Raw genomic sequence first — 57,671 nt, 5'->3', positions numbered from 1 at the left:
GCGGCGGCAGCCAAGTGGGACCTCGCGAAGTCGGAGCTGACCGCCCACGCCGGGAGGATCCTCCGCCCGAGCGGGCAGGCCCTGTCCTTCGGGGAGCTGGCGGAGGCGGCCGCCGTCACGGAGAACGAGAAGGTATCGGCCGAACTCAAGCCGGAGTCGGATTTCAAGGTCATCGGCAAGCCGCAACGGCGCGTCGATGCGATGGACATCGTCACGGGCCAAAAGGAGTTCGCCACGGACATGGACATGCCGGACGCCTTGCCCACCATGGTGTGCCGGCCGCCGACGATCAACGGCACCGTCAAGTCGGTCAACAACGCTGACGAGGTCCAGAACATGCCCGGCGTGACCGACGTGGCGACGATTACCACCGGGGTGGCCGTGCGCGCCAGGACGTTCGGTCAGTGCGTCGACGCGATCCACGCATTGGACGTGAGCTGGAACGGCGGGCCGGTGGAAGGCACCTCCGACACCTCGATCGAGAAGGAGCTGAAGGACGCTCACCCACCGTGGGTCATCCCCGGCACACCGGGGACAAAGGCCTTCGAGAGGGAGTACACCTTCGCCTTCACCAACAACGCCCCCTTGGAACCCGCCACGGCGATCGCCGACGTCAAGGAAGGGAGCGCGGAGATCTGGGCGGCCGCGAAACTTCCGATCACGGCTCAGGGCGAAATCGCGTCCCTGTTGGGGTTGCCGGTCACCGCGGTGACGTTCAACGTGATCGGCTCGGGCGGCTCCTTCGGCCGCAGGCTCTTCAATGATGGCCCACTCGACGCGGCCGAGGCGTCCCAGAAGATGGGCAAGCCGGTGCGGCTGATGTGGCACCGTGCCGATGAGTACCGGCAGGGACGCGGGCGCCCGATGCAAGTGTCGAAGATCCGCGCCTTCCACGACGGCGAAGTGGTGCACTCCCTCGAGAATCGCTACACCAGCGTGTTCACCGACTTCGGGCACGGGTTCGGTGATCTGATGGCCCAGTACTATACATCGGTGAACCCTGACACACCCCTGGCTACCAATCCAGGCTCAGGCCTGGCCGTCTCGCAAGCGATCTTCGAGTTGACCGCGGTCTGGCCGTACAGCATGGGCCCCACCAAGCAGCTGCTCATGGAGGTCAGGCAGCCGACGGAATCCCCAGGGACGGAGCACAACCTCACCACCTTCAACACCACCGCCATGCGCCAGGTGTACAACCCCAACGTGGTCGCCGCTCAGGAGCTGTTCGTTGACGAACTGGCCAATGAGATGGGCCGGGACCGCTACGAGTTCCGGCGAGAGTTCGCCAAGGACGACAAGTTCCGCGAGGTGATCGAGAAGGTCGCCGAAGCCGGCAACTGGGGCCGGTCGCTGCCGGACGGCGTTGCGCAGGGCATCGGAGTGCACGAAGAGTACAAGCAGCACGCGGCGTGCTTGGTCGAGGTCGACTGCCGGCCGGAGACGGTCAACCGGAAGATCCCGGGTGGGACCACCGGACCGCGGGTTTTGCGTGTGGTCTTCGTGAGCACGGTCGCCAGGCACCTGGTGAACCCGCTGGGCGCGGAGGCGCAGCTGCAGGGCGGAATCATGGACGGCATCTCCCTGGCGCAGACCAACAGCCTGCACCTGAAGGACGGGGCCTTCCTGGAGGGCAGCTACGACGACTTCCGCTACACCCGCCAGTGGAACGTCCCGACGGACGTGAAGGTGATCCTGCTTCCGGAAGATTCGGAGGCCGAGGTCGGCGGCTTCGGCGAGGTCGGCGTCGCGCCCACGTGCGCAGCGGTGGCGTGCGCCATCGGTGCGGCAAGGGGCAGCTACCCGCACTACCTCCCGATCAGCCACAACGCGGGCATCCCGTTCGAGGTGAAGCCCCACGACCCGCCGATCCCGCAGTCGCCCACCAACGGCCTGGAGCACTACCCCGCCCCGGCCAAGGCCTCCGAAGAAACATCGCTGAACCCCTGACCCGATTCGAAGCAAGGAGATCCAGTGCCTGAGCACAGTTTCACCGTCAACGGCCGTCAGGTGACGGTCGACATCGAGGACGACGTGCGGATGCTGTGGGTGCTCCGTGACGTGCTCGGTGTCACCGGTCCGAAGTACGGCTGCGGCATCAACGTCTGCAAGGCCTGCACCAGCCACTACAACGGCCGGGCGTTCAACCCCTGCTCCGTGCCCGTGTCCAAGATCGGGCCCGACGACGAGATCACGACGATCGAGGGCCTCCCCGACACCGTCGGCAGCGACCTGCACCCGATGCAGGAGGCCTGGCTCGAGCACGACGTCGCCCAGTGCGGCTACTGCCAGCCCGGCCAGATCATGGCCGCTGTCGACCTGGTGAAGAAGCTTCACGCGGAGGGCCGCGACGTCACCGACGCGGACATCGACACCAACATGCGCAACGTCTGCCGTTGCGGTACGTACTACCGTATCCGCCAAGCCATCAAGGACGGCGCCGAGCGGATGAAGGGGACGAAGAAGGGGGGCTAGTACCGGTTGTCGAACCTACGGCCGCGTCTCGCTGCGACTGTGCGGTCGCAGCGAGACGCGGCCGGGGTGCGTCCCACGTGCGGTCGCGAGTGTTGCCCTCGTGACCGCACGCACCGATCGATGTCGAGACACGGAGGGAATTCGGTCATGCCGGCCACCAGGCGACGCCTGACACCGGCGGTGATGCTCGCCGCCGCCCTGCTCGCGAGCGCGAGCCTGCTGGTGACCCACCCCGACGCGGACGCGAACGTGCCCGTCGTCCCCACCCCGGCGGACGGAGAGGTCCTTGTCAAGGACACCGATGCGTACGGGGAGGTTTTGGTTTCGACGAGCCGTGTGCAGGGTAACGGCCAGCTTACCGACCAAGCCTTCACTGTCACCAACCACGTGGTAAGCGAGTACGCCCAGCAGGGCACGGACGGCAAACCGCAGGAGTATCTGTTGGTGTGGGCCGGCGACGAGAACGCCGCCGACACCGCCGTGCACGACGCCGAGACGCTGCCCGATTCGCTGCTGGATCCGGTGAACAAGGTCAAGAACGCCTCGGTCGGACCGGACTTCCTCGCGGTCATCGACGTGACCGAGGGCTCGCCGTCCTACGGCAAGCTCGTCAACACGGCCACGGTCGGCCCGCTCGTGTCGAACGAACCACATCACATGCAGTACACGTGGAGTAAGGGCGACACCGTCTTCGCAGGCGGACTGTTCAACTCGATGACCTACGCCTTCGACGTGTCCGACCTGCCGGAGATCAAGCTCAAGGGCGTGAGCACGCCTGTCGACACGCCTGGCGGGTCTGTTCCGGATGCGTACTCGGTGCTCGAGGACGGCACCGCGTACGCCACCTATATGGGCGGCCCGGTGCTGCCCGGCCCGCACCGCTACTCCGACGGTTCGGTACGCACCGGGAACGGTTATGCCGGCAGCCCCGGCGAGGTCGTGCGCTTCGACGAGAACGGCAATGTGCTTTCGGAGTCCCCGGCGGCGACCTCGCAGGGCGGGGACCCGGAACAATGCAAGAATATCCCGCAGGTGGACAAGGCGACCTGCGCGAACCCGCACGGCATCCAGGTGCGTGAGGACCTGGACACGATGGTCACCGGTGACTTCGTGGAACCGAGGACTCTCATCCTCGATCCGATCGACCCGCCCTCGCCGTACCTGTTCCGGTCGACGGTGCGGATCTGGGACATCTCCGATCGTAACCACCCGAAGGTCACGTCCGTCCAGCGTCTTCCCGATGATCCGCAGGAGGACCCGGAGGACCCCCGGCACCGCGACAGCAGCGGGCTCATGGAGGTCACCGTCACCCAGCAGCCGGAGCACAAGGGCGCGTTCGCGCAGACCATGCAGGGCGGGGCGATCTACTACGCGCCTGACATCACCGCGCAGAAACTGCAGTGGCGGAAGGTATGGGACGACGGCGACGCGCTCAAGGCGTTCCACCCGAGCAGCGGCAGCGAGGCCGCGGATACCAACGGCGGCTGGATCCAGACGAGCGCCAATGATCAGTTCCTGTACCACACGATCATGGGCCGCGAGAAGGGCGCGCTGGGTAGCGACGACCCGGGCGCGCCCGGTGGCATGATCTCACTGGACATCTCGAAGCTGGTAAATGCGGAGAACCCGAGGTGCGACCTGCACTCCAAACCCAAGGGCAAGCCGAAGTCCGCCGACTGCCCGACGCTGGCCGGGGCCGCCGGGATCAACCGGGACCAGCCGGGAAAGGGGCCGCACTTCGGCACCGTCGACAACTTCGAGCTGGGCCCGGACGGGAAGTACCGGGAAACCGACCAGCCGGACCGGCTGGCGGGGACGGACTACTTTGTCGCCAGGGCCGGGCACCGCACTGACCACAAGCTCTGGGTGACCGATGTCGGCGAGAACGGCGAGCTGTCCGTCGACGACAACTTCCGCGACGAGGCCACGAACTCGCCGGGTTGGGACTTCAACCGGGATGCCTGGCCGCACGGTCCGTTCGGCAACGCCAAGCCACACAAAGGACTGTTCGTCGTGGCGGACCAGGACGTGGAATAGCCATCGGACCCGGGTACCGAACATCGCTTGATGATCGGGAAGCCCGGAGCCGGAATCTCGGGTCCCGGAGAATCCCGGCTGCAGCGATTCTCCCGCCATCCACGTTACCCACTTTCGGTGGTAGCGCTGGATGGCGCGGAACGTATTCTTGACGGCAGCAATGCCGGGCCACCGTTCGGCCGGAACGGACAGAGCATGGAACGAGGCGTTGCGACGGCTGAATTCCGGCCCTCCGTCTATCGTCACCCGGTTTCCTCCGAAGCCCTGAACCAGTCTAGGAGTTCTCGTTGAGCATTGCCGAGTTCCGGGCAGCACGCGATCTGCTGCTGACACACCGGGAGGACTACGACACCGCCTGTCGCGAGTTCCGCTGGCCGCGGCTGGGCGAGTTCAACTGGGCGCTGGATCATTTCGACGCCGTCGCAGCGGACCCGGATACCGCGGACCGGCCGGCGCTGTGGATCGTCGAGCAGGAGGGCGACGAGGGCCGCTGGACCTACGCAGAGCTCTCGCAGCGGTCCAACCGGGTGGCGAACTGGCTGCGTGACCAGGGAGTGGGTCGAGGTGATCGCCTGATCCTCATGCTGGCCAACCAGCTCGAGCTGTGGGAGACGATCTTGGCCGCGATGAAGCTCGGCGCGGTGATCATCCCGGCCAGCACGCTGTTGGCGGCGGCGGATCTGCGTGACCGGGTTGAGCGCGGCCAGGTGCGTCACGTCGTTGTCCGGTCGGACATCACCGGCCAGTTCGACGATGTTCCCGGCGACTACACCCGGATCAGTGTCGGCACACCCGTCGACGGTTGGCGCGACTATGCGCAGGCCTACGAGGCGTCGCCGGAATTCGAGCCGGACGGGCCGACTCGGGCATCGGACACGCTGCTGCTGTATTTCACCTCGGGGACGACATCGTTACCCAAACTGGTCGAGCACACGCACGCCTCGTATCCGGTCGGTCACCTGTCCACGATGTACTGGATCGGACTACGGCCCGGGGACGTCCATCTGAACATCTCCTCGCCGGGCTGGGCCAAGCACGCGTGGAGCAACGTCTTCGCGCCGTGGAACGCCGAGGCGACGATATTCATCTACAACTACAACCGTTTCGATCCGGACGGGCTGTTGGATACGTTGGTGCGCTGCGGGGTGGACACCCTGTGCGCTCCGCCGACGGTGTGGCGGATGCTCATTCAGGCCGACCTGGGTAGGGTGTTGATTCCGTTACGCGAGGCGGTCGGCGCCGGTGAGCCGCTCAACCCAGAGGTCATCGAGCAGGTGGAAAAGGCATGGGGGCTGCGGATTCGAGACGGGTTCGGTCAGACGGAAACTACGGTGCAGGTGGCCAACACGCCGGGCCAGCCGATCAAGCTGGGCTCGATGGGCCGCGCGGTGCCCGGCTACACCGTCGAGCTGATCGATCCTGTGACCGGCGAACCTTCCGATGAGGGCGAAATCTGCCTGGACCTCGCGGAACGGCCCCTTGGCCTGATGGCCGGCTACCGCGACGACGAGGAGCGCAATGCCGAGGTGATGGCCGGTGGCTACTACCACACCGGTGATGTCGGGGCCCGCGATGAGGAGGGCTACATCACCTACGTCGGGCGCTCGGACGACGTGTTCAAGGCCTCGGATTACCGGATCTCGCCGTTCGAACTGGAAAGCGTGCTCATCGGACACGAAGCCGTGGCCGAGGCCGCGGTGGTGCCTTCCCCCGATCCGGTGCGGGGGGCGGTTCCCAAGGCCTACGTATTGCTGGCCGGGGGGCATCAGCCCGACCGTGACACCGCACTGACCATCCTGCGGTTCGCACGAGAGAATCTCGCCCCCTACAAGCGGATACGGCGGCTCGAGTTCGCCGAACTGCCCAAGACGATCTCCGGAAAGATCCGGCGGGTCCAGCTGCGTGACCGTGAGGACGAGCAGTACTCCAACGGCGAGGTACGACCGGAGGGCGAGTACCGCGACACCGATATCCCCGAGCTGCGCAGCTGAGTCCAGCCCGTAACCAGCGAGCTGGTCCGTCGCGGAGAACGACCTCGACCACAGAGTGAGCTGCGCCCTCCCGGGGCTCACCGCGACGTGCACCGGTGGTCATCGCGAGCCGGATCAGGGTTGCCCGGTCCGGATCGTCTCCGGCCTCGGTAAGGATCCGTGCGGCTTCGCGGCCTCGGTCTCGGCGTTCGGCTCGGCAGGCACAGTCCGCGTGAGGAAGTGACGCTTCCCTGAGATCGGGTCGATGCCCGCATACACCTGGGCGCGAAGCGCGCTCGGAAGCACCTATCACTGCTGGTCAGAAGGGCGCCCTCGGCAGGATTCGAACCTGCGACCTACCGCTTAGGAGGCGGTTGCTCTATCCCCTGAGCTACGAGGGCCCGGAACTCCCGACAGCCTATCTTGTTCTACCCGTGAGCCGGTACGAGGGCTGGAGCGTGGCGAGCAAAGTACGTAGTGTTCCGCATTGCGAGTTGCCTACCAGTGGGTAACCTTCAGTGCACGACAGGCGGCGATCCCGCCCGGCATTTCGGAGGGCAACTGTGATCAAAGTGGTGTACGCCGATGACGAGGAGCTTGTACGTTCCGGGCTGCGCGCCATGCTGGCGGGCGCGAGCGATATCACCGTTGTGGGTGAGGCGATCGATGGGCAGACAGCCGTGGACGTCGTACGCCGGAGACGGCCGGATGTCGTGCTGCTGGATATCAAGATGGGGGCGGAGGACGACGGTATCGAGGCGCTGACGGAGATCCTCGGCGCTCCGGAGCCTCCCACGGTGGCGATGCTGACCACCTTCGATGTCGACGACTACGTGAGCAGGGCCCTCAACAGCGGTGCGAACGGATTCCTGCTCAAGGACATCAAGCCTGCCTCGCTCGCGCAGGCGATCCGTGACCTGGCGCACGGGGGAGCTGTCATCGACCCGGGCGTTGCCGCGCGGATGCTGCGCGCCCAGCGGGACGGGCAGCGTGCGGCCGAGCCCGCGCGGGAGCTGCTCGACTCGCTGTCCGAGCGTGAGCGTGAGGTCGTCACGCTGATAGCGCAGGGCCTGTCCAACTCCGAGATCGGCTCCACGCTCTTCCTGTCCGAGGCCACGGTGAAGGGTTACGTCTCGTCCGTCCTCGCCAAGATCGGCGCGGCCAACCGGGTGCAGGCGGCCCTGCTCGCCTACCGCAGCGGCATGGTCGTGTAACGCTGAATGACGCTTTCAGTCCACGAGGCGAGCTGAATGCGTCATTGAGCACGCGAGGTGGACTGAAAGCGTCATTCAGCCCACCTCTCAGGCGGAGCTCAGTCGTACGCGCAACACTGTGTGCATGCGCATTCTTGTTGTCGACGACGACAGGGCGGTCCGTGAGTCGCTGCGCCGGTCCCTCGAGTTCAACGGCTACACCGTGGAGCTCGCCGGGGACGGCACCACCGCGCTCGACGCGATCACCGCGAACCGGCCGGACGCGATGGTGCTGGACGTGATGATGCCCAGGCTCGACGGGCTGGAGGTCGCACGCAGGCTGCGCAGCAGCGGCGACGACCTGCCGATCCTGGTGCTGACCGCGCGGGACACCGTGTCCGACCGCGTCTCCGGGCTGGATGCCGGTGCCGACGACTACCTGCCGAAGCCGTTCGCGCTCGAGGAGCTGCTCGCCAGGCTCCGCGCGCTGCTGCGCAGGGCAAGCGCGGAGGAGGACACCACGAGCGAGAACTCCAAGCCGCTGAGCTTCGCCGATCTCTCGCTCGACCCGGCCACGAGGGAGGTGCAGCGGGCCGAGCGCGCGATCAGCCTGACCCGCACCGAGTTCGCGCTGCTGGAACTGCTGATGCTCAACCCGAAGCGGGTGCTCACGCGCACCCGCATCCTGGAGGAAGTCTGGGGCTACGACTTCCCGACCTCCGGCAACGCCCTCGAGGTCTACATCGGCTACCTGCGACGCAAGACCGAGGCCGGCGGTGAGCCGCGGCTGATCCACACCGTGCGCGGTGTCGGTTACGTGCTCAGGGAGACACCTCCATGACAGAGCCCGGCCAGGCCGCGAGTAGCGTCCCAGCCGAGCCGCAGAAGCGTCGCTGGTCACTGCGCGCGCGAGTGGCGACCCTCGCCGCACTCTGCGTGGCCGTCGCCGTCGCGCTGGTCTCGCTCGGGGCGTACATGACCGTGCGGGGCAGCCTCTACGACAAGGTCGACGAAACCCTCGTGGCGCGGGCGAGCAGCGTGCTCAACGACCGCAACGTGATCGAGACGGGCGGCGCCAAGATCCCCGGTTACCTGTTCCGCCTGGCGGACGTGCAGTTCGACCTTGTGGACGCTCGGGGTGAGTCGCTGCTGCGCCACCCGGTGGGTGGTCCCCCGGTGGGCAGCCCGGAGACGCGGGTGGCGGCGGGCACCGCGTCGCGCTCCATCCGCACCGACGACGACAGCGACATGCGCGTGCTGAGCGTGCCGTACGAGTACGCGGACGGCGTCGCCCTGGTGGTCGCGCAGTCGCTCGAGGACACCCGGCGCAGCCTCGGCGCGCTCGCCGTCGTGCTGTTCGTCGTCAGCGGCGCCGGGATCGTGGTGGCGGCGCTGGCCGGTACCGCCGTGGCGCGGGGTGGCCTGCGGCCGGTGGAGCGGCTGACCGCCGCGACCGAACGTGTCGCCAACACCGGTGACTTGCGGCCCATCCCGGTGTCCGGTGACGACGAGCTGGCACGCCTGACACACAGCTTCAACACCATGCTCGCTGCCGTCGCCGACGCGCAGCAGCGTCAGCGCAGGCTCGTCGCCGACGCCGGTCACGAGCTGCGCACGCCGTTGACCTCGTTGCGCACCAACCTGGAGCTGTTACTCGCCGCGGGCAAGGCCGATGCCCCTGACCTCTCGTCGGAGGACCAGCGCGAGGTCGAGAACGACATTCGTGCGCAGCTCGACGAGCTGACCCAGCTCATCGGGGACCTGTCGCTGCTGGCCGGGGCGGACAACCCGCACGCCCGGCAGGAGCGGGTCGACCTGGTCGAGGTGGTGGAGCGCGCCCTCGAACGGGCTCGCAGGCGGGCGGGCGACGTGCGGTTCGACGTCGCGCTGCAACCCTGGGTGCTCACCGGTGACCCCAACATGCTGGAGCGCGCCGTCCTCAACCTGCTGGACAACGCGGTCAAGTTCTCCCCTGAGCAAGGAACCGTCCGGGTGCGGTTGTTCGCGGGCTACGACGGCGGCGCGGTCCTCGAGGTGGCGGACGCCGGTCCCGGCATCGCCGTGTCCGACCTGCCGAAGGTGTTCGACCGGTTCTACCGGTCCTCGGAGGCGCGCACGCTGCCCGGTTCGGGTCTCGGGTTGGCGATCGTGCACCAGGCGGTCCAGCGGCACGGCGGTTCGGTGATCGCGGGGCGTGCGCCGGAAGGTGGAGCCCTGTTCACCGTGCGGTTGCCGGGGTCGCCGCAGTGAAGCCCTGTGCCGCGAGCAGGCGCGCGGTGTGCCACACACCGTTGCCCTGCGGACATGCGACACACCAGGGTGGCAAGGGACACTGGAGAGCGACTACGAGTTCGTTGTCCTGCCACAGGTCTGGCTCAGCTGGTTCTCAGGGCAGTGGCGCAGGGTGGTGACATGAGCGAGAGCGAGCGAGACGCGCGCGACGAACGGTACGGTCCCGATCACCCGTGGCCGACCAGCGAGCGTCCGTACGTCGGTGGGTATCGTCAGCCGGGCGCGCCGAACCCGTGGTCGCGCCAGGGGCAGGAGGCGAACGCGGCGGACTATCCGGGTGCGCCGTCCGGCTACGGCTACCCGCCGTACGGGGGAGCGCGGCCGATGCCTCCCACGCAGGGGGTCGTGGCCGAGGATGCGGAGGCCGGCCGCCGGTACAGCAAGGCGTTGCTGGTGGCGGTGACCGCGATCGCCCTCGTCGCGGGGGCGGCGGGCGGCGTGATCGGCGGGCACGTCACTGCGGAGGACGCCGTCCCCCGTGGGGGGACCAACGCGCTGAACGAGCCGCCGCCCGCCGAGCAGACGGGTGACGCGCCGGACGGCTCGGTGGAGGCCGTCGCCCAGGAGGTCACGCCGAGCGTGGTGCAGCTGCAGGTCGCGGGTTCGGGCAGGGCCGGGGAGGGCTCGGGATTCGTGATCAGCGACGACGGCTACATCATGACGAACAGCCACGTCGTGGCGCCCGGCGGTGAGGAAGGCCGGATCCGGGTGAACTTCCACGACGGTAGCCAGGCAGGCGCCACCGTGGTCGGGCACGACCCGACCACGGATGTCGCCGTGATCCGGGCGAAGGGGGTCGGCAAGCTCGCCCCGGTGGAGCTGGGGCGTTCCGATGACCTGCGCGTGGGGCAGGACGTGGTGGCCATCGGGTCCCCGTTCGCGCTGTCCGGGACCGTGACCGCGGGCATCATCAGCGCGATGGATCGCCCGGTGCGCGCGGGTGGCGGTGAGGGCGGTCAGGAGACGGTGCTGAACGCGATACAGACCGACGCCGCCATCAACCCGGGCAACTCTGGGGGACCGCTGACGGATATGTCGGGCAACGTCATCGGGATCAACTCGGCGATCTACAGCCCGCGGCAAGGGCCGGGTGGCGGTTCGCAGGCAGGCAATATCGGCATCGGGTTCTCCATCCCGATCGACCAGGCGCGGCGTATCGCCGAGGAGATCATCGATACCGGGCAGGCGAAGCAGACCTATATCGGGGCCGGAGTCGCCGACGCCCGCGACGGCGGTGCGCTCATCCGGGAGGTCTTCCCGGGCACGCCTGCCGAGGAGGCCGGTCTGAACGAGGGTGACGTGATCACCCGGGTCGACGACCGGCCGATCCCGGACGCGGACGCGCTGATCGCCGAGATCCGCACGCGAGCGGCGGGGGAGACGGTGACCTTGACCATCGGGGATGACACGAGCCTCGAGGTGACACTCGGGGCAGAGCCCGCTGAGGGTGAGTAGGGAGACGGGATGCTGACTCGACCCGCTACGGTGGACGCCATGGAACGAAGTGCGCAGCGGATCGGTCGTGCGCTTGTGGTCGTGGTGGACGACCGGGTCGCTCATGGTGAGCGGGACGACACCACTGGTCCACTTGTCGCGGAGCTTCTGGAGGAAGCCGGGTTCATCGTGGACGGCACGGTCACGGTGCATGCCGAGAACGTGGCGATCCGGAACGCGTTGAACACCGCCGTGATCGGGGGCGCGGACCTGGTGATCACCGTGGGCGGCACCGGCGTGTCGCCGCGAGATGTGACCCCGGACGCCACGCACGGTGTCCTCGACCGTCCGATCCCCGGTATCGAGGAGGCGCTGCGTTCCTCGGGACTGGCCGCAGGCGCTGTGGATGCCGGTATCTCCCGCGGTCTGGCAGGGGTGTCCGGCAGCACGCTCGTGGTCAACCTCGCGGGGTCCCGCGCCGCCGTGCGTGACGGCATGGCGACGCTGTCCGCGCTCGTTCCGCACGTGATCGAGGAGCTGGCCGGGCGCGTCCAGGAGAACTGACCTCACCCTGAGTGCGCTGAATGACGCTTTCGGTCCACGAGAGGGACTGAAAGCGTCATTCAGCGCAACGTCACGGTTACGGGGCTGTGCAGGGACACGGCGGCCACATCCGAGGCCGTCCCGGGGTCGAGGGCCAGGAGTACGAGCTTGCCGCTGCCGCCGAGGCCGTCCAGACGGTCCTTGGTGCCTGCCCGCACGGCGAGCACGGTGGCTTCCTCGGCGACGACCCGGCCGTCCAGCTCGGCGGTGGCCGGGGCGACGACGTCCACTGTGGTACCGGGACGGAGCAGCTCTCCGACGCCGGCGTCGGAGAGCCGGACGGGCACGGCCGTCTTGCCTGGGTGTCCGCTGAGCTCACCGCCGTACTCCTCGATGAGACGGGCATCGGTCAGCGGTTCCCCGGCCCGGGCAGCGCCGGAGATGACCTTGCCTGCCGCGTCCTCCGGCGAGTCCAGCGCCCCTGCGGGGACCAGCTCGGTGGGCATCGTGACCACACGCAGGTCACCGGGGTTCAGCTCGCTGCCGGACTCCAGGTCAGCGGTGGTGGTCAGCACCGGTTCCTCGGCGACGTCGGCCCCGGCGGGAGCCAGCGCGAGCGCGGCGGCGAGCACGAACAGGGACGCCGCGAGGGCGCGGCGCACCTGAACGGACCGGGGCGCCCTGCCACCCGGCCGGCGTCGCCGGAGGCGCCGGAACCGGCGCCGGAGGAGCGCGGGCAGCGGCGCGGCGCGTGTCGAGGTCGTCGCCCGGTCCGGGTGGTCAGCAGAGAAGTCGGAGTGGTCGGTGGTGAACATGGGCACCCCAGAGCGGTCGGCTCTCCCGGGGCGGTCGCCTCCGGTTCACCGCGAACCGTAGTTCGGACCGGCCCGTGTGGGGTGCGGTTGTTCGTCCGGTTGTGGAACGCAGCCCTGCTGTGGACAACGTTCCGAGCGCACGTGCGGCACACCGGCCGCGCGGTGCGCGTGGCCGCGTATCACGGCAGGCGAGTCAGGACGTCGACGCGGCTGTGGTCTTGCTCGACGACGAGGTCCCGGAGCTCTCGGAGGTGCTGCCGGAGCTCTCGGAGGTGCTTGAGGTGCCGGACGAGTCGGAGGAACCCGAGGATGACGACTCGGATCCGGACGCTGAACCGGACGAGTCGGACGAGCCGGATGCCGCGCTGTCGCCGTTCGAGGAGGCCGGGCTGCTCGTCGAGTTCGAGGACGAGCTCGAGCGGGAGTCGTTGCGGTAGAAGCCGCTCCCCTTGAAGATGACGCCCACCGACCCGAACAGCTTGCGCAGGGTACCGGAGCACTCCGGGCAGTCGGTCAGGCTGGGCTCGGAGAACGACTGAACGGTCTCGAACTGGTGATCGCATGCCTTACATGCGTACTGGTACGTGGGCACGTGCGCTCCTCCGTGCTGGGTTCGTTTAGCACTCGCACTAGTCGAGTGCTAAATACTATCATCCGTTATCCCGGCTCGCGGTGCAATCGGGGATTCGTCACATCACGACGGCGGCGCGGACCCGTCGTGCCCGTGTCGCCGGGGCAGGCGGACGAGTCCGTAGCCGGGTGTGAGCGCACCCGTCATCCGCACGTCGTGGGGCTCGGCGGGCAGGGAACGCACCAGTTCCGTGTCGCGTATCACCGCGACTAGCTCCGTTCCCTCCCTCACCCGCGGCAGCGAACGGTCGTAGTAGCCGCCACCCCTGCCGAGGCGAACACCGCCGTCGTCGACGGCGAGCGCGGGGACGAGGACCGCATCGGCGTGCTCGATCGCCTCCGGGCCCAGCGTGCTGCCCGCGGGCTCCTTCAAACCCCGCAGCGGACCGTCGCGCAGCGACGCGGGACCGGTGTACGCAGCCCAGTCCAGCGGGCCGACGGTGCTCGGGATCACCGGAAGCAGCACGCGGACATGGACGCTGAGAAGCGCGTCGAGCAGGTCACGCGAGCCGGGCTCGGTGCCGAACGGCATGTACGCGCAGACGGTGTGGGCCACCCCCGCTATGGGCGGCGAGCAGACGGCCGCGGCGAGCGCGTCGGCCTCCGCGGCATGGGCGGTCTCTGGCAGCGCCTTCCGTTCGGCGAGGACGTGGACGCGCCAATCCGCCTTACTCGGGCGTTCATTGTCGGCTGAACTCACGTGATCAGGTTAGGCTTTCGTGCTATGACGGGCCAACGCGGTGACAGTACGAGCGAACCGACCTTCCGAACTGCCATTGTCCCCGCCGCCGGGCTGGGAACCCGGTTCCTTCCGGTGACCAAGACCGTGGCCAAGGAGCTGTTACCGGTCATCGACACACCGGGTATCGAGCTGGTGGCCAGGGAAGCAGCCGAGGCCGGGGCGCAGCGACTCGTGGTCGTGACCTCGCCGGCCAAGAGCGCGGTCGTCGAGTACTTCCAGCCTGCCCCCGAGCTGGAGAGCAGCCTGGCGGAGAAGGGCAAGACCGCGCTGCTGGACAAGGTGCGCCGCGCACCCGAGCTGATGGAGGTGACCTCCGCGACGCAGCGCGAAGCGCTCGGGCTCGGGCACGCTGTCGGCTGCGCCGAGTCGCAGCTGCGTCCGGACGACGACGCGGTCGCCGTGTTGCTGCCCGACGACCTGGTCGTGCCGACGGGGGTGCTCCAGCGTATGGCCGAGGTCCGCGCCTCGTACGGCGGCACCGTGCTGTGCGCCTTCGATGTGCCACGGGATCGGATCTCGGCGTACGGCGCGTTCGACGTCTCCGACACAGGAGAGGACGACGTGAAGCGGGTGCACGGGATGGTGGAGAAACCCGCGCCGGAGGAAGCGCCGTCCACTTTGGCGGCTGTCGGGCGTTACGTTCTCGATCGCGCGATATTCGACGCGCTGAAGCGGATCGCACCTGGTGCGGGCGGGGAGTTGCAGCTCACCGATGCCGTCGCGCTGGCGATCGAGGAGGGGCACCCGGTGCACGTGGTGGTCCATCGTGGCGGAAGACACGATCTCGGTAACCCCGGCGGGTTCGTGAAAGCCGTGGTGGACCACATGCTGGATGATCCGGAGTACGGTCCGGAGCTACGGACGTGGTTGAGTGAACGAATCGAGAGTGCGACGCGATGAGCACATCTGATCCGCAAACCGAGGAGCACGGCGCAGTGCAGCGCACCGAAGCCGAGCAGGCGGTCGCCGTCGACGAGGCGAATCGGGTGCCGGACGCCTCGGCGGCCCGCGTCGTGCCCGCCGCGCCGGATGCCGCTGCCGACGGGGAGCTGCGTCCCGTGGACGAGCAGCTGCGCCGTGTGTTCGATGCCGCCGTACGCCCGAGTCCGGTACGGGTGGCCATCTCCGAGTCGCAAGGGCTGCTCTGCGCGGAGGAAGTCGTCGCGGAGACCGCCCTGCCCGCGTTCGACCAGGCCGAGGTGGACGGATTCGCGGTACGCAGCGTCGATGTGCGGTCGGCCACCGAGGAGGAGCCGGTCGAGCTGCCGGTGGTCGGGGAGATCCCCGCGGGCTCGCAGCAACCGCGACGGCTGCAGCCCGGTCAGGCGGTGTGGGTCGCTCCCGCCGCGCCCCTGCCGACGCTGGCCGACGCGGTGATCCCGAGAGGCTCCGCCGACGACAACCCGGCACGGGTCACGGTGACCCGGTCGTTCCCGTCCGCGGCCAACGTCCGCAGGGCAGGCGAGGACGTGCAGACCGGCGACATAGCGGTGCGCAAGGGCGACATCATCGGTTCGGCCCAGGTCGGGCTGCTCGCTGCCGTGGGCCGGGCGAAGGTGCTGGTCTACCCGCGCCCCAGGGTGTCGGTGATCTCGGTGGGCGACGAGCTGGTCGACGTCGACAGGGAACCCGCCGTCGGGCAGGTGTACGACGTGAACTCCTACGCGCTCGCGGCGGCGGGGCGCGACGCCGGTGCCGAGGTCAACCGGGTGGGGATCTCGTCGACGGACCCCGCGACGCTGCGCGAGGTCGTCGAGGGCAGGCTGCTGATGTCGGAGATCGTGGTGATCGCGGGAGGCGCGGGCGGTAGCGCGGGGCACGACGTGCGGGCGGCCCTTTCCGACATGGGCAAGGTCGATATGACCAGGGTGGCGATGCACCCGGGGGACACGCAGGGCTTCGGCCAGCTCGGCCCGGACTCGGTGCCCACGTTCCTGCTGCCCGGCGACCCGACGAGCGCGCTGGTGGTCTTCGAGGTCCTGGTGCGTCCCCTGATCAGGGTGGCGCGCGGCTCGCGCAAACCGCATCGCAGGGTGGTGCACGCGCGCCTGCTGTCCCCGATCAGCTCGACCCAGGGGTGGAAGGGTTACGTGCGCGGGCAGTTGATGCGCGACGAGAGCAACGGGGAGTACCTCGTGCAGCCCCTCGGCACGTCCGGTTCGCACCTGCTCGCCTCGCTCGCCGAGGCGAACTGCCTGATCACCGTGGGCGAGATGTTGACGGACGTACCTGCCGGTGACGAGGTGCAGGTGGCGTTCCTGGCCCAGAACGGGTAGCGACAGGTCGATGTATCCGGACGCGCGTGGGGGGTCGGTGATCGGCTCGGCCGAGTCCGGGCATCCGGGCTGGCCCGCGCGGCTGGGGCCGGTCCGGGCGCGTGCCGGCGTCGTGGCGCTGCGGCCGTTGTGGCTGCGCGACGGTGCGGCGTGGCGGCGGATCCGGCTCGACGACCGCGACCACCTGGAGCAATGGGAGCCGTCCACTCCCGGCAGCTGGAAGCAGCGTCACACGTTGACGTCCTGGTGGACGCAGTGGTGGAGCCTGCGTTCGCTCGCTCGGCGCGGCCAGTGCCTTCCGTTCGCGATCACCGTCGACGGTGCGTTCGGCGGGCAGCTGACCATCGGGAACGTGGTCAGGTCCGCGCTGTGCTCCGGGTGGGTGGGGTACTGGGTGGCGTCCGGGTACGCCTCGGGCGGGGTGGCCACCGCGGCGCTCGGTCTTGCCGCCGACCACGCGTTCACGGCGGCGGGGCTGCACCGGCTGGAGGCCACGGTGCGGCCGGAGAACGCGGCCAGCCTGCGGGTGCTGACCAAGGCGGGCTTCCGGCAGGAGGGGTTGTTCCTGCGGTACCTCCATGTCGCCGGGGCGTGGCGGGACCACTACTGCTACGCGACCACCACCGAGGACTCCGGCACGGGGGTGGTCGCAGGCATGGTTGCCGCGGGCCTGATCGACCGCGAGTGAAACATCCGTTACCGGCCGCGACGCGTGCTTCGCGGCGCATGCTCGCCCGATCGAGTGTCACTTTTCGGGGTTCGATCGGCGCGCCTGCGTGGTGCGCGTGACTGCTGTGGCTAGTGTGAATGGACGATCACAGTGCTGCAGTCGGGGAGGCGACGGGAGATGCCGAGCTCGTTGATGATCGTCGCGCTAGCCGCGGCGTGGCTCGTCGTTCTCGTTCCTATGGTCGCGCGGAAGCGTCAGGAGGTCTCGCGGACCGGCGAGGACGCCCTGGCGGCCCGAGTGGTGCGGAGCGGGAGCGTGCGCACCGGCATGCGGGAGGAGAGCATGATGTCCGAATCCGCGGAGCGAGCAGGTCGTAGCGAAGACCAGGTCGAAGAGTACACCGACGCGCCCGGCGACGCCGAGCCGCGCGAAGCCGTCGACCCGGACGGAGCCGCCAGGCAGCGATCCCGCGCGGAGCGCGACGGCGACGGTGACTCCGCGACGCCCGAACGTGACGAGCGGGACGAACGTGACGAGCGGGACGCCGACGCCGGTAGCCGGTACCGCAGGGGCCGGGGCGGGTTCGACCCGGAGGCCGCGGAGATGGCCGCGCGTGCCAAGTACGCGTTCCGCCAGCGCGTGGTACTCGCGTTGCTGGGTACGGTGCTGCTCACGGCGCTGCTGGCCGGCTTCGTGCACGCGGGCCTGTGGTGGGTCAACGCGCTGGCCGTCGCCGGCCTTGCCGGGTACCTGGGATACCTGCGCAGGCAGGTCCGCATCGAGAACGAGATCCGGCAGCGCAGGATGGCCCGGCTCGGCGGCTCCCGCAGGCACGAGCGCAACCGGGAGTTGGCCTTCGACGACCATGACGTCGCTGATGGCGAGGTCCCGGCCCCCGAGTACGACGAGAGGTCGAGCGCGGTCGGCGAGGTGCGCAGCCACCCCCGCACCACACGCAGGCAGGCCGAGGTCCTCGACATCGACGACGAGGATCCCGCCTTCCACGAGCTCGACGAGCCCGACTACCCGGCGTACCGTAAGGCCGCCGGGGAGTAGACCCCCGGGCGATCACCCGGCCCGGCGGCTTGCTATGCTTTCTGACGTTGCCAAGGGGCTGTAGCGCAGTTGGTAGCGCGTCTCGTTCGCATCGAGAAGGTCAGGGGTTCGATTCCCCTCAGCTCCACCGTTTGGCCGGGTTCTCGCGGAGCAGACCCGCAGCACGACGCGCCTCGACCCGCAGGGGCACGAAGCGGCGATCCCTGGGGAGCGTGGGCCGGATATGCGCGCGCTGCGACGGCGAGATGCGCACCGGCGAGACCTTGATGTGTGGGGCGATGACGTAGGCGATCTGGAACCACAGCGTCTGCATCCGCAGGTAGTCACGCACGAAGTCCCCGGCGACACTCAGCGTGACCAACTCATCCAGCCACGGCATCAACATGCCCGCCCGGTCCTCGCCAAGCCGGAGGATCTGCGCGGGCTCGGAGTAGATCATGTCCGCGAAACCTTGCGCGTCGAGCCGGTCTTCGAGGAACCCCGCGTACTGCCACCGCACCTGATCGAGCACGTAATCCGTATCGAGATACATCGTGCTCACAGTGATGTGGTCCTCGGGCTCCGAGCCACACAGCACGTTCGCACCGAGCAGGATCACATCGCCCGGTTTGACCGGTTGCTGCCCGAACTCGCTGAACAAGAACGCAGAACCGTCACGGACGACGATCACCTTCACGCAGTCATACGCCACCGGCCCCACCGGACGATGCACCGTCCGCGTCCGAGCCAAGAGCGGAGCAAAAGATTGCGCAGCTTCAGGGACAGAATCGGTTGCTCTAGAAGCCGTCTCTGTTACCCCGCCCTCGACCATGCCACCTGTCCATCCGGCTCTAGGCAGTTGAGTGTTTGGTCACGGATGGTGTCTCTGGTCGTGGCGACCGTGATGCGCTTCTCGGGCTCGGACCCGCACATGACGTTCGGGCCGAGGGCGATCACGTCACCGGGTGTTCTTTCTCTGTTGGCCGGCGAACTCGGAGTTTCTGGAGTGGCGCGGCGTTCATCGGATTCCCTTCCGGTCGTTGGCGGTCGCTCGGGAGGTTGAGATCAAGAAAATGGCCGCGAGGACGGCGATCACGGCTCCGGAGTAGAATATCCAGGTCGCGTTCCCTGATCCGGCGAGGCCACCGATGAAGGTGCCGAGGGCGATTCCGATGTATATGCCGGAGGAGTTCAGGGCGATCACCAGCGGTGCTTCGTCCGGTGCGGCGGCGATGAGACGATGCTGCTGGGGCGGTGTCTGGCACCAGCTGCTCGCGCCCCAGGTGAACGCCAAGATGCCGACCAGGCCCGGCAGCGCGATGCCTGCCAGGCTGAGCGATCCGAACGCGGCAAGCGTGCACGTCATGACTGCGTACCCTGTGATCAGCACTCGCGTTCCGCCGAACCGGTCGGTGAGTTTGCCGGACGACTGTGCGCCGGCGACGGCGCCGACGCCGTAGAGGAACAGCATCCACTGGGTCGCATCCGGCGACACGCCCACGGCGTCGAAGGCAGGGATCGCGTAGGCGTAGGCGGTGTAGGCGGCAGCCATCCCCAGAACGGTCACGGGCAGGATCGCCTGAACGTCCAGGTTGCGCAGGACGCCCAAACGCGTGGCCAGCGGTGTTCGGGTTCCGCTGGCGAGCCTCGGCAAGCGCACGGCCAGTCCGACCCCGACGAGCAGGCACAGCAGCGCGACCAAGCCCAGGGCGGTGCGCCATCCCATGATGCGGGAGGCGAGGTTGCCGAGCGGAACGCCGATGGCTGTCGCCACGGTGAGACCGCTGACCACCAGCGCGAGTGCGCGCCCGCGTCGTTCCACGGAAACCAGCGACGACGCGACGGCTCCGGCGTTCGGGGTGTAGGCGGCCGCGCCCAGCGCGGCCAGCACGCGCGTAGCCATGAGGATCGCGAACGTCGGGGCGAGCGCTGTTCCCACGTTGGCGAGGCCGAGCACGACGAGGGCGGCGACCAGCAGGCGTCGCCGCGGAACTGTGGCGGTGGCGGTTGCGAGGAGTGGTGAGAACACCGCGTAGCAGATCGCGAAGACCGTGACCGAGTAGCCCGCAGCCGCCTCAGAGACTCCGAGTTCGTCGGCCATCCGAGGCAGGAACCCGGCGACGACGAACGCGTCCGTACCGACAGCGAAGGTGCCCAGTGCCAGGAGCGAGACCCGACCCCCGGAGTGCCTCGGAGCGGCAGCTGATGTTCGGTCAGGTAACGAGATGTTCAATGTCCCGATTCTCCTTTCAAGAAGAGCCCGACAAGCCGACCAGGTCGTCTCGTGGCGCGGGTGGGTCAGGCGGTGCGCTCGATGAAGCGTCGGGTGCGGCGCTCGGCAGAAGCGGGGGTGTCCGCGATGAGGTCGGCGAGCGTTTGGCTCGCGAGCTCTCGCCGCCACGCCAGTTCGGCCTTGCGCATCGCCTTTGAGATGCCGCAGGGGTGCGCGAACTCTCCGGGTGCTGCGGCTCGGCCGGCTCCGCGCTGGCGGATCTCGGTGCACTGGAACGGGTCTGTGCCGCCCTCGATGGCTGTCACGACGTCCATGAGGCTGATGGCTTCGGGATCGCTGCCGAGACGGTAGCCGCCGCGCGCGCCCGCCTCGGAGCGGAGGATGCCCGCCTTCGCGAGAGGCTGGAGCTGCTTCTTCAGATACTCCGGAGGTAGATCGAAGACCTCGGCTAGCCGTCCGACCGGCAAGGGCGCCAGGTCGTCCAGCCACGCGAGCACGAGGCAGCAGTGCACGCCCCACTCCACACCCTCACTCATTCGCATAATGGGGATACTACACCTCCCGATTGGGTTAGCGTGGTCAGCAACGCTGGAACGTAAGCGATGGGAGGGGTGATCATGCGCCGGGGTGCGGTCCAGGGCTTCGTGTTCATGCTGCTTGCTGTCTACGTTCTTCTTCGCCGTCGCGTGTCCGGTCGCCAAAGCCCTCTACAGCATCGGTTGGACGCCCGGGTCGGTGGTGCTGATCCGGCTGGCCGGTGCCTCGGTGCTACTGCTGGTCCCGACCCTGATCGCCCTGCGCGGCCGCTGGGGCGAGGTGCGCCACCACTGGAGGACGATCGTCACGTACGGCGTCGTATCGATGGCCGGGGTGCAGGCGTTCTTCTTCCTCGCCCTCGAACACCTCAGCGTTGCCGTGGCGATCCTGCTGGAAATGATGGGTGCTCCGTTGATCATCGTGTTCTGGCTCTGGGCCAGGACCCGGCAGCGCCCGAGCACCATGACCGGCATCGGCGTGGTCGTCTCGTTGCTTGGTGTCGTGCTCGTCCTCTTCACCGTCGGCGCATACCTGTTCGGGATCCTCGGCCTACGTCACCTCGGAGCCACCGTCGGCTCGTTCGTGAACCTCACCGAGGTGCCCTTCTCCGCAATTGCAGCGTGGATTCTGCTCGCTGAAGCCCTCACCCCGCTTCAGCTAGCCGGCGGGGTCGTCATCCTGGCCGGTATCGTCCTCGTGAAATGGGGCGACCTCAAAACCAAGCCGGGACCGCCCGAACAGCGCACGCTCAGCGAACAGCGGCCGGTCACCGCGCCATGCCGTGACGCGCGCAGTGGAGTGTGAACCGCTCCCGCTTTGGCAAAGTCACGGGCCGCGGCCGATGACGATTAGGATTCCTCGGCCCTGCTGACTAGAGGCTACCCAGAAGGACGAACCCCGCTTGTGATGTAGCCCCCTACTCGGCAGGCAGGCCTCTACGGAGCCGGACATCCATCGCGCGGAGCGCTACGGCGCTGCCCGTTCCGGCTCAGTCTGAGGACCTCTGCTGGAGGCTGCTGAGTTTCCTCCACACGTCTGGCACCAGGGTGCCCCGCTCGGGCGCGGAGCGCTCACCTGACCCCTGAGACGGCCTCTCCTGAGCCCGTCTCGGGGAGGGGCCGTCGTGGTGATGACGATCCGGGTGATGTCGTCCGGCAAGGGTTACGAGTACCTGCTGCACTCGGTCGTCGTCGGTGACCGCGACCGGGAGATGAGCAGCCCGCTGACCCGGTATTACACCGAGTCGGGCTGCCCGCCCGGTACATGGGTCGGCGCCGGCCTGGCGAGCCTCACTGAGGGGCGTTCCCCAGCACTGGCCGAGGGCGACACGGTGACCGAGGAACACCTGGCCCGGCTGCTGGGCGACGGCATCCACCCCGTCACCGGCGAACGACTCGGCACCCGGTTCCCGAAGTTGCAGCCACCACGCGAGCGGATTGCAACACGGGTTGCACGGCTGAGCCCCAAGTTGCGGGGCGAGCAGCGGGAGCAAGCCGTGCAACGCATCCGCGAGGAAGAGCTTGCCAAGACCCCGCGCACGGCCGTCGCCGGGTTCGACCTGACGTTCTCTCCACCGAAGTCGGTCAGCGCGATCTGGGGCATCGCGGACGCAGGTACGCAAGCGCTGATTGCGCAGGCGCATCACGCCGCGATGCGAGACACCATCGAGATGCTGGAACAGCGCGTCGCCGCAACGAGGGTGGGCCGGGGCGGGGTCGCGCAGATGCCCATCGTCGGGGTGATCGCCACGGCGTTCGACCACTACGACTCCCGCGCCGCCGACCCGCAACTACACACGCACGTCGTCGTGTCGAACAAGGTGCAGGGCATCGACGGTCGCTGGCGGACGCTGGACTCGCGCCGTCTGCATAAGGCCGCCGTCGCCCTGTCGGAGACGTACAACGCGTTCCTGACCGATCACACCGCCCGGCTGCTCGGCGTAACATGGGTGCCCGTAGATCGCGGCAAGGATCGCAACACCGGCTGGGAGATCGCCGGCGTGCCCGCGACGCTGCTGGCGGAGTTCTCCCGACGCACCACCGGCACACGCGACGGAACCGAGGGGATCGAGACCGTCAAGAACCGGCTCATCGCCGAGTACGTGGCCGAGCACGGCAGGCAGCCCTCGGCACGGGTGGTGGCGCGGCTGCGGCAGCAGGCGACTTTGGAGACCCGCCCAAGGTCTTCGGCGACTACATCGCCGATGTGCTTCCCGAGCTGGGGGAGGAGAAGATCGCGGAGATCGACTTCGACCGGATCGCCGGTAAGTACCTCGCGAACGTCACAGGCTACGAGACGTTCAGCGAGCAGGTCGTCAAGCTGCTCGACCAGGCCGACGAAGCGGCGACCGAGCGTATGCGCTACAAGGCCACACCCGAGTTCGTCGCCGAGCTCGACACGTGGGTCACCTCGCGTGCGGACGAGGAGTTCGTGCCCGGGGAGATCGAGCGGAAGCACAAGCGGCTCTCCGCGCAGTGGGTCGCGGACATGTTCAACGAGTCACCGACCCTTCCGGTCTTCACGCGCCTCGACCGCGTGGCAAACAGCGCTGTTCACCGGCTCAAGAACGAGGTTCGGGACCGGGGTGGCAAGTGGGCTGCCGCCGACACCGCCGGCGTCCGCAAGCAGGTCCGGGCGATGTTTCCCTACAAGGACGCGTTCGCGATGTACAAGGCGTTCTTCTCCGACCCTGCCCGCCGCGGCATGTTCAAGCCACTCGGCAGGAAGAAGATCGAGTACGCGGACGTGTTCCCGCTGATCTACACCATGCTCAGAACGTCCCGGCAGGAGAGCTACAGCCATATCCGCCATCTCGTGGTCGACGAGATGCAGGACTACACGCCCGTCCAGTACGCGGTGCTGCGCGAGCTCTTCTCCTGCCAGATGACGATCCTCGGCGACTCCAACCAGTCGGTCAACCCGTTCAGCTCCTCGTCGCTGGCGACGATCCACAGCATCTTCCCGGAGGCCGACTGCCTGGAGCTGTGCAAGAGCTACCGCTCCACGGTCGAGATCACGGAGTTCGCCCAGAACATCTCCAGGAACGACAAGCTCGTCCCGATCGCACGCCACGGTATGCCCCCTCGGGTCATCGCCTGCGCGGACCGGCACGACCAGCAGGCGCGGATCCTGACCCTTATCGAGCAGTACTCCCGCAGCGATCACCGCTCCCTCGGCATCATCTGCAAGACCGTGGCCCAGGCGGAAACGCTCCACCGCGCCCTGTCCGAGGCCGGTGTCGAGCCGACCTTCCTCGACTACGACAGCACGGCATTCGCAGGCGGCATCGTCGTCACCTCGGCGCACATCTCCAAGGGGCTGGAGTTCGACACCGTGATCGTCCCGCACGTGGACGAGGTGAACTACGCCAACGAGATGGACAGGTGCATGCTCTACATCGCATGTACCAGGGCCATGCACGAGCTCCACCTCACCCACGACGGGCGTCTGTCACCCTTCTTGGAGTTCGCCGAGCAGACCACGAGCCGCCTCGGCGCCGGCGACGCCGGCACGGCGGAGAGCCGCGACCGCGCGACGGCGGCACGCGTGGGCTGACTCCGACACGAAGGGAAGCCGGGGCGCAGCGCCGGACCGTGCGCGGTTCGTTCGGCCTACACGGATACACCAGCAGTGCACCCGGTCGATGCGCGCCTCCCCGGCCGTGATCCGATTCGGTCCACTGTCCAATCTTCGGACAGTGATACGTAGTTTTCTGGATGTCAGGAAGCACGCCGGCCATCAGGCTTGAACGCCGAACCCGGAACAGAACCGATCTCCGGGGCCAAAGTGAGGTGAGCCCGGTGACGAGTCGGACGGCTACGACCGTGGCTGCGGCAGTCGCGCACTCCGATGCCGTGGCCGGTCCACGGCGTCGGGTTCGACCAGCCACGCGACCAGCAGATGTGCGCCGTCGGATCCATCCACTCGCGAGTATTCCTGTTCGTACTCTCGTGTGGCTGCGAGCTCAGGGAGTTGTACGGCACATCACGGTCCACATGGGCTGTCCGCTTCCGTCCATCCGGGATGTCGCCGGCCGTGCCGGCACGTCTGGCGCGGCTCGGCGGCCTCGCACATCAACGGTGAAAGGTAGCGTCGATGACAACGAGATCGCACACGCCCGTCCGGTATGTCACATCCTTGCTCGCGGTGCTCGCGGTGCTCGCGTTCCTGTTCGCAGGCAGCTCCGCGGTACTGACCCCGGGTGCGGACGCGGCGGAGAGCGGGCACGAGCGTGGTCCGGACCCGACCGAGGACAGCATCGAGGCCGAGCGGGGCCCGTTCGCCGTCGACAGTACGACGGTGGGTAGCGGGAACGGCTTCGGCGGCGGCACCATTCACTACCCGACGGACACGAGCCGGGGAACGTTCGGGGGCGTTGCGGTCGCTCCCGGCTTCATGGAGACCGAATCCCAGATCTCCTGGTACGGACCTCGGCTGGCGTCACACGGCTTCGTCGTCATCACGATCTCGACCAACGGGCTGTGGGACGCACCCGCGAGCAGGGCCGGCCAGTTGATGTCCGCACTGCGATACGTGACAGCCGACAGCGACGTGCGGGACCGGGTCGACGATGACCGCCTCGCCGTCATGGGGCACTCCATGGGTGGCGGCGGCGCGCTGATCGCTGCTCGCCGGAATCCCGCCCTGGAAGCCGTGATTCCGCTGACGGGCTGGAACCCCAACACCGACTTCTCCGACCTCGCGGTGCCGACCTTCGTCGTCAGCGCCGAGAACGACTGGATCGCCCCCGACGCGTCGCATTCCCGCCCCTTCTACGAGAGCATGCCGGAATCGTTGGACAAGGCGTACATGCTGCTTGACGGTGCGGGGCATTTCGCTCCGGTTTTCCCTGATGACACGATTGCGAAGTACAGTGTTTCCTGGCTGAAGCGGTTCGTGGACAATGACACGCGGTACGACCGGTTCCTGTGCCCGCCGCCGTCCGGAGAACGCGCGATCGCCGAGTACCAGGGAACCTGCCCGCTGGACTCCTGACACACCCAGCTGGACGGAACTCGGGTGACGCGACCGTTGCGGCGCCGTTCGCCGGCGCCGCAACGGTGCGGATCGGATTCGGGGCCGCTACCGCGCGCGCCCGTTCTTGCCTGCGAATCACAAGCCTGTGGAGGCGAGAGATGCCCTGAGGGCGCGGCCGGAGGTCGTGGTTGCCCGCAGGCATCGGCGGAGCTGTATAGGATGGTGCTCCGGCCGTGCCTGGGAGGTGAACGCGATGACGTCGGCCCGTCGGGAGGTGGGTGCTGGTGGGCCTGTCGAGCTGACGACCTTCGTCGGCAGGCACCGCGAGGTCGCCGAGATACAGCAGCTACTCGGGGAACGGCGGCTGATAACGCTCACCGGCCCGGGCGGTGTGGGCAAGACCCGGTTGGCCGGTCACGTTCTACGCGAGGTGAAGCCGGCGTTTCGCGACGGCGTGGTCTTCGTCGGGCTGGCGGAGGTACGTGGCGCCGACCTGCTCGCCAACACGGTCGCCGGCCGGCTCGGCCTGCACGACCGATCCGGCCGGCAGGCGACCGAAGCCGTGTTCGAGTACCTGCGCGGGCGCCGGTTGCTACTGGTGCTGGACAACTGCGAGCACCTGATCGGTCCGTGCGCCACGTTCGTGAGATCGTTGCTCGCCGGGTGTCCGCACGTCTCCGTACTGGTCACGGGCAGGCAGTCCCTGGGTATCGACGGTGAGCGGGTCGTACCGATTCCGCCGCTGTCGGTATCCGACGACGCGGTGAAGCTGTTCGTCGACCGCGCGACAGCCGTATCGCCGACGTTTCGGGCGGCCGAGGGCAACGAGGCCGACCTGAACCGGATCTGCCGCTACCTGGACGGATTGCCGCTGGCGATCGAGCTGGCGGCCGCGCGAATCCGTTCGCTGTCCCCGCGCCAGATCGCCGCCCGCCTGACGCACCAGCTTCCGCTGCTGACCACCGGAAAACGTACCGCGCCGCAGCGCCAGCAGACCCTGCGGGCCACGCTCGACTGGAGCTATCAGCTGTGCACCGTCGCCGAATGCGCCGTATGGGCACACGCGTCGGTGTTCGCCGGGACGTTCGACCTCGATGCCGCCGAGTACGTATGCAGCGGGCCGGAGGTCGAGGACGGCGTGCTCGACACCATCGACGCGTTACTCGACAAGTCGATCCTCCTACGTGAGGACGTGGATGGCCACGTCCGGTACCGCATGCTGGAACCGCTGCGCGAGTACGGGCACGAGCGTTTGGAGGCATGCGGTGACGTCGTCAGGATCGGGCGGCTGCACCGCGACTGGTTCGACCGGCTGACCGAGGCGGCCGACGCCGAATGGGCGAGCGGTCACCAGATCGCCTGGATACAGCGGTTGAATGCCGAGCATGCCAACGTGCGGGCGGCGTTGGGCTGGTCGCTGGCAGAGCCCGGCGAAGCCGCCGTCGCGATGCGCATGTCTTGCCGGCTGGAGGAGTACTGGGCGTCGATACGGGGCCTCAACGCCGAAATGCAGCTGTGGTTGGATCGTGCGCTCGCCGCCGTCCCTACCGACCACCCGGAGCGCCCGCAGGCCGTCACCGTTTCCGCGCTGTACTCACTGTGGCAGACGAAGCTCGACGATGCGGAACGCAGGCTTGCGCAGGCTGCGGAGCTGGCCGCCTGCGTCCGGGACGACGTCGTCGATGCGCGCATCGCCTATGTACGCAGCTTCGCGTGGATGGGACGAGTCCGGCCGGGCACGGCGGAGCTGGCGGCAGGCGCGGCAGCCACGTTCGCTGCGCGCGGCTTGATCCGGCGCGAACTGCATCCCCTGTTCATCAACGGGGTCGCTGCGGCGTACGAAGGTGACGCCGATGCCGGCAGGCGCGCCCTCGAACGCATGATCGCGCTCTGCGACGATTGCGGTGAGGTGTACTTCACGGGCATGGCGTACTTCGGCCTGGCGACGGTCGAGGTCGCGTTCGGAGACGTCGACGCCGCCGCCGAGGCCGCGGTCACGTCCCTGCGATGCGCCCTGGAGACGGGTGCCCGGCTCTCGACGGCCTACCGTCTCGACTGCCTCGCCTGGGTCGCCGATCGTCAGGGAGACCACGAGCGGGCTGCGCGGTTGTTCGGGGCGGCCGCCAATGTGTGGGAAGCTACGGGCTCGACTCCCGACGTCGCCGTTTCGCTGCCGCACCGCAAACATCTGAAGGCGACGCGGCGAGCCCTCGGCGATTCGCGGTTCGAAGCGGCATACAGCACGGGCCGAGCGATGACCGAAGAGGAGACGGCACGGTACGCGCTCGGCGAGGAAACCGGCGTACGAACGGTCGTGGCCGACACGACATGCCCGTTGACCCCGCGCCAGAAGGAGATCGCGGACCTGGTGGCCGACGGGCTGACCAATCGTGAGATCGCCACCAAACTGGTCATCACACCACGCACGGCGGACACGCACGTCCAGCACATCCTGGCCAAGCTCGACGCCGGCAACCGCGCCCAGATCGCCACCTGGGTAGCGGGCAGGCGGCGCCGGGACCGCGGGCATCAATGACCCGGCCGTCCGGCAATCTCGCCGCGAGAATTGTCATACGGTGATAAAAATTGCGGAAGAGCCCGCGCGTTGTGATGTGTCGCTAGCCGTTTGCGGTTCACGTATATGTGATTGACAAGTTTGGCACTGTTGTCCTCCACGCGGCCGGGATGCCTTGCAGGTGGCGCGTGACGGCGGTTACGTTGCTGGTCATCGGGGACAGACCGAGTTGCCGCAGAATGGTAACTGCGCTGCGAAACCCAGGTAGCGCAGGAAGTGCGGCTGAATTCCCGTACATTCTGTGAACGAGTGCGCGTGCGGTCGCGACAACCGTCCGGAAGGAACGGTTTGTGGTTGTCGGTAAGTGCGATTCGTCGTGCCAAGGGAAGGATTTTTCATTGAGTTCACGTAGTGGTTCGAGGAGATTTGCTGCGGGGTTGACCGCGGCGGGTAGTGCGGGTGTGATCGCGGCGGGGCTGATGGTCAGTTCCGGTGTGGGTAGCGCCGAGACGGCCACGCTGTCGTTGGATTACGAGTGCCCGTTCCCGTTGATCGGTGTGCAGCCGATGACGGTGGATATCACCACGGAGATCCCGTCGTCGATCGAGGTCGGTGAGTCCACGCCGGAGTTCGAGATCGATGCGGTCTCGACGGTGGATGAGCAGGCCACCGAGGGGCTGCAGATGGTCGGTGCGGAGACGGTCGAGGGCACCGCGGATGCGGACTCGCAGGTCAACGCGCCGGATATGGAGTTGCCGATCACGGTGCCGATGGACATCCCGCAGCAGCCGGTGCCCGATTCCGGGGAGCTGGTGGTGGATGCGCACGGGACGGCACCGTCGATCAGTTTCGAGGAGCCGGGCACGGCCAGCATCGAGGTGCATGACCTGCTGCTGACGATGACCCCGCGCGATGGTGACGGTAACGAGACCGGTCTGGGCACGTTCGAGTCCGAGTGCACCCAGCTCGACGGGCAGGACAACGTGCTGCACGAGTTCGAGATCACCGACGGTGGCGGCGGAGACGGCGGCACCGACGAGGGCGGCACCGAAGAGGGCGGCACCGAAGAGGGCGGCACCGACGACGGTGGCACCGAGGGTGGCACCGACGAGGGTGGCGCCGAGGACGGCGGCACTGATGGCGGCACCGACGAGGGTGGCACCGAGGGTGGCGCCGAGGACGGCGGCGCTGACGACGGCGGCGCCGATGGTGGCCAGCCGGGTGACCCCGTCGAGATCAGCTACGACCTCTCCGGTGAGTCCTACATCAACGCCGCCGACGGCACGGTCGCACTCAACGGCGGCATCGACGCCCGCATGGACCTGGCCACCGGTAGCTACACCGCGGACCTGATGCTGGACGACACCAGCGGCACGTTCAACATCATGGGCTTCTTGCAAGCCGATGCGGACGTCGCCTTCGAGCAGACCCGCGAGACCACCGGCACGCTCGACAACGACGGCAACCTCACCTCCAGCTCGGAGATGCACGTCTACCTCACCGAGGTCAGCACGTTCGGCTTCCCCATCGGGGGCGGCCCCGACTGCCGCACCGTCGAGCCCGCCCTGGTCGAACTGGCAGGCTCCGGCTTCGACCCCTTCGACGGCGGCACCCTCTCCGGTGAGTACGAGCTCCCACCGGTCGAGAACTGCGGCAGCTTCAACGACATGATCAGCATGTTCGTCGCGGGCCCCGGTAACACCATCGACCTGAACCTGGCCCACACCGACAACGGAGGCAGCGAGGACGGTGGCACCGAAGCCGGTGGCACCGAGGACGGTGGCACCGAGGACGGCGGCACCGAGGACGGCGGCTTTGGCTTCGGCGGCTTCGGCGGCTTCTTCTAAATCTCCACCAACGCAACAACACCACAACCACTCTGGCCCCGCCCACACCACAGGGCGGGGCCAGAGAAATCACCACAACCGGATCACCGGATCCCGGAGCGGGCCCGACGACGGACAGTGGATGCATGCTGCCGGCGCGACAAGGATGGCCCGCGCAAGCGCGGCCCGCGACGTGCCACCTGCTCGTGCATCGCGATCATCGGTTAGGTTGACTGTCCGCCCCACCAGGGATGCCCGTCCCAGTGGCAGTTCTTTGACCTGCGAAGAGAGGTGTAACGTGGACGAGCCCGGGTCCCCGGAGCGCGCGCATCGCGAGGGGTCGGTGCTGTCGAGGACATCGCGGGTCATCGTGGCCGCCGGTGCCGGTTTACTCGCGATCGTCCTGACGTTTCACCTGGCCATGATGTTCTTCCACGTGGCGCCGTCGAACGTGGTCAGCCGGGAGTTCAGCGGCACCGTCAACGGGTACGTATACCCCGAGTTCCGGCAGAACTGGAAGCTGTTCGCGCCGGAACCCGTACATGTCAACCGCGAAGTACACGCGCGAGTGGTGACCCGTGACGAAGACGGCGAGGCGGAGATCTCGCGGTGGTACGACGTCACCGCGGCCGAGATCGAGGCTACGCGCGGCAACCTGGCCCCCAGCCAGACACGGAACCAGTTGCGTAAGGCGTGGCGCACACTGACCAGCACACTCGATGAGGACGAGCGGCCGCGCAACGAGAAGGGTGAGATCACCGCGGGCTACGTCAAGCGTGTTGCCCTGTTGCGGATCAGCACAGCCGTCGATCTCGAGTCGGTCGAACAGTTGCAGGCCCGGGCAGTGACAACCTACGTGCCCGAGCCGGGGTGGAGCGAGCGGACGACCGACGACGAGCCGAGTACGCGGACGCTGCCGTGGTGGGACGTCGATGAGGCCGACTTCCCGGAGGGCAGCGCCCGATGAGTGCGGTTGCCGACGCCCACGCCCACCGGATGAGCCGCACGGCGCGCGTGACCCGCTACGCCCTCGGCCCCTACCAGACTGCCGTGGTGCGCATGGGCATCGCAGGCACGTTCCTGTCGATCCTGCTGCGCGAGTGGCCGAATCGCCGCGAACTGTACGGACCGGACGGCACGTTCGAGCACTCCCTTGCCGAGCGCAGAGTGGACCTCAACGGTGCGTTCACGGCACTTCTGTGGTCGGACGGTGTGCTGTGGTTCGAACTGCTGTACCTCCTCGCGATCCTCGCCAGCTTGGCGATGCTGCTCGGCTGGCGAACCCGTGCGGCGGCGGTGCTGTTCATGCTCGGTGTGCTTTCGGTGCAGAACCGTAATGCGTTCGTCGGCGACGGCGGCACGAACCTCATTCACTTGATGGCGATCTACCTGGTCGCGACCCGGTGCAGCCAGGTGTGGTCGCTGGACGCGCGTCGCGCTCGCCGCTCGGCGGGTGGGGACCGCACCGGCCCCGCTTTGTGGGGGCTGCTCGGCGCTGTGCTGGTAGCGGTGTCACTGCTCGGGCATCTGGGCGTGGTATGGGTAGTGATCCTGTGGTCGCTGTGGCTCGCCCAGGGGGTGTGGTGGTGCGTGAACAGGTTCGCTTCCGTGGAACCGCGCACCGTCCTGGATATGCTCGCCAACCTGCTGCACAACAGTGCTCTGCTCGTGATCATCGTGCAGATGTGTCTACTGTATTCTGCCGCCGGTTGGTACAAGATCCAGGGAACCCGCTGGCAGGACGGCACGGCGGTCTACTACCCACTGCAGGTCGAGGCGTTCAACCCGTGGCCGCTTCTGTCGGATCTGGTCTCCAGCCACGCCGTCCTGGTTCTGGCCCTGACGTACGGAACCGTGTTCATTCAGGTCGCGTTCCCGTTCACGCTGTTCAACAGGCGGGTCAAGAACGCCGCGCTGATCGTGCTGATCGCCGAGCACATCGGCATCGCTGTCATGCTGGGACTGCCGTTCTTCTCCCTTGCGGTGATCGCAGGGGACCTGGTCTTCGCTCCCACGGCCGCACTGCGCTGGGCGGAACGAAAGCTCCGCGGCTTCTGGCGGCGTGAAAGGAGGGTGGCCGCCGAGGTGCCGGAGCGGCCGAGGGAACCCGCAGAGGTCATGGCGCCCTGACGCAGGTCGTGCGGCCGAAATTTGTCATCAGAGCACAACTCTGGCAAGCGTGTTCCCGAGTCGTGTCTACCGATCGGACGAGACTCGGCAGGTCCTGGTCGTGCGGCGCGGTGGAGCGTTGACCGGCCTGGCGGTTGACTCTATCGTCGTGCTACTACCCCAGCAGCCCCGGTGCGGGGCTGGTCCCGTTCCATCGTCAGGCGGGGGTGACGCCGGTGGCCGCCGATCTCGGTCAGCCGCATTCGGGGACGGCTCAGCATCGCGGTGCCCCGGTCCATGCCACGAGCGCCCAGGACATTTTCGCGCTCATCGACCCCGAGGAGTTCGCGCAGCACCTCGCACCCATCACCAGACGGATGATCAAGGACGTGATCAACGAGATCCGGGTGGGGGTTTCGGCGTACGACAGGCCGCTCGAAGGGGAGTTCGGCAAGGTGATCGTGACCAGCGTCGAGAAGGCCATCCACCACGTCATCGACAATCTGGGCTCATCCGAAGTGGATCGGACCGGCTGGGAGGAGTGGTTCAGGGAACTGGGTCGTCGCCAGTTCCGGTCGGGGACGTCCATGGACGTCATGCACTCGGCGGTCGGTATCGGTACCCAGGTGGCGTGGCGCCACCTGCGGGTGTCCGGTGAGTCCTTGGGAGTGCCGACCGGCACGCTGTTCACCTTCGCCGACGGCCTGTTCAAGTACTCCGACGAGCTCGCGGCGACGGTGAGCGCGGGCTATGCCGAAGCCGCGGCGAACTCGCGCGACGGCATCGACCACAGACGGCGCCGGCTGCACCGGCTGCTGGTGTCGGGCGAGGCGGAGTCGCGGCAGGCGCTCGTGGAGCTGGCGAGCGCGACCGACTGGCCGCTGCCGGAGCATGTCGGTGTGGTCGCGATCGAACACGACCCCGCCCGGACCCGTAACGTTACGCCCGAACTCGGAAGCGACGTGCTTGTCGATCTGGACGGCACTGTCCCGAGTCTCGTCATGAGCGACCCTGAGCAGTACGTGGACGCCCTGCGGGAGGAACTCGCCTGCCGCAGGCTGGCCGTCGGGCCGGTCGTCGCGGTGGAGGAGGCGCACACCTCGTTCAACATGGCGCGACAGGCACTGGAGCTGGCCGAGCGCGGCCACATGCCCGACGAGGAAGTCATCATGTGCGCCGACCGGCTGGCGGACCTGGCGATCAGTTCTGACGAGTACCTGCTTCGGCGCATCAGCGAGACGGCACTGGCCCCGTTGTCCGGCCTCACGCCCAAGCAGCGTGCGCGAATGTCGGAGACACTGCTGGCATGGCTCGGTGTCAATGATGGTTGTGTGACCGATATCGCCGAGCGGCTCGGCGTGCATCCGCAAACCGTCCGTTACCGCCTCGGCAAGCTGCGGGAGCTGTTCGGCGAGAGCTTGGACGATCCGGAACAGCGTCTGCGGCTCGAGATGGCCCTGCGCGCGCCGGCTGAGCAGTAGCTGCGGGGGTCTGAGAAGAAGTCGCCGGAGCCGCCACGCCCGAGCGGTTCGCCGAACTCGCCGTCACGTGGGGTGGCCGACAACTCGTGACCGTTCCCCTCCGGCGCAGATCGCGGGAAGAATTCATTTCATTCGCGTCCGCCGTCACGTTTGAAGACGCATCATCCCCGGTATCACCAACTGGAAACCGGACCGCGTGCACAGTCCGAACGACACTCCACCATCCGGGCCGCTACGGACGCCGAAATATAGCCGGATGCGTGGAAATCTGCAACGTCGTGGTGAACCGAAATCGATGCCGTTCGTTGATTTTGTCACGATGCCACACCTGCCTGCCGCGCGGTTGTAGAGCGTGTATGACTGACATCTCCCCGGATTCCCGGCCGGCAGAAGGAGGTCCAATTGTGAGCCGGGGTTCCGGGAATTCCGGGGAGTCGGGCCCTGTGGTGTGTCCTGGTAGACCGGTGCGCGGCCGGGAGTTCGCTCCTGTCACCCGGCCGAGGTCGATCCCGCTGCTCAGGCATGCTTCTACTCAGCATGCGACAAGTCTGTGCGACGAATGCTGAAAACCCGGACGCATGTTGCCGAGCAGGCGTCGAGTACTGCTTGACGGTCGGCGTACGCACGGCCTAACGTCATCGAGCAGTCGCCGGAAATCGCTGATCGATCCGGGGCGGTGTCCTGTCCGGAAAGCGTCCGTAGAATTAACGCGTTCTCGGTGCTCTGCAGTTTTTCCGGTTCCGTACGAGGCACGCCGATCCCGATAGAAACGATTCGTCCGGGTGAGGTTCGGAATACTGGAGCGATGCCGAGTGGTGGATGCCCCGGTGCGGGCCCTGGTGTGAGGTGATCCGGCAGCGGGCCGAGAGGATTCCGTTATGAAATTGCACGGAACGACGATAGTCGTCACGGGCGCGGGGAGAGGGATCGGTGCCGCCCTCGCCCGCTCGTTCGCAGGCGAGTATCCGCGCGGCATCGTCGTCGCCGACGTCGATGCGGAAGGCGTCTCGAGCGTGGCCGACGAGATCCGCGATCGTGGCGTGGCGGCCCTCGGAGTGCACGTGGACGTCTCCGACAGCGGGCAGGTAGCGACTCTGGTGCGGGAGACGGAGCACGCATTCGGTCCCCCTGACGTTGTGTGTTCCAACGCCGGTATTGCCATGGGGCAGGGTCTGCACGCGGCCCAGCAGCACTGGGCCCGCTCATGGGCGGTCAATGTCATGGCTCACGTGCACCTCGCTCAGGCGGTGTTGCCACGCATGTCGGTCCGGGGGCAGGGGTACTTCCTGCTCACGGCGTCCGCCGCGGGCCTGCTCGGGTTACCGGGTGATGCGCCGTACTCGGTGACGAAGGGAGCCGCTGTCGGGCTGGCGGAATGGCTGGCCATGACGTACGGGGACAGTGGCGTGGGTGTCGGTGTGCTGTGCCCGCTCGGGGTGCGCACGGACCTGCTGATGCCGGCTGTGGACGCGGGCCATCCGGCGGCGCGGGCCGTTGCCGAGCACGCACCCATCATCACACCGGAGGAGGTCGCCGACGCGGCACTGCGCGGGATCGCCTGTGGCGAGTTCCTGATCCTGCCGCATCCCGAGGTGCGGGCGATGTACGCGACCAAGGCGACGGATCCGCAGGCGTGGCTGGCACGGCATACGGCGAGCTGATGACTGGCGATGCGCATCACACCGGCGCACGTACTGCAGTGGCGGTTGGCGCCTGCACGGCAGGCGACGAGTTGTGATCAGGGAGGAAGCCATGTCAGCAGCCGGGCCACGACCCGATGTACTGCTCGGGGTGAACCCGTGCGGTACACCGGACGCACGGATGTGTGCGGCGGTGAGCGCGGCGGGTGGCCTGGGCGTCATCGACCTCGGGTGCGGGGATGCCCGCTCCCGGAACGAGCTGGTCCGCGTTGTCGAAGGGGGGAACACGGACCGGTTCGGCGTACGGGTGGACGGCGAGTGCGCACTCACGTACGAGGAGGTCGCCGAGTTGCTCGGTGACAGCGCCGGCGCGTTGGAAGTGGTCGTGCTGGGCTGGGACGCACCGTGGGAGCCGTGGCAGATCGCCGACCGTGTCGTCGTGCTTGTCGAGGTCGCGAGCCGGCAGGAAGCTGTCGTGGCACGCGAGTCCGGAGCCGATGGTGTGGTCGCCAAGGGAAACGAAGCGGGCGGCAGGGTCGGCGAGCTCGGCTCGTTCGTGCTGTTGCAGCAGCTGCTGTCCGAACCGCGACACGGACTGCCGGTATGGGTGTGCGGCGGAATCGGACCGCAGACCGCAGCCGCCGCCGTGACCGGGGGTGCCGCGGGTGTGGTGCTGGACACCCAGCTCGCGCTCCTGCCGGAATCCGAACTGCCCGGGTACATCCGCGGCACCCTTGCCGCGAGCGACGGGACGGACAGTCGCGTGGTGGACGGCAGGCGGGTGATCCCGGCGCGGGTACCGGGTACCGGGCGTGGCGCAGGCAACGGTGGTGCCGGTGCCGAGGCGGTGCACATCGTCGCCGGCCAGGACGCGGGCCTCGCCACACGGTTCGTGGAGCACTACGGCGGTGTCGCCAGGGCGGTCCGGTCGGTGCTGGCCGCGATGCACGGCACTGCCGAGCCCGGCAACCATGCCGACCTGCGGGCAGGATCACCGCTGAGCGGGCGCCTCGGCGGCGACCTCCCTATCGCGCAGGGCCCGATGACGAGGGTGAGTGACCAGGCGGATTTCGCGGCAGCTGTCGCCGGGGCCGGCGCGACGCCGTACCTGGCGCTCGCGCTGTCCAGCGGAGAGCAGGTGTCGGACCTGCTGGAACGGACCGATGCCCGGCTCGGCGAGCGACCGTGGGGCGTGGGGATCCTCGGGTTCGCCCCGGACGATCTGCGTGCCGCACAGCTCAATGCGGTGCTGCGGTTCAGGCCGCGCACGGCGGTGATCGCAGGGGGCAGGCCGGACCAGGCACGTGACCTGGAGGACGCCGGCATCTCGACGTTCCTGCACGTGCCGTCGCCAGGCCTGCTCGAGCAGTTTCTGGACGCCGGGGCGCGCAAGTTCGTGTTCGAGGGATCCGAGTGCGGTGGACATGTGGGACCACGTAGCTGCTTCACACTGTGGCAGCAGCAGCTCGGCGTACTCCGTGACTTCATCGCGGCGGGAGGTGCCGGCGAGGAGCTGGAGGTGCTGTTCGCAGGCGGCATTCACGATGCTCGTTCCTCGGCGATGGTCTCGGCGATGGCCGGTCCGCTTGCCGGGGAGGGAGCCGCTGTCGGGATTCTCATGGGGACCGCGTACCTGTTCACCGAGGAAGCGGTCGCGTGCGGCGCCGTCGGACCGGTGTTCCAGCAGGTTGCCAGGGAAGCGCAACACACGGAGTTACTGGAGACCGCCCCCGGACACGCCACCCGGTGCGTGGAGAGCCCGTTCACCTCCGAATTCACGTCGATCGCAGCGAACCTGCGGGACCAGGGACTGGACAGGCGCGCGGTCTGGGAGCGGCTCGAGCAGCTCAACGTCGGCAGGCTGCGCATAGCCAGCAAGGGTGTGCGGCGGGACGGCGACTCGCTCGTGGCCGTCGACGATGCCGAGCAGCACCGGTCCGGGATGTTCATGGCAGGCCAGGTTGCCACGCTGCGCCACGGGCTCACCACACTGGCTGAGCTGCACGAGGAGGTCACCGGGGGCGCCGCCGCGTTCCGGGACGCGAGCATCGACCGGATCCGGCGCTGTATCGGCGATGCCGAGTCACCACCCGAACCGGAACCCCTCGACATCGCGATCGTCGGAATGTCCAGCATGTTCCCGCAGGCGGCCACGCTGGAGGAGTACTGGTCGAACGTCGTGTCCAATGTGGGCGCCATCACCGAGGTTCCCCCTGAACGGTGGGACGTCGACACGTACTTCGTCGCGCAGGATGCTCCGGCGACACCGACCGGCGGGGACTCGACACCGTCGAAATGGGGAGGGTTCCTCCCGGACATCCCGTTCGACCCGACGCGGTTCGGTATCCCGCCGGGATCACTCGCGTCGATCGAGCCGGTACAGCTACTCGCGCTGCACGCGGCGGACAGGGCGCTCGTCGATGCGGGTTACGCGCGAACCGGGTTCGACCGTTCGCGTACCGGAGTCGTCTTCGGTGCCGCCGCGGGTAGCGACCTGGCCAACGCGAAGACGTTGCGGATGGTGCTGCCGTCCTACTCGGGCGAGCTTCCCGAGGAACTCGACAACTGCCTGCCGCGCCTGACCGAGGACAGCTTGCCGGGACGGCTGTCCAACGTGATTGCCGGTCGGATCGCCAACCGGTTGGACCTGGGCGGCTCGAACTACACGATCGACGCGGCATGCGCCGCATCGCTGGCCGCGCTGGACACCGCGTGTAAGGAGCTGGCGACCAATTCGGCGGACATGATGCTCTGCGGCGGCGCGGACCTGCACAACGCGATCGAGGACTACCTGCTGTTCGCCTCGGTCGGGGCGCTGTCTCCGACCGGTAGCTGCAAGACGTTCGACTCCTCGGCCGACGGTATCGCGCTCGGCGAGGGCGTCGCGTGCCTCGCGCTGAAAAGGCTCAGCGACGCCGAACGCGACGGTGACCGGGTATACGCGGTGATCAAGGGAGTGGCCGGTGGTAGCGACGGTAAGGCTCTCGGCCTGACCGCTCCTCGCCCGGAAGGGCAACGCAGGGCGTTGGACCGGGCGTACGGTCTCGCCGGCGTATCGCCGCGCCAGGTCGGCCTGGTCGAGGCGCACGGCACGGGGACCGTCGTCGGGGACCGTACGGAACTGACGACACTGACCACGCTGTTCGACGAGGCGGGCACCGAGCCGGGTTCGTGCGTGCTCGGGTCGGTGAAGTCGCAGATCGGCCACACCATGTGCGCCGCGGGCCTCGCCGGGCTGATCAAGTCCGCCATGGCCATCTACACCGGGATTCTCCCGCCCACAAGGGCGATCGGCGAACCCAACCACGCGTGGTCGCCGGAGCACAGCCCGTTCGTGTTCCGGGAACAGGCGGTGCCCTGGGCGGCGGCTCCCAGGGACAGGATCGCGGGGGTGAGTGCCTTCGGGTTCGGCGGGACCAACTTCCACGCCGTTCTCGCCGGGCACTCCGCTGCTGATTCGAACAGGCACGGGCTGTGGAACTGGCCTGCGGAACTGTTCACCTTCCGGGGTGCCGACCGCGCGTCCGCGCACGGCGAGCTGGAGTGGTTGTCGGCTCTCGTCGAAACCAACGAGTCGCACGGCAGGCCGTGGAGGCTGCGTGATCTGGCCTGCACAGCATCGGCCCGATCGGATCGCGGAACCGAGCCGGTGCAGGTCGCGATCGTGGCGGCGGACCTCGACGAGCTCGCAGGCTCGTTGCGGGCAGCCCTCGACGGCCGCACCGACGTCGACGGAGTCGTGTTCCGCGCGACCGGTGAGGAGCCGGAAGGCAAGCTGGCCGTGCTGTTCCCCGGCCAGGGGAGCCAGTACCCCGGAATGATGGCGGAGCTGTTCGGCGCGTTCGACGAGCTCAGGCGCATCGCTGTGCGGGACCCGGACACCCATGCCGCCATGTTCCCACCGGCAGCGTTCGATGCCGGGACCGCGCGTGACCAGCGTGAGCGGCTGCGCGACACGAGGATGGCGCAACCCGCGCTCGGGGTGACCGGCCTCGGGGTGCACTACCTGCTCGGCAGGCTGGGGATCCGGCCGGACGCCTACGCCGGACACAGCTACGGTGAGCTGGTCGCGCTCGCCGCGGCCGGAGCGATCGACGAACACTCGCTGCCCGCGCTGTCGAAGGAACGGGCCGACGCCATGGTCACCGCGGCCGGCAGCGATCCCGGCGGTATGGCCGCGGTGCGGGCCGACCGGGAAACCGTCGACGGTGTCCTCGACGGCGCCCCCTCGCTCGGCTCGGTCGTCGTGGCCAACTACAACGCACCCGGCCAGGTGGTTGTGTCCGGGCCGGCAACCGGGCTGGACAGGGCGATCGAGCTGCTGAGCGCGATGGGACTTCCCGTGACCCGGTTGAACGTCGCTTGCGCGTTTCACAGCCCGGTCGTCGAGGATGCCGCGGGGCTGTTCGCGACTGCCCTGGAACCGTTGCCGGTCGGTGCTCCACGCACCCAGGTCTGGTCGAACCGCACGGCAAGCGCGTACCCGGGCGACGGGAAGGCCGTGCGTTCCGAGCTCGCCGCGCAGATCGCGGCGCCGGTCGACTTCTGCGGCCAGATCGAAGCGATGTATGCCGACGGGTTCCGGGTGTTCCTGGAAGCCGGCCCCGGTTCGGTGCTCGGCGGGCTCGTCGGCGCGGTGCTCGGGGACCGGCCGCATACCGTCGTCGGCTGCGACGAGGCCGGCGGCGGGCTGCGTGGCTTCCTGCGTGCCGCTGCCACCCTCGCGGTCTCCGGGAGCGACGTGCGGACCGGCTGGTTGTTCACCGGGCGGGACGCCCGGGACGTGTCCACGTCCCGGGCGCCCGGGCGGCCACGCTGGACCGTCAACGGCCACCTCGCCCGTACGGCGGACGGGAAGGTTGTGCCTGGTGGATTGTTCCCCGCCGACGAGGTGAAAGGCACCGTGATGTTCGGAGACGGCCCGGTGGGCGATACCGGCCCCACCGACGAGGTGATGAGCGAGTTCCTGCGCAACAGCAGGGAGATGGTGGCCGCGCAGCGCGACGTGATGCTGTCCTACCTCGGTGCCGATCCGGGTGTGCCGCTCGAGGTGCCGGGCAGGACCGACGGAGAACGGCGCGCGATGGATGCCGGGCGGGACGCGGACCGGCGGACCGGCCAGGACGACGGACAGCTGCAGGAGCCCCCGCCGGAGCGTCGCGTTCCGGACGACCGGGTCGGGGCGGATGCCGGCGGTCAGGCGAGTGCCGGCGACGAGCTGGCACGCGTCGTCGACGTGCTTGCACGCAGGACCGGATACCCGCCGGAGATGATCGAACCGGATCTCGACCTGGAAGCGGACCTGAGCGTGGATTCCATCAAGCGCACCGAGGTCGCCGGTGAGCTCATCGCAGGGTCACCCGGCGGGGCTCCGGTGAGCGCCGAGGACCTCGCGAGGACACGTACCGCGCGGGCGATGGCCGAAGCGCTGTCCGGGTCGGCCGCTACGGCGGGCACCGCGCCGGACACCGCGGGCCGGGACGGCGCAGCGGGGGAGAGTGCGACCCCGGCCGGCGAGAACGCGGACGCGCCCGCTACCCCGGTGGATGCCGGGCGGGTCCCGGCCACGCAGCCGCCCGTTCGACACGTCCTGCGGCTGGAGGATGCCGAAGCCGGCGACACGGAGCCCGCCGACGTCCTGGTCGGCGCCCGCGTTGCCGTGGTCGGCGGCTGCGAGCTCGCGGAACATGTCGCCGACGAGCTCTCCGCGCGGGGCGCCACCGCGTGGGTGGTCGCGGACGGGACGCGGTACGCGGCCGAGCTGGAATCCGATGACGGCGATCTCGACGGTCTGGTCGTGCTGAACGCGCTCGACAACGACGCCGAGCCGTCACTGCCGCGCGACTACCCGCTGTTCAGGTGCGCGTTGGCGCGGCGGCCGCGGTGGGTACTCGCCGTGGCTCCGCACGGCAACGGTGCGCGGGCATCGCTGGGCCTGCGGGGACTCGTACGCACCCTGTACAAGGAACATCCCGGCACGCGGGTGCGGCTCGTGGAGGTCGACCGCGACGAGCCGGTCGGGATGCTGGCATCGACGGTACTGAGCGAGATGCTGACCGCAGGGCCGGATCCGGTGGTCGCCGTGGAGGGAGGTTCCCGGAGGTCGTTCCGCATGGTCGTCGCCGAACGCGGCGCGCCGCACGCGGACGACCGGGCGAACGGCCGGCCGGATCCCGTGTCGGACATGGGCCTCGGCCCGGACTCGGTGGTCCTGCTCATCGGCGGCGCGCGTGGCATCACCGCCCGGGTGGCGCAGCGGTTGGCAGCCGACTCCGGTTGCCGAATCCGGCTCGCGGGACGGACCCCGCCGCCATCCGAACCCGAGGACGCGGAGCTCGCCGCGGCTGCCGATCTGCCCGCGCTACGGTCGGTACTCGCCCGCCGTGGTCGCGCAGGACCGCAGGACATCGACCTGCAGGCACGGGAGATCCTCGCGCGGCGTGAGGTGACGGATACGCTCGCCGAGCTGAGCGAGACAGCGGCCGACGTGCGGTACCACACGGTCGACGTCACCGAGCCCGGGTCGGTCCGCGGGCTGGTCAAGGAGATCTACGCAGAGGACGGCAGGATCGACGGTGTCGTCTACGCGGCAGGAGTGATCGAGGACCGCCTGGTCGCCGACAAGGACACCGAGTCGTTCCAGCGCGTGTACTCAACCAAAGTGGACGGTGCAGGCGAGCTGCTGGAAGGCCTTGCCGATGGCGGTGAACCGCCATCCTTCGTCGTGCTGTTCGGCAGCATCGCCGCCGCCCTCGGAAATCGCGGGCAGGCCGACTACGCGGCGGCCAACGATGCGTTGGAGGGGATCGCCGCTCGATCGCCGCGGCCGCTGTCCGGAAGGGTGCGCACGATCCACTGGGGTCCGTGGGCGCCGGCAGCCGAGCACGGCGGCATGGTCACCCCCGAGCTGGAGCGCAGCTACGCCGAACGTGGCGTCTCGCTGATGGATCCTGATGCGGCGATCGGCGAGCTGTTCGCCGAACTGGCTTGGGGTCCCGCGGATGGCGTGCCGATCGTGACGGCGTCCGGCTGGTGACGTGGCGGGTGCAGGGTGCAGCGATGACACGTGCTGACGTATCAGGAACGGCCGGGCAACGTGGCCGGGAGGCCCGGGCCGGGGGCGAGCAGGACGTGCTGCTGCTGGCCGGGCGCTCGGCCGCGGAGCTTGCCGGGCGGCTCGAGGGCCACCGGAGCGGAACGCCGGACGTGGGCGCACATCACCAGGAGCCGGGTCCGCGGGTGGCGCTCATCGGGCCGACCCGCGAACGCTGCGAGCTGGCCGCGCGGATCGTGCGGAAGGAAGCCCCGTGGCGGGGACGTAAGGACATCTGGTTCAGCCCGGAACCGTTGCTCTCCGCGGGCGGTGGTATCGCTTTCGTGTTCCCCGGCCTGGAGGCCGAGTTCTCGCCGAGTGTGACCGATGTAGCCGGGTGGCTCGGTACCTCCGTCGGCGATCTGGATACCCACACGCTCGGTAGGTACGCCGCCTCCGTGTTCACGGTCAACGAGCTGATGTATCGCGCGTTGCGCACGCTGGGACTGCGACCGGACGCGCTCGCCGGGCACAGCGTAGGCGAATGGTCGGCGATGCGGGCGGCAGGGATCCTGCCGGAACGGGACTTCGTACGGATGATCGAACGTGCGGACCTGGATGCACTGCGCGTACCCGGACTCGAGTTCGCGGTACTCGGCTGCTCGGCGGAGCGCGCGGCCTCAGCGGTCCGTGGTAGGGGCGGCATCGTCGTATCGCACGAGAACTCACCCAACCAGACAGTCGTGTGCGGCCCAGGCGAAGCGGTATCCACACTGGTCGACGAGTTGCGGGCGAACGGTGTGATCAGTCATGTACTCCCGTTCCAATCGGGTTTCCACACACCGATGTTCGAGGACTACCTGGGGCCGTTCCGTGCAGAGGGCGTGCCGAGCCTGCCGATGCATCCCGCCACGATCCCGGTGTGGTCGGCGACCACGGCCACACGTTTCCCGGACGATCCCGGACGCATCCGGGACCTGAGTGTCCGTCACATGATCGAGCCGGTGCGCTTCGGCGCGCTGATCCGGCAGCTGTACGACTCCGGCGTCCGGATGTTCGTGCAAGCCGGCTGCGGGCAGCTCGGCTCGCTGGTCGACGATACGTTGCGCCAGTCCGAGCACCTGACGATCACCGCGAACTCCCCGCACCGATCGGGGACCGGACAGCTGCGGCGCGTTGCGGCCGCGGCGTGGGTCGAGGGCGGGAACCCCGACTTCTCCGTCCTCGACCCGGATACCGCGGCACCGGCCGCGGGTGCCGCGGTATCACCCCCTACGAACCGGGCCGAGCTCGCGCAGGCGACGCGCCTGCGCGAGCTCGGTGCCCGCTTCCCTGCCGCGGCCGAGTTCGGGATGTTGCTTGAGGAGAGCGCAGCGTCCGTGGCCGAGGTGATCGAAGCGGCCGATGCCGGCGGGCGCGGCAGGCGCGCGCGCCCACCCCGGGTTCACGCCGCCGGTCGCCGCCGCACCGCAGGCCCGCACCCCGCGCCCGGCGCGCTGCGGCACACCTTGCCGGTCGACGTCGAGTCGATGCCGCATCTGCTCGACCACTGCATGGCCGCGCAGCGTGCCGGCTGGCCGGACCACTCCGACCGCAGGCCGGTCATGCCCGCGACAGGCATGATCGCGCATCTGGCCGGGGCCGCGCGCGCCGCGGCTCCCGGCAGGGTGGTCACCGAGGTCTCCGACGTGCGGTTACGTCGCTGGCTCGTCGCGGCGCCGGGGCAGCAGGTGCCTGTCGAGGTCGAACCATTGGACCGGCACCGCGTGTCTGCGCGGTTGGGTGGCTTCGCGGATGCCGTGATCACGCTCGGCGACCGGTACCCGGATGATGCGCCGGAACCGTGGCCGCCCGCCAGGTACGAGCGCGTACCCGAGCTGTCCGCCAGGCGTCTCTACGACGAGGGATGGATGTTCCACGGCCCGGCGTTCCAGGGCATCACTCGCTCCACGGCGATCTCGCCGGAGTCGTTCCGGGCCGAGATAACGGTGCCGTCCGCGCCGGGTGCGTTGCTCGACAACGTCGGCCAGATGATCGGCCAGTGGCTGGTGGAGAACCATCCGCGACGGTGTATCGCCTTCCCCGCACGCATCGAACGGATCCGGTTCCACGCGCCCGAGCCGCCCACCGGACAGACTGTCGGCGGCGCCGTCCGGGTGACCTCGCTCAGTGATGAGCACGTGGTGGTCGACGGTCAGGTCACCGTGAACGGGAGCGTGGGAGTGTCGGTGACCGGTTGGCAGGACTACCGGGTCGACGGGGACGAGCGGGCGTGCGCCGTGCACCGGTTGCCCGGAACCAACACGATCGCGCGCGAACAGCCCGGCGGCTGGTGGTTGCTCGCGGAACCGTGGAACGGCCTCGCCTCCCGTGAGTTCTTCGTGCCCAAGTATCTCGGCGCATCCGAGCGCGCGGAGTACGAGGCCTGCGATCCGCCCGAGCGCAGGCGTTGGCTACTTGCCAGGGTGGTGGTCAAGGACGCGGTTCGGGGCCTGCTGTGGCGGCGCGGGCACGGCGCCGTCTATCCCGCCGAGCTCCACGTCTCCTGCGACCGTAGTGGCCGGTACCGAGTTGGCGGTGTGTACGGGCTCCGGGTCGGTGACCTGCCGGTGGCCGTGGATCAGTGTGACGGGCTCAGCGTGGCGTGGGTGCCCGGGCACGCGCACGCCCAGCCCGATGTCGCTATCGGGGAGGTCTCCTCAACGGCACTCGAGACGGCCAACGACGTGGCACCCGCGGAGGAGCGCCTCCTCGATCGGCTACGTCATATGACCGGAGACGCCTTACCGGTGGCCATGGCCCGGCTCGCCGTCGCACGCATGGTGGTCCGGCGTGCGAGGCCGGGAGAGGTCGGGATCGAAGCGGAAGCGATCGCCGCGGGCGGCGAGTCGCACGGCGAGATCGCGATCGACGTCGCCTCGGCGACGCGGAGCAGGCGCGTGCGGGTAGCGGTCGTGCCCGAGCCGGGCGGCACGCGGGAGTACGCGGTCGCCCGGACCGACGGCGCAGCGGACAACGAGCTGTAGGGAGGTAGTGCCATGACCACGAGCGAGGCGATTCCGGCGGAGACCGCCCTCGACGACATCCGTGCGATGCTGCTCGAACTGCTCGACGAGTACGGGCTGGAGGACGGCACCGAGATCACCCGTGACACCGCGTTTCACGAGGATCTCGGCCTGGAAAGCATCGACCTGGTGGCGCTCGGCTCGCGCCTCGCCGAGCGCTACGGCGAACACGTCAACCTCGCCGCGTTCCTCGCGGAGATGGAACTCGACGACGTGATCGGCCTGCGTATCGGATCGCTCGTCGATTTCGTCGTGCACAGTACAGGCAGGTTTCGAAACAGGGAGAGTTGAGACGGTGGGCAGGGTAGACGTCAACGGGGTCAGTACCCACTTCCAGCGGCTGGCGGCGCGACCGTCCGGAGGGGAGCCGGTTCCGACGGTGGTTTTCGTGCACGGCTTGGGATACGACAGCCTGGCGAGCTTCTACCTGACCCTTGCGGCCCCGTTCGCCGAGCACGGCATCGACGTGCTCACCTACGACTTGCGCGGGCACGGGCGTAGCGCGCGGCCGGCTACAGGCTACCGGGTGAGCGACTTCGTGGCCGACCTGCGTGGCCTGCTCGCCGAGCTCGCCGAGGACCGTCCTGTGCACGTGATCGGAAACAGCTTCGGCGGAACGATCGCGTTCAGCTTCGCGGCGACCCACCCGGAACGGGTCAGCAGCGTCGTGGCGATCGAGGGTGAGCCGGCAACCCAACCGTGGGCGGACAAGATGGAGCGCACGTTCGGCAACGTGCTCGACGAGGCGCGTGATCCGGCCAACATCGAATGGCTGGAGCGTACGTACGGCAAGCACCACGCCCGCCTGGCGACGGCTGCGCTGCGCATCATCGAGTCGACGAGCATCGTCGCGGACGTCCCCTCCGGGCCGCTGCTGGGTGAGCAGGAGCTGCGTGCGCTGCACTGCCCGGTGATGACGGTGGTCGGTAGCGACGGATTCCAGCGGGACGACCCGTACGCGTTGCAGGCCGTCCTGCCGAGCTGCAGGACCGAGGTGATCAACGATCAGGACCATTCCGTCCTCGTCGAGCGCCATCACCTGCTGCGCTACTTGTTGCTGAACTGGGTTACCGAGCAGGAGCACCTGAGATGGTTGGGAGAGGTGGCGTGAGCCGATTCCTTTTCGTCGTCCCGCCGTTCGCCGGGCACGTGCATCCCACGATCGGTGTGGCCTCCGAGTTGACAGCGCGCGGGCACGGTGTCGCATGGGCTGGTGACACGGATGCGCTGGGCGGGCTGCTGCCCGGCTGGGCGCGCGTGTACGGGTGTGCCCCCGCTCCGATCCACCCGCGGCCACCCGGGCTGCGCGGGTTCGGCGCGTTGAGGTACCTCTGGGAACAGGTGCTCGTCCCGGTCACCGAGTCGATGGTGTCCGGGGTGGAGGAAGCAGTCGAGCGGGAGAAGCCCGACGTTCTGGTCGTCGACCAGCAGGCGTTCGCAGGCGGCCTCGTCGCCGACCGGATGGGACTGCCGTGGGTCACCTCGGCGACGACATCCGCCGAGCTGACCGACCCGCTTGCGGGCTTCCCTCAGGTGCGCGACTGGGTGGCCGGGCAGCTGCACATGCTCCGAAAGAGGTTCGGGACCGAGCGGGGGACGGAGGACGTGCGGTTCTCCCCGTACCTGGTGCTTGCGTTCACCACAGCGGCACTGGCCGGTGCGGATGCTGCAGGGAACTCGGTCAGGTTCGTCGGGCCGGTGACACGCGAGCGTCGCGGTGACGTGGACTTCCCGTGGCCGCGGATCGACGGGATGCATCCACTCGTCTACATCACCCTGGGGACCGTCAACGATGCCACGGGGCAACGGTTCCTGACCGAGTGCGCGTCGGCGTTGCGTGATCGTCCGTGGGCGAGCGCGGTCATCGCGGATCCGGCCGGAGCGCTCGAAGACGTGCCGGAAAACGTCGTGGTCCGCTCGCATGTGCCGCAGCTGGAGCTGCTCGACCACGTCGACGTCGTGCTATGCCATGCCGGGCACAATACCGTCTGTGAGGCACTGAGCAGGGGATTACCCCTCGTTGTCGCGCCGATCAGGGACGACCAGCCGGTCATCGCAGACCAAGTGGAGCGCTCGGGCGCCGGCACCCGCCTGCGCTTCGGGCACGCGCGTGCCAGCCACATCGGCGCCGCGATCGATACGGCGCTGACCGATCCCTCCTACCGTTACGCCGCAGGGGAGATCGCGATGTCCTTCCTCGCCGCGGGGGGAGAACGTGCCGCCGCCGACCGTCTCGAAGGGGTACTGCACGCCCAGCCGACTTAGGCCGAGGCTGCCCGATCGCGTGCGGCCGTTCGCGGTCCGCGGTGTGCCCCGAGCGGGCATGCCCGGATCACGGACTTGACACATTCGCGCAATCCGGATGCGCGTCGTTGCGCGCATCTGACAGCTCTGCCCGCGTCGCCGCGCGGATCGATCCGATCCCATTGACCAGATGTGACGTACGTCGCTTAATGGAGTGCACTGTCAGGGTGGGCACTCGTGGGAAGGCGCTACGGCATGTCATCCGATTATGTAGCCTTCGACGCGCTGGTCGACCATGCCCCCGCGAGGTTGTGGGAGATTCTCGGCGACCCCGAGGTCTATCCCAGGTTCTTCACGGGGATCAGCTCCTGCGAGCGGGTCCCGTCGCACGATCCGGTGCACGGCACCACCTATCACGTGCGTGTCGACCGTGGCAGCGAGGGAGTCACGGAGTTCCGGTTGCAGGCGCTGATCAACCGGCAGGCGGAGAAGCTCGTGCTCGCGACGATCCCGGACACCGGATCGTGGGTATCGGTACACCTCTCCCCGCTCGGCGCAGGCCGTACGCGACTGGCTCTCGTGTTCTTCAACCCGCGTCTGCCGGTACCCGGCGGGCACGAGTGGTCGAAGGGCCGCATCAGGTCGTGGATGCGGGCGGCGCTCGCACGGGTCCGTGCGTACCTCGCGGGGGACTCCGGGGCGTACGTGGTCAACCGTGGCACCTCGGGCGGGTACGGGGCCGGCGTGCTGCGTACCCTGATGCGTTCGGGTGTGGTCGGTCCGGGGCGGCCGGACCGGGTACTTGCGCAGCTGCGATCCGTCGGCAGGTGGGGATACACGCTGGTGGGCGGGTACTCTGCCGCGGCGGCGCGAGAACCCGGCCGTACCGCGCTGGTCGACGGTGCGTCGTCGTGTACCTACGGCGAGATCGACCACCGCACCGACCGGCTGGCTGCGGGGTTGGCAGGCGTCGGTGTCGGCCCACGTAGCACCGTCGGCGTGCTCGCGCGTAACCACATCGCCATGATGGAGAGCGTGCTCGCCTGCGGGAAGCTCGGCGCTTCGGTGGTGTTGCTCAATACCGCTCTCGCCGGTCAGCAGGTGGAGGATGCCGTCGACGAGCACGGCGTGGGCACGGTGATCCTGGACGAGGACTTCGAGCCGCTCGTGCGTTACCTGCCGGACGGCGTCCAGCTGATCACGACCGGGCCGGGCGCCGGTGGCGCCGCGGGCCTGACGGTGCGCTCGCTGCGCACGACCGTCTCGCGTGCCGGGCGGAAACCACCGGCCCGGCCGGGCTCGGTAGTGGTGATGACCTCGGGTACGAGCGGTACCCCGCGCGGTGCGTTGCGCCCGTCGTCGAAGGGACTCGGCAGTGTCGCGGCGATGCTGTCGAGGATCCCGCTGCGGGTGGGCGAACGCATGCTGATCTCCGCACCGATCTTTCATGCCTGGGGCATGGCGGGAATGCTCATCACTACTCCACTGCGGGCGACCGTGGTGCTGCAGGAGCGCTTCGACGCCGAGGCGTGCCTGCGAACGATCGCGGAGCAGCAGTGCACTGCGCTGTTCGCCATCCCGATCATGCTCCGGCGGATTCTCGATCTACCTGCGGAGGTGCGGCAGAGGTATGACACCTCGAGCCTGCGCGTGGTCGCCAGCAGCGGGTCCGCGATGTCCGGGGCACTGGTAACGGAGTTCATGGACACCTTCGGCGATGTGCTGTACAACTTCTACGGTTCGACCGAGGTCTCGTGGGGCACCGTGGCCGATCCCGCGGACCTGCGGGCCGCGCCGACGACGGCGGGGAAGCCGCCGCTGGGAACCCGCCTGGGCATCCTGGACGTCGACGGCGCACCGGTGCCGCCAGGCGCGACCGGCCGCATCTTCGTCGGCAACGAGATGCTGTTCCACGGCTATACCGACGGCAGCAGCCGCGAGGTCCGTGATTCCCTGATGGATACGGGCGATCTCGGGTACGTGGACGCGAACGGACGGTTGTTCGTATCCGGCAGGCAGGACGAGATGGTCATCTCGGGTGGCGAGAACGTCTTCCCGCGCACCGTCGAAGAGGCGCTGGCCTACCTGCCGCAGGTGGCGGACGTAGCGGTCGTCGGTGTCGACGACGACGAGTTCGGGCAGCGGCTCGCCGCCTACATCGTCCTGCACGACGGTGCGCGACTGGACGCCGGGATGGTCCGGGCATACGTCCGGCACCGGCTGCCGCGGTTCGCCGTACCACGCGACGTCGTCTTCACCGACGAGCTTCCCAGGAACCCGACCGGTAAGCTCCTCAAACACCGGTTGATGGAGACACAGTGGCTGGCGTCGCGGTTCTGACCATCTGGTGGTCGCCGGTCGCAGGATCCACGCCGAACCGGCCGGATTTCGTGGTAGCTGCCTGACAATCCGGCCGCGCCGGTTTCGCGTGCCGGTGACAAGAATTCCGGGGTGCGCCCGGTCCGGCTGGGGGGATTTTTGCGAAGTGTTGTGGTCGCCGCAGCCCGCGTATAAGGTTTCCGGGAACGCAACGTTTTGGTCCATTAAGGATTTTGCCGGCAGGGTTCATTCCCCTGTCCGCGTCGTTCGGAAAACGGGAACTCGCGCACATGAAATTGCCTCGGTCTCGGAAGGTCCCGGCGAGAGCCGTATCGGCGGCCTTCGCGACCGCGCTCGCCGTCGGCTCCGCCGCGCTGGTCGCGGGCGCCGCGACGGCGGGTGACGTGTCGTTCGAGAGCGGGACCCGTTGCTCGGCAGGCTCGGGTGCCGGGTTCGACGCGGTCCTCGGGTTCACCGGCGCCCTACCCGATACTGTCGCCGAGGGGCAGGACGTCGAGCTCCCGCCGGTCGAGGCCGCGGTCACGCTGCCGTCCGCCGCGGTGGACGCGTTGCGCGGGTCCGGAGTCGAGCAGGTCGACATCGCCCTCGATGCGTCCCTCCGCCTCGGTCAGGGCGAGCGAACGACCGAGCTGCCGGTCGAGGGGATGGTGTCCGATGCCGTGTCCCTTCCCGGGTCCGGCGAGCTCGACGTCGCGCTGTCCGGCAGCGTCCCGGAGTACACGCCGGCCGACACCGGGCCCGTTCGGGTCGAGCTCGTCGAGCTGGTAGCGGGCGGCACCGCGTACCCGTCCGGAAGCGCGAAGCCGCGTCCGATCGAGTGCGCGGGTACGGGCCACGGCGAGGAACTCGGCACGATCACGGTCGCCGGTTCCGCCGAATCGCCAGGCGAGTCCACCGATGACGGTGGTGATCCCGCCGAGAGCGACGACTCCGGGGTCACCATGGCCGAGCCCGCAGCTCCCGGCATCGAACTCGACGTGTCGTTCGATGTGGACGCCGTCTCGCATATCGCGGGTCTCGGATCCGACCTGGAGTTGGAGCAGGGCCGCTTCGACGGCGTGATCTACGAGGAGGACGGCGAGAACAAGGTGCGGGGTGATCTGGACATCCCGCCGTCCGCCGGGTACTTCGTGGCCTTCGACTTCATGCCGACAACGAGCACGGTCGAGCTGGTCCAGCACGGTGAGGTCAGCGGTGACGCCGAGCTGGACCTCGCCGAGCAGCAGGCGCACGTCGATCTCGACGCCGAGCTGTTCGTGCTGCTGAGCGATGTCCGGCAGGACGGCGTGTCGCTCGGGGTCGGGGACGAGTGCCGCACGCGCGTTCCCGCTTCCATCGAGATCACCGGAACGGTGAACCTCGCGGAGGGAGCCGAGAGCCGGATGGATCGCTCCGAGTACACGATCCCCACATTCACCGGGTGCGGCATGCACGAGCCGTTGGATCCGTTGATGACCGGGCTGGTGTCGGGCGGGGGAAACCTGCTGGATACGACCCTGACCACGCGATGCATCGCAACGTGCCCGGAGCGGGAGTGAGATCCGTGAGCCCGTCGCGCTGTGGGACCGGTAACGACGAGTACGGCCGGGAGACATGATGGCCGGTGGAGTCACGACGCGGCCCGCGGACCTGATCGGGGGTGCGCTGCGGGAGTTCGGGCAGCTGTTCGCGATGGGACTCGACGTGTTCGCCGGGATGTTCCGCAGGCCGTTCCAGGTACGCGAGTTCGTCCAGCAGTTCTGGTTCGTGGCCAGCGTGTCCATCCTGCCCGCGGCGCTGATCTCGATCCCGTTCGGCGCGGTGATCACACTCCAGCTCGGTTCACTCACCGAGCAGATCGGTGCCGAGTCCTTCAACGGCGCCGCGAGCGTTCTCGCCGTGTTGCAGCAGGCGAGCCCGATCGTCACGGCGCTGGTGATCTCCGGAGCAGCAGGAGCCGCCATCTGCGCGGACCTCGGCTCGCGCACCATCCGCGAGGAGATCTCGGCCATGGAGGTGCTCGGCGTGTCGCCGCTGCACCGGCTCATGGTACCTCGCGTCCAGGCGACCATGCTGGTGGCCGCGTTGCTCAATGGCATGGTCAGCGTGGTGGGGGTGTGCGGCGGCTACTTCTTCAATGTCGTCATGCAGGGCGGCACACCGGGTGCCTTCCTGGCGAGCTTCTCGGCGCTGGCTCACCTGCCGGACTTGTGGGTGGGCACCCTCAAGGCGCTCGTCTTCGGTTTCCTCGCCGGCCTGGTGGCGTCCTACCGGGGATTGCGGCCGTCCGGCGGACCGAAAGGTGTCGGCGACGTGGTGAACCAGTCGGTCGTGATCACCTTCCTGCTGCTGTTCTTCGTGAACTTCGTGATCAGCCTCATCTACATCCAGATCGTCCCGCCTCAGGAGGTGTGAGCTGTGGTCATGACCAGGGGCGGGCGGCACCGGGTCCGGGTGGAGCGCTCGATGAACGCCGTGGGGCGCCTCGGCGACCAGTTGCTGTTCTACGTGCGTGCGCTTGCCTGGCTACCGTTCACCGTCACCAGGTACTACCGGGAGATCGTGCGGCTGCTCGCCGAGATCAGTTTCGGCTCGGGCGCGCTGGCGGTCATCGGCGGGACGATCGGCGTGATGGTGGGCATGACCGTGTTCACCGGAACCGTTGTCGGGTTGCAGGGCTACTCCGCCCTCGAGCAGATCGGTACGGCGGCGTTCGCGGGCTTCGTCTCCGCCTACTTCAACACCAGGGAGATCGCGCCACTGGTCGCGGCGCTGGCGCTGTCGGCGACAGTGGGATCGGGGTTCACCGCGCAGCTCGGTGCGATGCGCATCTCCGAGGAGATCGACGCGCTGGATGCCATGGGCGTGCGCAGCGTGCCGTACCTGATTACGACGAGGATCGTCGCGGGCTTCATCACCATCGCCCCGCTGTACGTGATCGGGTTGCTGACGTCGTACCTCGCGGCGCGGATGACGACGATCTATGTCTACGGACAGTCCGCGGGCACGTATGACCACTACTTCAACCTGTTCCTTCCTCCCGAGGACGTGTTGTGGTCGTTCGGGAAGGTGCTCGTCTTCAGCGTCGGGATCATCCTGACGCACTGCTTCTACGGGTACCGGGCGAGCGGCGGCCCTGCCGGTGTCGGTGTCGCGGTGGGCAGGTCGGTGCGTACGTCGATCGTGCTCGTGGCCGTGCTCGACTTCTTCCTGAGCTTGGCGATCTGGGGTTCGACGACGACTGTGCGGGTGGCGGGATGAACGGTGACGAGTCGGCCTCGCGGACCAAGGTGCAGGCACTGGGGCTGGTGTTCCTGCTCGTTCTCGGCGCACTGGGATGGTTGTCGGTGGCGATCTACGACAAGAAGTTCGCTTCCACCATCCCGGTGACGCTGCAGGCAGGCTCGGTCGGCAACCAGCTCAAGGTCAACGGAGACGTCAAGGCACGGGGCGTGCTCGTCGGGCAGATCCGCGAGGTGCGCACCGGTGGCGACGGTGCGGAGATCGAACTGGGCCTGCAACCGGACAAAGTGGAATCGCTGCCGAGCAACGTATCCGCGCGGATGGTGCGCAAGACCCTGTTCGGGCCGCGCTACGTCGAGCTCGTGATGCCGGAGGAGCCCGCGGGGACAACGCTCGGCGCCGGTGATGTCATCGAGCGCCCGCGGACGGCTACCTCCATCGAGACGGAGGAGGTTCTCAACGACCTGATGCCGGTATTGCAGGCGGTCCGGCCGCACAAGCTGGCCGCATCGCTTGGATCGGTTGCCCAGGCGCTCGACGGCAGGGGGGAGTCGTTCGGCGACACCCTCGTCTCGTTGAACGCCTACCTGTCCGAGCTGGTCCCCGAAATGGACGCGTTCCAGGAGAACGTCACGCGGTTCGGCGATGTCATGGAAACCTATGATGATGCGGCGCCGGATGTCCTCGACGCGATGGAGCACATGACCACCCTCAGCGAGACCGTTGTCGAGCAGCGTTCCGGCGTGCGCGAGCTGATCGGCACGGTTACCACGGCCGCCGGTGACCTGGACGGGTTCCTCACCGCGCACGGCGAGGATGTCATCGAACTGTCGGCGAACAGCAAACCCACGCTGGAGCTGCTCGCGCAGCATTCGTCGACCTTCCCGTGCCTGGCGCAGGCTTCCTCCGCGATGGCCGACGACGTCGATGCAGCCCTCGGGTCCGGTTCCGGGGAACCGGGCCTGCACGTGCGCCTGACGGTCAAGGACGTTTCGTCGGCAGGCGGATCCGGTTCCGGGACGTCGGCATGTCCACCCGCCGCGGGAGGTGGCGGTAGCCCGATGGCGCACTCGGTCGCGGAGGACCGGCTCGTGTCGGAGCTGCTGGCGCCTGCACAGGGTGTCGAGCCCCGTGATGTTCCCGGCTGGAGCACCCTGCTCGTCGGCCCGTTGCTGCGCGGGACGGAGGTGACACTGGAGTGAGAAGCCTGACCGCACCGCTGATCAAAGGCCTGGCATTCACGCTGGTGACGCTGCTTGCCACGAGTCTCCTCGCGATCACCATCGCGAACCGCAGTAGCGGTGACACGGTGCGCTACAGTGCCCGGTTCTCCGACGCCATCGCGCTCAGCAGCGGCGACGACGTGCGGATGTCCGGTGTGCGGGTGGGCGAGGTCGAGGAGATCCGTGTCGTGGACAGGCGGGTCGCCGAGGTCGACTTCGCCGTCGAGGCGGATCGGAAGCTGTTGCACTCGACAACGGCCACGCTCAAGTTCCGCAACCTCATCGGCCAGCGCTACATCGCGCTCGAACACGGCGAAGGCGGCTCGGGGGAGCCGATGGAGGCGGGCGATGTCATACCACTCGAACGTACGACCCCGGCACTCGACCTCACGGCGCTGTTCAACGGTTTCCGCCCGCTGTTCCAGGCGCTGTCACCGGAGCAGGTCAACAAGCTCTCGTACGAGCTGATTCGGGTACTGCAGGGCGAGGGCGGCACTGTGGACGGGATCGTGCGGCACGTGCGCTCGCTGACCTCGGCTCTGGCCGAACGTGACGAGGTGATCGGCCGGGTGGTCTCCAACCTGAACGCGGTGCTCGGCGAGTTCAACGAGCGGGACGAGGAGATGTCCCGGTTGATCACCACGACGCAGGAGCTGACATCGGCATTGGCCGAGGACGCCGACCCGATCGGTGACGCGGTCGAAGGGCTGGGTGTGCTCACCGAGAGCGTCGCGGGACTTCTCGACGACGGGCGTCCGGTCGTGAACGACTCTGTCGACGCCCTCGGCGAGTTCGCGGCGACGCTGAACGACAACACACCGGAGTTCGAAGCCATGCTCGACAACCTTCCGGGCAAGTACGAGACCGTAGGCCGCATCGCGTCCTACGGATCGTGGATGAACATCTTCCTCTGCTCGGCCTCGGCCGAGGGAGTCGCCCGGCCCCCGGGCGGCGACGTGCCGGGGCTGTCGGTGACCGAGGCGAGGTGCAGGTGATGATCAAGCCGTTCAGGGCTCGTAACCCCATCGCCGTGGGTCTGGTCGGTGCCACGGTGATGATCGCGTTGTTCCTCGGCGCGCTCAACTGGGATCGTCTTCCGCTCGTGGCAGGCGGACAGACTTACACGGCCGAGTTCGCGGAGGCGGCAGGGCTCGCGGCAGGCGACGACGTGCTGGTAGCAGGTGTCGAGGTCGGCGAGGTCACCGACGTCGCGCTCGATACGGACAGGGTGGTCGCACGGTTCAGTGTCGAGGACGACGTCTGGGTCGGTGACAAGTCGGTCGCCGCGATCACGATCAAGACCGCGCTCGGCCAGAAGAGCCTGTCGCTCGACCCGCTCGGTAGTGCGGAGCTCGACCCCGGCGAGCGGATCCCGATGGAACGCTCGGTGACGCCGTTCGACATCAACGATGCCTTCGATGAGCTTGCCGTCGTGTTCGGCGAGATCGATACGGAGCAGCTGGCCGAGGCGTTCGACACCATGGCGGAGACGTTCTCCAGCTCGACACCGGAGGACGTACGTGCCTCGTTCGAGGGGCTGTCGGACTTCTCGCGGACCATCTCGGAACGCGACGAGGAGCTGGCGGAGCTCCTGAGTAATACCAACGAGATCAGCGGCACCCTCGCCGAGCACAACGAGCAGTTCGAGGCGCTGATCGGCGACGGTTCGACGTTGCTGGCCGAGCTCGAGGACCGTCGCGACGCGATCGGCGAGCTGCTGTCCGGAGCTCGCGAGATGTCGTCGCAGCTGTCCGGGCTGGTCGAGGACAACGAAGAGGAGATCGGACCCATGCTCGAACAGCTGGATCGGGTCACCGTGGTCCTGGAGCGCAACCAGCGGCACCTGAACGAGAGCCTGGAGCTCGCGGGTCCGTTCTACCGCATGATGGGTGACACGGTCAGCGCTCGTGGCTGGATCGACAGCTATATCTGTGGACTCGTCGACGGTGGCGACGCGAGCTGTGTCCCGCCGCGATCAGGGGGTGGCTGATGAGCACGACGACGCGGCGGTTCAGGTACTCCAGGTTCGTGTTACTGGCGGTTGTCGGCATGCTCATCGTCGCGGGAACCACCACTGCCGTCCGGATCGGTGAGCACCACAAGGAGATCACCGCGTACTTCACGAGCGGAGTCGGCGTGTACCCGGGTTCGGATGTGCGGGTGCTCGGCATCGCGGTGGGCACGATCGAGTCCGTCGAGCCACAGGACGAACGAGTTCGGGTCGATATGTCGGTCGACGAGGAGGTCGCCGTACCCCGTGACGCCGGGGCTCTCGTGGTGACACCCAGCCTGGTCAGTGACCGCTATATCCAACTGGCTCCGGTGTATTCGGGTGGTCCGCAGATCGCCGACGGCGATGTGATCCCGGTTGACCGTACCGTGGTGCCTCTGGAGCTGGACGACGTCCTGGAGAGCCTGGACGATTTCGCGGCGCAGCTGGGGCCGGACGGGTTGAACTCCGACGGTGCGCTCAGCGACGTACTCAGCAGCACCGCCACCAATCTGGACGGAACGGGCGAGGTGATCAACGAGATGATCCACGAGCTGGGAAAGGCCAGCAGGTTGCTGTCCGGTTCCGAGGACGATCTGTTCGGCACGGTGGAGAACCTGCGCGAGTTCAGCGGGATGCTCGCGGCCAACGACGAGCAGGTCCGTACGTTCAACCAGCAGCTGGCCACCGTGTCGGAGATCCTCGCCGACGAGCGCGACGAACTCGGTTCCGCCCTCGCTGCGCTCGGTCAGGCTCTCGGTGATGTCGAAGGATTCGTCAAGGACAACCGTGAGCTGGTGCGCAAGAATGTGGAGCAGTTGCTGACGACCGCGGAAGTGCTCGCCGAGCAGCGGGACTCGCTCTCCGAAGCGCTGTCGGAGGCTCCCGGCGCGCTCGAGTCACTGACGGGCACTTACGACCCCGACACGGGCACGTTCGACAGCAGGGTCAACATAGTCGAGTTCGGGCTGGCACCCGAGGACGACACACCGCCGCTGCCGCTTCCGCAGGTGGGCGAAGGAGGTGCCGGCTGATGCGCCGATCGAGGGCTCGGCGTCCTACGGTGCGCGCGGTGATCGCCGCACTGGTCGCGGCGTTGCTGACCGGATGTAGTTCGTTCCAGGGGC

The 57,671-nt window shown here is 68.3% G+C and carries 42 protein-coding genes, 2 tRNA genes and 2 pseudogenes (2 of these 46 running past the window's edge); 39 read left to right on the top strand and 7 right to left on the bottom strand.

Going from position 1 to position 57,671, the window contains the following annotated elements; translation table 11 throughout:
* The 4 genes from CHB84_RS02770 to CHB84_RS02755 all read left to right on the top strand — a co-directional run.
* A protein-coding gene (locus CHB84_RS02770) for a molybdopterin cofactor-binding domain-containing protein (RefSeq protein ID WP_089299858.1) crosses the window boundary here: on the top strand, positions 1–1,947 show its 3' portion. It extends 591 nt beyond the left edge of the window; 1,947 of the gene's 2,538 nt are visible here — the last part of the coding sequence; its start codon lies beyond the left edge, outside the window; its stop codon occupies positions 1,945–1,947.
* Between the two features lie 24 nt (positions 1,948–1,971).
* Positions 1,972–2,472 (top strand): (2Fe-2S)-binding protein, encoded by a 501-nt coding sequence (locus tag CHB84_RS02765; RefSeq protein WP_089299857.1) that lies wholly within the window; start codon positions 1,972–1,974, stop codon positions 2,470–2,472.
* 147 nt (positions 2,473–2,619) lie between these two features.
* Positions 2,620–4,509 carry a selenium-binding family protein gene (locus CHB84_RS02760; protein WP_245818513.1) on the top strand — a complete coding sequence of 630 codons (1,890 nt, stop codon included), beginning with the start codon at positions 2,620–2,622 and terminating at the stop codon, positions 4,507–4,509.
* Positions 4,510–4,796: 287 nt separating this feature from the next.
* The gene (locus CHB84_RS02755) at positions 4,797–6,500 is read left to right on the top strand and encodes an AMP-binding protein (protein ID WP_089299856.1); all 1,704 of its coding nucleotides are present in this window, start codon (positions 4,797–4,799) and stop codon (positions 6,498–6,500) included.
* A 307-nt stretch (positions 6,501–6,807) separates the two neighbouring features.
* Here CHB84_RS02755 and CHB84_RS02750 read toward each other — a convergent pair.
* Positions 6,808–6,880: transfer RNA gene (locus tag CHB84_RS02750), tRNA-Arg, on the bottom strand.
* A gap of 162 nt (positions 6,881–7,042) precedes the next feature.
* Between CHB84_RS02750 and CHB84_RS02745 the strand changes: the two genes are divergently transcribed.
* From CHB84_RS02745 to CHB84_RS02725, 5 genes are all read left to right on the top strand, one after another.
* The gene (locus CHB84_RS02745; protein WP_089299855.1) at positions 7,043–7,693 is read left to right on the top strand and encodes a response regulator; all 651 of its coding nucleotides are present in this window, start codon (positions 7,043–7,045) and stop codon (positions 7,691–7,693) included.
* A gap of 124 nt (positions 7,694–7,817) precedes the next feature.
* The gene (locus CHB84_RS02740) at positions 7,818–8,513 is read left to right on the top strand and encodes a response regulator transcription factor (RefSeq protein ID WP_089299854.1); all 696 of its coding nucleotides are present in this window, start codon (positions 7,818–7,820) and stop codon (positions 8,511–8,513) included.
* Positions 8,510–9,922 carry a sensor histidine kinase gene (locus CHB84_RS02735; RefSeq protein ID WP_089299853.1) on the top strand — a complete coding sequence of 471 codons (1,413 nt, stop codon included), beginning with the start codon at positions 8,510–8,512 and terminating at the stop codon, positions 9,920–9,922. The genes CHB84_RS02740 and CHB84_RS02735 overlap by 4 nt, the downstream gene beginning before the upstream one ends.
* A gap of 162 nt (positions 9,923–10,084) precedes the next feature.
* Positions 10,085–11,419: a S1C family serine protease gene (locus tag CHB84_RS02730; RefSeq protein WP_089299852.1), complete on the top strand. Its 1,335-nt coding sequence runs from the start codon at positions 10,085–10,087 to the stop codon at positions 11,417–11,419.
* A 39-nt stretch (positions 11,420–11,458) separates the two neighbouring features.
* The gene (locus CHB84_RS02725; RefSeq protein ID WP_089299851.1) at positions 11,459–11,962 is read left to right on the top strand and encodes a MogA/MoaB family molybdenum cofactor biosynthesis protein; all 504 of its coding nucleotides are present in this window, start codon (positions 11,459–11,461) and stop codon (positions 11,960–11,962) included.
* A gap of 59 nt (positions 11,963–12,021) precedes the next feature.
* Here CHB84_RS02725 and CHB84_RS02720 read toward each other — a convergent pair whose 3' ends face one another.
* Entirely contained in the window at positions 12,022–12,756 is a 735-nt protein-coding gene (locus CHB84_RS02720) for an SAF domain-containing protein (RefSeq protein ID WP_089299850.1), read from the bottom strand.
* A gap of 119 nt (positions 12,757–12,875) precedes the next feature.
* Between CHB84_RS02720 and CHB84_RS23895 the strand changes: the two genes are divergently transcribed.
* A complete protein-coding gene (locus CHB84_RS23895) occupies positions 12,876–13,193 on the top strand; it encodes a hypothetical protein (protein ID WP_342743909.1) in 318 nt (105 codons plus the stop codon).
* 14 nt (positions 13,194–13,207) lie between these two features.
* On the opposite strand, the pseudogene CHB84_RS23890 reads toward CHB84_RS23895, so the two are convergent.
* Together CHB84_RS23890 and CHB84_RS02710 are read right to left on the bottom strand one after the other, a co-directional pair.
* Positions 13,208–13,348 (bottom strand): annotated as a pseudogene (locus tag CHB84_RS23890) (FmdB family zinc ribbon protein); the annotation flags it as partial.
* Positions 13,349–13,450: 102 nt separating this feature from the next.
* A complete protein-coding gene (locus CHB84_RS02710) occupies positions 13,451–14,086 on the bottom strand; it encodes a 5-formyltetrahydrofolate cyclo-ligase (protein ID WP_089299848.1) in 636 nt (211 codons plus the stop codon).
* Positions 14,087–14,110: 24 nt separating this feature from the next.
* Here CHB84_RS02710 and CHB84_RS02705 point away from each other — a divergent pair, with 24 nt between their 5' ends.
* From CHB84_RS02705 to CHB84_RS02685, 5 genes are all read left to right on the top strand, one after another.
* Positions 14,111–15,028, top strand: a complete 918-nt coding sequence (locus tag CHB84_RS02705) for a UTP--glucose-1-phosphate uridylyltransferase (RefSeq protein WP_089299847.1) — start codon at positions 14,111–14,113, stop codon at positions 15,026–15,028.
* A complete protein-coding gene (gene glp, locus CHB84_RS02700; RefSeq protein ID WP_089299846.1) occupies positions 15,025–16,404 on the top strand; it encodes a molybdotransferase-like divisome protein Glp in 1,380 nt (459 codons plus the stop codon). The genes CHB84_RS02705 and glp overlap by 4 nt, the downstream gene beginning before the upstream one ends.
* 10 nt (positions 16,405–16,414) lie before the next feature.
* The gene (locus CHB84_RS02695) at positions 16,415–17,092 is read left to right on the top strand and encodes a GNAT family N-acetyltransferase (protein ID WP_089299845.1); all 678 of its coding nucleotides are present in this window, start codon (positions 16,415–16,417) and stop codon (positions 17,090–17,092) included.
* A 159-nt stretch (positions 17,093–17,251) separates the two neighbouring features.
* A complete protein-coding gene (gene sepX, locus CHB84_RS02690) occupies positions 17,252–18,130 on the top strand; it encodes a divisome protein SepX/GlpR (protein ID WP_089299844.1) in 879 nt (292 codons plus the stop codon).
* Between the two features lie 54 nt (positions 18,131–18,184).
* Positions 18,185–18,257, top strand: a tRNA-Ala gene (locus CHB84_RS02685).
* Here the strand turns inward: CHB84_RS02685 and CHB84_RS02680 are convergent.
* The 3 genes from CHB84_RS02680 to CHB84_RS02670 all read right to left on the bottom strand — a co-directional run bounded on the left by CHB84_RS02680 (position 18,249) and on the right by CHB84_RS02670 (position 20,884).
* Positions 18,249–18,821 (bottom strand): hypothetical protein, encoded by a 573-nt coding sequence (locus CHB84_RS02680; protein ID WP_217898444.1) that lies wholly within the window; start codon positions 18,819–18,821, stop codon positions 18,249–18,251. The two genes, CHB84_RS02685 and CHB84_RS02680, sit on opposite strands and share 9 nt — an antisense overlap.
* Positions 18,822–19,127: 306 nt before the next feature.
* Positions 19,128–20,342: an MFS transporter gene (locus CHB84_RS02675; protein WP_245818512.1), complete on the bottom strand. Its 1,215-nt coding sequence runs from the start codon at positions 20,340–20,342 to the stop codon at positions 19,128–19,130.
* A gap of 65 nt (positions 20,343–20,407) precedes the next feature.
* On the bottom strand, positions 20,408–20,884 hold the full coding sequence (locus CHB84_RS02670) for an RrF2 family transcriptional regulator (protein WP_089299843.1): 477 nt from the start codon (positions 20,882–20,884) through the stop codon (positions 20,408–20,410).
* Between the two features lie 115 nt (positions 20,885–20,999).
* Here CHB84_RS02670 and CHB84_RS02665 point away from each other — a divergent pair, with 115 nt between their 5' ends.
* From CHB84_RS02665 to CHB84_RS02550, 24 genes and pseudogenes are all read left to right on the top strand, one after another.
* Positions 21,000–21,683 (top strand): EamA family transporter, encoded by a 684-nt coding sequence (locus CHB84_RS02665; RefSeq protein WP_089299842.1) that lies wholly within the window; start codon positions 21,000–21,002, stop codon positions 21,681–21,683.
* A 325-nt stretch (positions 21,684–22,008) separates the two neighbouring features.
* Positions 22,009–23,013: pseudogene (gene mobF, locus CHB84_RS23885) on the top strand (MobF family relaxase); the annotation flags it as partial.
* A gap of 71 nt (positions 23,014–23,084) precedes the next feature.
* Positions 23,085–24,434 carry a HelD family protein gene (locus tag CHB84_RS02660; protein WP_245818511.1) on the top strand — a complete coding sequence of 450 codons (1,350 nt, stop codon included), beginning with the start codon at positions 23,085–23,087 and terminating at the stop codon, positions 24,432–24,434.
* A 540-nt stretch (positions 24,435–24,974) separates the two neighbouring features.
* Entirely contained in the window at positions 24,975–25,874 is a 900-nt protein-coding gene (locus tag CHB84_RS02655; protein WP_089299840.1) for a dienelactone hydrolase family protein, read from the top strand.
* 235 nt (positions 25,875–26,109) lie between these two features.
* Entirely contained in the window at positions 26,110–28,392 is a 2,283-nt protein-coding gene (locus CHB84_RS02650; RefSeq protein WP_089299839.1) for an ATP-binding protein, read from the top strand.
* Positions 28,393–28,769: 377 nt separating this feature from the next.
* Positions 28,770–30,218 carry a DUF6801 domain-containing protein gene (locus CHB84_RS22700; RefSeq protein ID WP_176439751.1) on the top strand — a complete coding sequence of 483 codons (1,449 nt, stop codon included), beginning with the start codon at positions 28,770–28,772 and terminating at the stop codon, positions 30,216–30,218.
* Positions 30,219–30,495: 277 nt separating this feature from the next.
* A complete protein-coding gene (locus tag CHB84_RS02635) occupies positions 30,496–31,164 on the top strand; it encodes a DUF5819 family protein (protein ID WP_089299838.1) in 669 nt (222 codons plus the stop codon).
* Complete coding sequence (locus CHB84_RS02630) at positions 31,161–32,327, top strand: HTTM domain-containing protein (RefSeq protein WP_089299837.1); 1,167 nt, start codon at positions 31,161–31,163, stop codon at positions 32,325–32,327. The genes CHB84_RS02635 and CHB84_RS02630 overlap by 4 nt, the downstream gene beginning before the upstream one ends.
* A 215-nt stretch (positions 32,328–32,542) precedes the next feature.
* Positions 32,543–33,787: a PucR family transcriptional regulator gene (locus tag CHB84_RS02625; RefSeq protein WP_089299836.1), complete on the top strand. Its 1,245-nt coding sequence runs from the start codon at positions 32,543–32,545 to the stop codon at positions 33,785–33,787.
* 878 nt (positions 33,788–34,665) lie between these two features.
* On the top strand, positions 34,666–35,448 hold the full coding sequence (locus CHB84_RS02620) for an SDR family NAD(P)-dependent oxidoreductase (RefSeq protein ID WP_089299835.1): 783 nt from the start codon (positions 34,666–34,668) through the stop codon (positions 35,446–35,448).
* 91 nt (positions 35,449–35,539) lie between these two features.
* Positions 35,540–42,463 (top strand): type I polyketide synthase, encoded by a 6,924-nt coding sequence (locus tag CHB84_RS02615; protein WP_089299889.1) that lies wholly within the window; start codon positions 35,540–35,542, stop codon positions 42,461–42,463.
* Between the two features lie 23 nt (positions 42,464–42,486).
* Positions 42,487–45,486: an acyltransferase domain-containing protein gene (locus CHB84_RS02610; RefSeq protein WP_141134554.1), complete on the top strand. Its 3,000-nt coding sequence runs from the start codon at positions 42,487–42,489 to the stop codon at positions 45,484–45,486.
* A 12-nt stretch (positions 45,487–45,498) separates the two neighbouring features.
* Positions 45,499–45,816 (top strand): acyl carrier protein, encoded by a 318-nt coding sequence (locus CHB84_RS02605; protein WP_089299833.1) that lies wholly within the window; start codon positions 45,499–45,501, stop codon positions 45,814–45,816.
* Positions 45,817–45,820: 4 nt separating this feature from the next.
* Complete coding sequence (locus tag CHB84_RS02600; protein ID WP_089299832.1) at positions 45,821–46,636, top strand: alpha/beta fold hydrolase; 816 nt, start codon at positions 45,821–45,823, stop codon at positions 46,634–46,636.
* Complete coding sequence (locus CHB84_RS02595; protein ID WP_089299831.1) at positions 46,633–47,790, top strand: glycosyltransferase; 1,158 nt, start codon at positions 46,633–46,635, stop codon at positions 47,788–47,790. The genes CHB84_RS02600 and CHB84_RS02595 overlap by 4 nt, the downstream gene beginning before the upstream one ends.
* Positions 47,791–48,024: 234 nt before the next feature.
* Positions 48,025–50,109, top strand: a complete 2,085-nt coding sequence (locus tag CHB84_RS02590) for an AMP-binding protein (RefSeq protein WP_089299888.1) — start codon at positions 48,025–48,027, stop codon at positions 50,107–50,109.
* 269 nt (positions 50,110–50,378) lie between these two features.
* On the top strand, positions 50,379–51,647 hold the full coding sequence (locus CHB84_RS02585) for a DUF6801 domain-containing protein (RefSeq protein ID WP_141134553.1): 1,269 nt from the start codon (positions 50,379–50,381) through the stop codon (positions 51,645–51,647).
* A 58-nt stretch (positions 51,648–51,705) separates the two neighbouring features.
* A complete protein-coding gene (locus CHB84_RS02580; RefSeq protein ID WP_089299887.1) occupies positions 51,706–52,503 on the top strand; it encodes an MlaE family ABC transporter permease in 798 nt (265 codons plus the stop codon).
* 9 nt (positions 52,504–52,512) lie between these two features.
* Positions 52,513–53,349 carry an MlaE family ABC transporter permease gene (locus CHB84_RS02575; RefSeq protein ID WP_089299886.1) on the top strand — a complete coding sequence of 279 codons (837 nt, stop codon included), beginning with the start codon at positions 52,513–52,515 and terminating at the stop codon, positions 53,347–53,349.
* Complete coding sequence (locus CHB84_RS02570; RefSeq protein ID WP_089299829.1) at positions 53,346–54,533, top strand: MCE family protein; 1,188 nt, start codon at positions 53,346–53,348, stop codon at positions 54,531–54,533. The genes CHB84_RS02575 and CHB84_RS02570 overlap by 4 nt, the downstream gene beginning before the upstream one ends.
* On the top strand, positions 54,530–55,549 hold the full coding sequence (locus tag CHB84_RS02565; protein WP_089299828.1) for an MCE family protein: 1,020 nt from the start codon (positions 54,530–54,532) through the stop codon (positions 55,547–55,549). Before CHB84_RS02570 ends, CHB84_RS02565 begins: the two co-directional genes overlap by 4 nt.
* Positions 55,549–56,544: an MCE family protein gene (locus tag CHB84_RS02560; protein ID WP_089299885.1), complete on the top strand. Its 996-nt coding sequence runs from the start codon at positions 55,549–55,551 to the stop codon at positions 56,542–56,544. The genes CHB84_RS02565 and CHB84_RS02560 overlap by 1 nt, the downstream gene beginning before the upstream one ends.
* Positions 56,544–57,578: an MCE family protein gene (locus CHB84_RS02555; protein WP_089299827.1), complete on the top strand. Its 1,035-nt coding sequence runs from the start codon at positions 56,544–56,546 to the stop codon at positions 57,576–57,578. Before CHB84_RS02560 ends, CHB84_RS02555 begins: the two co-directional genes overlap by 1 nt.
* Positions 57,578–57,671: the 5' end (the start) of an MCE family protein gene (locus CHB84_RS02550; RefSeq protein ID WP_089299826.1), read on the top strand. Its footprint extends 986 nt past the window's final position; 94 of the gene's 1,080 nt are visible here — the first part of the coding sequence; its start codon is at positions 57,578–57,580; its stop codon lies beyond the right edge, outside the window. Before CHB84_RS02555 ends, CHB84_RS02550 begins: the two co-directional genes overlap by 1 nt.

It is taken from the genome of Haloechinothrix alba (assembly GCF_900188115.1).
Taxonomy (GTDB): Bacteria; Actinomycetota; Actinomycetes; order Mycobacteriales; family Pseudonocardiaceae; genus Haloechinothrix; species Haloechinothrix alba.
The sequence above is the reverse complement of the archived record's forward strand: the minus strand, read 5'-3'. Positions and strand labels throughout refer to the sequence as shown.

What these genes read in the sequence shown, in the direction of transcription:
- CHB84_RS02760 (WP_245818513.1), top strand. Translation starts at nt 2,620, where the DNA reads ATGCCGGCCACCAGGCGACGCCTGACACCGGCGGTGATGCTCGCCGCC.
- CHB84_RS02740 (WP_089299854.1), top strand. Translation starts at nt 7,818, where the DNA reads ATGCGCATTCTTGTTGTCGACGACGACAGGGCGGTCCGTGAGTCGCTG.
- CHB84_RS02735 (WP_089299853.1), top strand. Translation starts at nt 8,510, where the DNA reads ATGACAGAGCCCGGCCAGGCCGCGAGTAGCGTCCCAGCCGAGCCGCAG.
- CHB84_RS02730 (WP_089299852.1), top strand. Translation starts at nt 10,085, where the DNA reads ATGAGCGAGAGCGAGCGAGACGCGCGCGACGAACGGTACGGTCCCGAT.
- CHB84_RS02725 (WP_089299851.1), top strand. Translation starts at nt 11,459, where the DNA reads ATGGAACGAAGTGCGCAGCGGATCGGTCGTGCGCTTGTGGTCGTGGTG.
- CHB84_RS02720 (WP_089299850.1), bottom strand. Translation starts at nt 12,756, where the DNA reads ATGTTCACCACCGACCACTCCGACTTCTCTGCTGACCACCCGGACCGG.
- CHB84_RS02705 (WP_089299847.1), top strand. Translation starts at nt 14,111, where the DNA reads ATGACGGGCCAACGCGGTGACAGTACGAGCGAACCGACCTTCCGAACT.
- glp (WP_089299846.1), top strand. Translation starts at nt 15,025, where the DNA reads ATGAGCACATCTGATCCGCAAACCGAGGAGCACGGCGCAGTGCAGCGC.
- CHB84_RS02695 (WP_089299845.1), top strand. Translation starts at nt 16,415, where the DNA reads ATGTATCCGGACGCGCGTGGGGGGTCGGTGATCGGCTCGGCCGAGTCC.
- sepX (WP_089299844.1), top strand. Translation starts at nt 17,252, where the DNA reads ATGCCGAGCTCGTTGATGATCGTCGCGCTAGCCGCGGCGTGGCTCGTC.
- CHB84_RS02670 (WP_089299843.1), bottom strand. Translation starts at nt 20,884, where the DNA reads ATGCGAATGAGTGAGGGTGTGGAGTGGGGCGTGCACTGCTGCCTCGTG.
- CHB84_RS02655 (WP_089299840.1), top strand. Translation starts at nt 24,975, where the DNA reads ATGACAACGAGATCGCACACGCCCGTCCGGTATGTCACATCCTTGCTC.
- CHB84_RS02650 (WP_089299839.1), top strand. Translation starts at nt 26,110, where the DNA reads ATGACGTCGGCCCGTCGGGAGGTGGGTGCTGGTGGGCCTGTCGAGCTG.
- CHB84_RS02630 (WP_089299837.1), top strand. Translation starts at nt 31,161, where the DNA reads ATGAGTGCGGTTGCCGACGCCCACGCCCACCGGATGAGCCGCACGGCG.
- CHB84_RS02620 (WP_089299835.1), top strand. Translation starts at nt 34,666, where the DNA reads ATGAAATTGCACGGAACGACGATAGTCGTCACGGGCGCGGGGAGAGGG.
- CHB84_RS02615 (WP_089299889.1), top strand. Translation starts at nt 35,540, where the DNA reads ATGTCAGCAGCCGGGCCACGACCCGATGTACTGCTCGGGGTGAACCCG.
- CHB84_RS02610 (WP_141134554.1), top strand. Translation starts at nt 42,487, where the DNA reads ATGACACGTGCTGACGTATCAGGAACGGCCGGGCAACGTGGCCGGGAG.
- CHB84_RS02605 (WP_089299833.1), top strand. Translation starts at nt 45,499, where the DNA reads ATGACCACGAGCGAGGCGATTCCGGCGGAGACCGCCCTCGACGACATC.
- CHB84_RS02590 (WP_089299888.1), top strand. Translation starts at nt 48,025, where the DNA reads ATGTCATCCGATTATGTAGCCTTCGACGCGCTGGTCGACCATGCCCCC.
- CHB84_RS02585 (WP_141134553.1), top strand. Translation starts at nt 50,379, where the DNA reads ATGAAATTGCCTCGGTCTCGGAAGGTCCCGGCGAGAGCCGTATCGGCG.
- CHB84_RS02580 (WP_089299887.1), top strand. Translation starts at nt 51,706, where the DNA reads ATGGCCGGTGGAGTCACGACGCGGCCCGCGGACCTGATCGGGGGTGCG.
- CHB84_RS02575 (WP_089299886.1), top strand. Translation starts at nt 52,513, where the DNA reads ATGACCAGGGGCGGGCGGCACCGGGTCCGGGTGGAGCGCTCGATGAAC.
- CHB84_RS02570 (WP_089299829.1), top strand. Translation starts at nt 53,346, where the DNA reads ATGAACGGTGACGAGTCGGCCTCGCGGACCAAGGTGCAGGCACTGGGG.
- CHB84_RS02560 (WP_089299885.1), top strand. Translation starts at nt 55,549, where the DNA reads ATGATCAAGCCGTTCAGGGCTCGTAACCCCATCGCCGTGGGTCTGGTC.
- CHB84_RS02555 (WP_089299827.1), top strand. Translation starts at nt 56,544, where the DNA reads ATGAGCACGACGACGCGGCGGTTCAGGTACTCCAGGTTCGTGTTACTG.